The sequence below is a fragment of the Arcicella lustrica genome, assembly GCF_034930985.1.
GTDB classification, from domain to species: domain Bacteria; phylum Bacteroidota; class Bacteroidia; order Cytophagales; family Spirosomataceae; genus Arcicella; species Arcicella lustrica.
The window spans coordinates 115,343-173,013 of sequence record NZ_JAYGIM010000013.1; the positions used below are offsets into that span (position 1 = coordinate 115,343).

The 57,671-nt window shown below is 35.2% G+C and carries 49 protein-coding genes (1 of these 49 cut by a window edge); 20 read left to right on the forward strand and 29 right to left on the reverse strand.

What is annotated here, in order from left to right; all coding sequences use genetic code 11:
* Nucleotides 1–54: 54 nt before the first annotated feature.
* Nucleotides 55–996: a GDP-L-fucose synthase gene (gene fcl, locus VB798_RS17115; protein ID WP_323260525.1), complete on the reverse strand. Its 942-nt coding sequence runs from the start codon at nt 994–996 to the stop codon at nt 55–57.
* A gap of 189 nt (nt 997–1,185) precedes the next feature.
* Here fcl and VB798_RS17120 point away from each other — a divergent pair, with 189 nt between their 5' ends.
* Nucleotides 1,186–2,175: a toxin-antitoxin system YwqK family antitoxin gene (locus VB798_RS17120; protein ID WP_323260527.1), complete on the forward strand. Its 990-nt coding sequence runs from the start codon at nt 1,186–1,188 to the stop codon at nt 2,173–2,175.
* A gap of 97 nt (nt 2,176–2,272) precedes the next feature.
* Here VB798_RS17120 and VB798_RS17125 read toward each other — a convergent pair whose 3' ends face one another.
* The 5 genes from VB798_RS17125 to VB798_RS17145 form a co-directional block, all read right to left on the reverse strand.
* A complete protein-coding gene (locus VB798_RS17125) occupies nt 2,273–2,434 on the reverse strand; it encodes a hypothetical protein (RefSeq protein ID WP_323256634.1) in 162 nt (53 codons plus the stop codon).
* A 21-nt stretch (nt 2,435–2,455) separates the two neighbouring features.
* Nucleotides 2,456–3,163: a head GIN domain-containing protein gene (locus VB798_RS17130; protein ID WP_323260529.1), complete on the reverse strand. Its 708-nt coding sequence runs from the start codon at nt 3,161–3,163 to the stop codon at nt 2,456–2,458.
* A 166-nt stretch (nt 3,164–3,329) separates the two neighbouring features.
* Complete coding sequence (locus VB798_RS17135) at nt 3,330–4,532, reverse strand: anhydro-N-acetylmuramic acid kinase (RefSeq protein ID WP_323260531.1); 1,203 nt, start codon at nt 4,530–4,532, stop codon at nt 3,330–3,332.
* Between the two features lie 64 nt (nt 4,533–4,596).
* Nucleotides 4,597–5,964 (reverse strand): sigma-54-dependent transcriptional regulator, encoded by a 1,368-nt coding sequence (locus tag VB798_RS17140; protein ID WP_323260533.1) that lies wholly within the window; start codon nt 5,962–5,964, stop codon nt 4,597–4,599.
* A 175-nt stretch (nt 5,965–6,139) separates the two neighbouring features.
* Entirely contained in the window at nt 6,140–7,339 is a 1,200-nt protein-coding gene (locus VB798_RS17145; RefSeq protein WP_323260535.1) for an MFS transporter, read from the reverse strand.
* A 234-nt stretch (nt 7,340–7,573) separates the two neighbouring features.
* On the opposite strand from VB798_RS17145, the gene VB798_RS17150 reads away from it, so the two are divergent.
* Nucleotides 7,574–7,765, forward strand: coding sequence for a hypothetical protein (locus VB798_RS17150; RefSeq protein WP_323260537.1), 192 nt, complete (start codon nt 7,574–7,576; stop codon nt 7,763–7,765).
* A 45-nt stretch (nt 7,766–7,810) separates the two neighbouring features.
* On the opposite strand, the gene uvrA is transcribed toward VB798_RS17150, so the two are convergent.
* Entirely contained in the window at nt 7,811–10,696 is a 2,886-nt protein-coding gene (gene uvrA, locus VB798_RS17155; protein WP_323260539.1) for an excinuclease ABC subunit UvrA, read from the reverse strand.
* A gap of 201 nt (nt 10,697–10,897) precedes the next feature.
* Here uvrA and VB798_RS17160 point away from each other — a divergent pair, with 201 nt between their 5' ends.
* Both VB798_RS17160 and VB798_RS17165 read left to right on the forward strand, forming a co-directional pair.
* On the forward strand, nt 10,898–11,464 hold the full coding sequence (locus VB798_RS17160) for a hypothetical protein (RefSeq protein WP_323260541.1): 567 nt from the start codon (nt 10,898–10,900) through the stop codon (nt 11,462–11,464).
* A 58-nt stretch (nt 11,465–11,522) separates the two neighbouring features.
* On the forward strand, nt 11,523–11,786 hold the full coding sequence (locus VB798_RS17165; protein WP_323260544.1) for a hypothetical protein: 264 nt from the start codon (nt 11,523–11,525) through the stop codon (nt 11,784–11,786).
* Here VB798_RS17165 and VB798_RS17170 read toward each other — a convergent pair.
* Together VB798_RS17170 and VB798_RS17175 are read right to left on the reverse strand one after the other, a co-directional pair.
* Nucleotides 11,778–14,714 (reverse strand): DEAD/DEAH box helicase, encoded by a 2,937-nt coding sequence (locus VB798_RS17170; RefSeq protein ID WP_323260546.1) that lies wholly within the window; start codon nt 14,712–14,714, stop codon nt 11,778–11,780. The genes VB798_RS17165 and VB798_RS17170 overlap by 9 nt on opposite strands.
* A 253-nt stretch (nt 14,715–14,967) precedes the next feature.
* Nucleotides 14,968–16,206 carry a tetratricopeptide repeat protein gene (locus VB798_RS17175; protein ID WP_323260547.1) on the reverse strand — a complete coding sequence of 413 codons (1,239 nt, stop codon included), beginning with the start codon at nt 16,204–16,206 and terminating at the stop codon, nt 14,968–14,970.
* Between the two features lie 192 nt (nt 16,207–16,398).
* On the opposite strand from VB798_RS17175, the gene hpt reads away from it, so the two are divergent.
* The 3 genes from hpt (at nt 16,399) to VB798_RS17190 (ending at nt 20,197) form a co-directional block, all read left to right on the forward strand.
* Nucleotides 16,399–16,938 (forward strand): hypoxanthine phosphoribosyltransferase, encoded by a 540-nt coding sequence (hpt, locus tag VB798_RS17180; protein ID WP_323260549.1) that lies wholly within the window; start codon nt 16,399–16,401, stop codon nt 16,936–16,938.
* A gap of 276 nt (nt 16,939–17,214) precedes the next feature.
* Complete coding sequence (locus VB798_RS17185; protein WP_323260551.1) at nt 17,215–18,297, forward strand: alpha/beta hydrolase; 1,083 nt, start codon at nt 17,215–17,217, stop codon at nt 18,295–18,297.
* A gap of 334 nt (nt 18,298–18,631) precedes the next feature.
* Nucleotides 18,632–20,197, forward strand: coding sequence for a glycerol-3-phosphate dehydrogenase/oxidase (locus VB798_RS17190; protein WP_323260553.1), 1,566 nt, complete (start codon nt 18,632–18,634; stop codon nt 20,195–20,197).
* Between the two features lie 73 nt (nt 20,198–20,270).
* On the opposite strand, the gene VB798_RS17195 is transcribed toward VB798_RS17190, so the two are convergent.
* A complete protein-coding gene (locus VB798_RS17195) occupies nt 20,271–22,151 on the reverse strand; it encodes an ABC-F family ATP-binding cassette domain-containing protein (RefSeq protein WP_323260555.1) in 1,881 nt (626 codons plus the stop codon).
* 223 nt (nt 22,152–22,374) lie between these two features.
* On the opposite strand from VB798_RS17195, the gene sppA reads away from it, so the two are divergent.
* On the forward strand, nt 22,375–24,150 hold the full coding sequence (gene sppA / locus VB798_RS17200) for a signal peptide peptidase SppA (protein ID WP_323260557.1): 1,776 nt from the start codon (nt 22,375–22,377) through the stop codon (nt 24,148–24,150).
* Between the two features lie 145 nt (nt 24,151–24,295).
* The gene (locus tag VB798_RS17205; protein WP_323260559.1) at nt 24,296–24,793 is read left to right on the forward strand and encodes a SixA phosphatase family protein; all 498 of its coding nucleotides are present in this window, start codon (nt 24,296–24,298) and stop codon (nt 24,791–24,793) included.
* Here the strand turns inward: VB798_RS17205 and VB798_RS17210 are convergent.
* The gene (locus VB798_RS17210; protein ID WP_323260561.1) at nt 24,790–25,554 is read right to left on the reverse strand and encodes an outer membrane beta-barrel protein; all 765 of its coding nucleotides are present in this window, start codon (nt 25,552–25,554) and stop codon (nt 24,790–24,792) included. The genes VB798_RS17205 and VB798_RS17210 overlap by 4 nt on opposite strands.
* 75 nt (nt 25,555–25,629) lie before the next feature.
* Between VB798_RS17210 and gldB the strand changes: the two genes are divergently transcribed.
* From gldB to glpK, 5 genes are all read left to right on the forward strand, one after another.
* Nucleotides 25,630–26,664: a gliding motility lipoprotein GldB gene (gene gldB / locus VB798_RS17215; protein ID WP_323260563.1), complete on the forward strand. Its 1,035-nt coding sequence runs from the start codon at nt 25,630–25,632 to the stop codon at nt 26,662–26,664.
* A 244-nt stretch (nt 26,665–26,908) separates the two neighbouring features.
* Nucleotides 26,909–28,825 carry an ABC transporter ATP-binding protein gene (locus tag VB798_RS17220; RefSeq protein ID WP_323260565.1) on the forward strand — a complete coding sequence of 639 codons (1,917 nt, stop codon included), beginning with the start codon at nt 26,909–26,911 and terminating at the stop codon, nt 28,823–28,825.
* Nucleotides 28,822–29,247: a Fur family transcriptional regulator gene (locus VB798_RS17225; protein WP_323260567.1), complete on the forward strand. Its 426-nt coding sequence runs from the start codon at nt 28,822–28,824 to the stop codon at nt 29,245–29,247. Before VB798_RS17220 ends, VB798_RS17225 begins: the two co-directional genes overlap by 4 nt.
* Nucleotides 29,248–29,936: 689 nt before the next feature.
* Nucleotides 29,937–33,137 (forward strand): S41 family peptidase, encoded by a 3,201-nt coding sequence (locus VB798_RS17230; RefSeq protein WP_323260569.1) that lies wholly within the window; start codon nt 29,937–29,939, stop codon nt 33,135–33,137.
* A gap of 153 nt (nt 33,138–33,290) precedes the next feature.
* Complete coding sequence (gene glpK, locus VB798_RS17235; protein WP_407654168.1) at nt 33,291–34,781, forward strand: glycerol kinase GlpK; 1,491 nt, start codon at nt 33,291–33,293, stop codon at nt 34,779–34,781.
* A 75-nt stretch (nt 34,782–34,856) separates the two neighbouring features.
* Here glpK and VB798_RS17240 read toward each other — a convergent pair whose 3' ends face one another.
* Complete coding sequence (locus tag VB798_RS17240; protein ID WP_323260571.1) at nt 34,857–35,849, reverse strand: YhdH/YhfP family quinone oxidoreductase; 993 nt, start codon at nt 35,847–35,849, stop codon at nt 34,857–34,859.
* Nucleotides 35,850–36,158: 309 nt separating this feature from the next.
* Between VB798_RS17240 and VB798_RS17245 the strand changes: the two genes are divergently transcribed.
* The gene (locus VB798_RS17245) at nt 36,159–36,620 is read left to right on the forward strand and encodes a hypothetical protein (RefSeq protein WP_323260573.1); all 462 of its coding nucleotides are present in this window, start codon (nt 36,159–36,161) and stop codon (nt 36,618–36,620) included.
* 132 nt (nt 36,621–36,752) lie between these two features.
* Here the strand turns inward: VB798_RS17245 and VB798_RS17250 are convergent, their stop codons facing one another.
* Nucleotides 36,753–37,457: a hypothetical protein gene (locus VB798_RS17250; protein WP_323260575.1), complete on the reverse strand. Its 705-nt coding sequence runs from the start codon at nt 37,455–37,457 to the stop codon at nt 36,753–36,755.
* 537 nt (nt 37,458–37,994) lie between these two features.
* Between VB798_RS17250 and VB798_RS17255 the strand changes: the two genes are divergently transcribed.
* Nucleotides 37,995–38,708: an endonuclease/exonuclease/phosphatase family protein gene (locus VB798_RS17255; RefSeq protein WP_323260577.1), complete on the forward strand. Its 714-nt coding sequence runs from the start codon at nt 37,995–37,997 to the stop codon at nt 38,706–38,708.
* Between the two features lie 19 nt (nt 38,709–38,727).
* Here VB798_RS17255 and VB798_RS17260 read toward each other — a convergent pair whose 3' ends face one another.
* From VB798_RS17260 to VB798_RS17285, 6 genes are all read right to left on the reverse strand, one after another.
* Nucleotides 38,728–39,108 carry a type II toxin-antitoxin system VapC family toxin gene (locus VB798_RS17260; RefSeq protein WP_323260579.1) on the reverse strand — a complete coding sequence of 127 codons (381 nt, stop codon included), beginning with the start codon at nt 39,106–39,108 and terminating at the stop codon, nt 38,728–38,730.
* Nucleotides 39,090–39,320, reverse strand: coding sequence for a hypothetical protein (locus VB798_RS17265; RefSeq protein ID WP_323260581.1), 231 nt, complete (start codon nt 39,318–39,320; stop codon nt 39,090–39,092). Before VB798_RS17265 ends, VB798_RS17260 begins: the two co-directional genes overlap by 19 nt.
* Before the next feature lie 84 nt (nt 39,321–39,404).
* Nucleotides 39,405–40,649 carry a sulfate adenylyltransferase subunit 1 gene (locus VB798_RS17270; protein ID WP_323260583.1) on the reverse strand — a complete coding sequence of 415 codons (1,245 nt, stop codon included), beginning with the start codon at nt 40,647–40,649 and terminating at the stop codon, nt 39,405–39,407.
* Nucleotides 40,650–40,726: 77 nt separating this feature from the next.
* Nucleotides 40,727–41,086: a four helix bundle protein gene (locus VB798_RS17275; RefSeq protein WP_323260585.1), complete on the reverse strand. Its 360-nt coding sequence runs from the start codon at nt 41,084–41,086 to the stop codon at nt 40,727–40,729.
* A 107-nt stretch (nt 41,087–41,193) separates the two neighbouring features.
* Nucleotides 41,194–42,135, reverse strand: coding sequence for a sulfate adenylyltransferase subunit CysD (gene cysD / locus VB798_RS17280; protein WP_323260587.1), 942 nt, complete (start codon nt 42,133–42,135; stop codon nt 41,194–41,196).
* Between the two features lie 146 nt (nt 42,136–42,281).
* Nucleotides 42,282–42,971: a phosphoadenylyl-sulfate reductase gene (locus VB798_RS17285; protein WP_323260589.1), complete on the reverse strand. Its 690-nt coding sequence runs from the start codon at nt 42,969–42,971 to the stop codon at nt 42,282–42,284.
* A 303-nt stretch (nt 42,972–43,274) separates the two neighbouring features.
* Here VB798_RS17285 and VB798_RS17290 point away from each other — a divergent pair, with 303 nt between their 5' ends.
* Nucleotides 43,275–43,970, forward strand: coding sequence for an AlbA family DNA-binding domain-containing protein (locus VB798_RS17290; RefSeq protein ID WP_323260591.1), 696 nt, complete (start codon nt 43,275–43,277; stop codon nt 43,968–43,970).
* On the opposite strand, the gene VB798_RS17295 is transcribed toward VB798_RS17290, so the two are convergent.
* From VB798_RS17295 to VB798_RS17310, 4 genes are all read right to left on the reverse strand, one after another.
* Nucleotides 43,967–44,632, reverse strand: a complete 666-nt coding sequence (locus tag VB798_RS17295; protein ID WP_323260593.1) for a hypothetical protein — start codon at nt 44,630–44,632, stop codon at nt 43,967–43,969. The genes VB798_RS17290 and VB798_RS17295 overlap by 4 nt on opposite strands.
* Nucleotides 44,633–44,800: 168 nt before the next feature.
* Nucleotides 44,801–45,862 carry an NAD-dependent epimerase/dehydratase family protein gene (locus VB798_RS17300; protein WP_323260595.1) on the reverse strand — a complete coding sequence of 354 codons (1,062 nt, stop codon included), beginning with the start codon at nt 45,860–45,862 and terminating at the stop codon, nt 44,801–44,803.
* Between the two features lie 23 nt (nt 45,863–45,885).
* A complete protein-coding gene (locus VB798_RS17305; RefSeq protein WP_407654169.1) occupies nt 45,886–47,814 on the reverse strand; it encodes a KUP/HAK/KT family potassium transporter in 1,929 nt (642 codons plus the stop codon).
* A gap of 215 nt (nt 47,815–48,029) precedes the next feature.
* Entirely contained in the window at nt 48,030–49,409 is a 1,380-nt protein-coding gene (locus tag VB798_RS17310) for a monooxygenase (RefSeq protein ID WP_323260599.1), read from the reverse strand.
* A 338-nt stretch (nt 49,410–49,747) separates the two neighbouring features.
* On the opposite strand from VB798_RS17310, the gene VB798_RS17315 reads away from it, so the two are divergent.
* Nucleotides 49,748–52,699: a M16 family metallopeptidase gene (locus tag VB798_RS17315; RefSeq protein WP_323260601.1), complete on the forward strand. Its 2,952-nt coding sequence runs from the start codon at nt 49,748–49,750 to the stop codon at nt 52,697–52,699.
* Nucleotides 52,700–52,799: 100 nt separating this feature from the next.
* Nucleotides 52,800–53,153 (forward strand): YraN family protein, encoded by a 354-nt coding sequence (locus tag VB798_RS17320; RefSeq protein ID WP_323260603.1) that lies wholly within the window; start codon nt 52,800–52,802, stop codon nt 53,151–53,153.
* Between the two features lie 8 nt (nt 53,154–53,161).
* Here VB798_RS17320 and VB798_RS17325 read toward each other — a convergent pair whose 3' ends face one another.
* Together VB798_RS17325 and VB798_RS17330 are read right to left on the reverse strand one after the other, a co-directional pair.
* Nucleotides 53,162–53,650: a GAF domain-containing protein gene (locus tag VB798_RS17325; protein WP_323260605.1), complete on the reverse strand. Its 489-nt coding sequence runs from the start codon at nt 53,648–53,650 to the stop codon at nt 53,162–53,164.
* Nucleotides 53,651–53,654: 4 nt separating this feature from the next.
* Nucleotides 53,655–54,149, reverse strand: a complete 495-nt coding sequence (locus tag VB798_RS17330) for a hypothetical protein (protein WP_323260607.1) — start codon at nt 54,147–54,149, stop codon at nt 53,655–53,657.
* 213 nt (nt 54,150–54,362) lie between these two features.
* Between VB798_RS17330 and VB798_RS17335 the strand changes: the two genes are divergently transcribed.
* Entirely contained in the window at nt 54,363–54,818 is a 456-nt protein-coding gene (locus VB798_RS17335) for a sterol desaturase family protein (protein WP_323260609.1), read from the forward strand.
* Here the strand turns inward: VB798_RS17335 and VB798_RS17340 are convergent.
* The 4 genes from VB798_RS17340 to VB798_RS17355 form a co-directional block, all read right to left on the reverse strand.
* Nucleotides 54,815–55,537, reverse strand: coding sequence for a 3'-5' exonuclease (locus VB798_RS17340; RefSeq protein ID WP_323260611.1), 723 nt, complete (start codon nt 55,535–55,537; stop codon nt 54,815–54,817). The genes VB798_RS17335 and VB798_RS17340 overlap by 4 nt on opposite strands.
* A 296-nt stretch (nt 55,538–55,833) precedes the next feature.
* Nucleotides 55,834–56,241 (reverse strand): hypothetical protein, encoded by a 408-nt coding sequence (locus VB798_RS17345; RefSeq protein ID WP_323260613.1) that lies wholly within the window; start codon nt 56,239–56,241, stop codon nt 55,834–55,836.
* 90 nt (nt 56,242–56,331) lie between these two features.
* On the reverse strand, nt 56,332–57,048 hold the full coding sequence (gene lipB, locus VB798_RS17350) for a lipoyl(octanoyl) transferase LipB (RefSeq protein ID WP_323260615.1): 717 nt from the start codon (nt 57,046–57,048) through the stop codon (nt 56,332–56,334).
* A 254-nt stretch (nt 57,049–57,302) separates the two neighbouring features.
* On the reverse strand, nt 57,303–57,671 hold the 3' portion of the coding sequence (locus tag VB798_RS17355) for a hypothetical protein (RefSeq protein WP_323260617.1). Its footprint extends 231 nt past the window's final position; only the last 369 of its 600 coding nucleotides appear in the window; the start codon falls outside the window, past its right edge; it ends in the stop codon at nt 57,303–57,305.

The window sequence follows — 57,671 nt, forward strand, 5'->3', positions numbered from 1 at the left end:
ATTAAAAAATTCTCTATTTAGGAAAAGTCCATTTCCTAAATAGAGAATTTTTCATTATAATCTTAACGTATCATGATGAACTAAAAAATCTTGATATGCCAAAGCAATTCCTTGCTCTAGTACTATTGTGTGCTTCCAACCTTTAGCATGAAGTTTTGAAACATCCATTAATTTTCTTGGCGTACCATCTGGCTTAGCAGTATCCCAAATTAATTCTCCTGTAAAACCAACTACTTTTTTTACGGTTTCTGCCAATTCCTTAATCGTTACATCTGTTCCAGTTCCAACATTAATAAACTCTTCTTCACTATAATTTTCCATCAAGAAAACACAAGCTTCTGCTAAATCGTCAGCATGCAAAAATTCTCTCATTGGCGAACCCGTTCCCCAAAGCGTTACAGAAGTATTTCCAGCTAATTTAGCCTCATGAAATTTACGAATCATCGCAGGCATTACGTGCGATTTTTGTAAATCATAATTATCATTTGGTCCATAAAGATTCGTTGGCATTACCGAAATAAAATCACAGCCGTATTGTCTTCTGTACGACTCACACATTTTAATTCCTGCAATTTTGGCAATGGCATAAGGTTCATTGGTTTCTTCCAACAAGCCTGTCAACAAATATTCTTCTTTCAAAGGTTGCGGAGCTAATTTTGGATAAATACACGAAGAACCCAAAAACATCAACTTTTTCACTTTGTTCACAAAAGAACTGTGAATTACATTGTTTTGAATCGACAAATTTTCAAACAAAAAATCTGCTCTGTAAGTATTATTGGCGATAATCCCTCCTACTTTTGCCGCAGCCAAGAATACATATTCAGGCTTTTCATTCTCAAAAAAATCGGCAACGGCTTGTTGATTACGAAGGTCAAGTTCTTTAGAGGTTTTCAATACAAAATTGGTAAAACCTTTTTCCTGTAGTTTTCTATGAATTGCCGAACCCACCATTCCTCTGTGGCCAGCGATGTAAATTTTAGCGTCTTTTTCCAAGATATATATTGTATAATTTGCTCTGTTCTTGTGATAGAACGAAATTCCTTATCTTTACTTATAAAAATAAATTATTCGTATTTTCGTTCACAAAGGTAACCATTTCAAGTTGATAACAGGAAAATCTGACATGGCAAACCTGCTGATTTTCGATTCTTTTGATTCCATAATATCTTTTCGTCTATAAAAATGAAGTCTATCGTTTTCTTTTTAATACTTATATTTTCGTTCGTTTCGCAATGTTCATTTGCACAAAATGATGAATTCAAGACGAATGCCAAACCCAAAACCGATACTTCTGCCAAGAAAAAAGGTGGAATTTTAGGTGGCTTAATCCAGTCTGATTTATTAGATAATGTAAAAAATGCTAAGAAAACTATCAAAGACAATCAAGATGAATTTAAGAGGTTAAGTAGCGATGCTAGTGATTTAACGGCTGATTTGGGCTTAAAAATCAATAAATCGAAAAAGAAAAGTAAAGTAAAAAAACAGCCTAAAGATTCTTACGAAGACATAAAATTTGAGTTACGCATTGGCGAATACGGTTCTGGAACAAGGCTAACCATTGAAGAAATTCATGTACTGAGAAACCCTGATGAAGCCGAACCAAGCATTTATGCTAAAGAAATTTGGTGGTACGACCCAAAACTTAGAAGAGTAACCAACGTGCCTAGAAAAGATAAAAATTACGGAGAAGTTTGTCATGGTCCTTATAAAAAATATGTGAACGATGAGTTAGTTGAAGAAGGCTTTTTTTATGTTGGTGTAAAAGATGGACGTTGGGAAACTTACAATCAAGAGTATATTCTTCTAACAAAAGAAAAGTATAAAAAAGGTTTTTTTGCAGATTCAAAAATTAGCTATTACGACAAAGCTGAAACTAAAATCAAAGAAGTAGTTCCTGTAAAATACAATAAAGTAACGGGGGAATATCGCTCATTTTATGAAGGCGGACAGCTAAAAGAAGAAGGGAAATTTGATGATAGTGTAAAAATAGGTCGTTGGCGAGAGTATCATCAATTTGGAGCAATGGGACGCTTAAAAAAGGAAACGCTTTACCCAAAAGACAAATTTGATACTTCTGAAACAGTCGTTCTGCAAGAACGAGACAACAAAGGGAAAATCATTTACGAAGCCCCCAAAGCAAAAAAGAAAAGTGAGGATGAAGAGGAGAATTAAGACAATAAACATGAGTCATCCCGAATTTTAAAATCACAAAAAAGCGGTCGAAAAACTAATTTCGACCGCTTTTTTGTGATTGATGGGCAACGAATTCCTACTGTTTGAGCGAAGCGAGTTTAGGAATTCTTGATTTTTTTGCGGCCGCCGCTGCGGTTACTTTTTGTATCAAGACAAAAAGTAAGGACGAGAACAAATCCAAAAAACTTTTAAATCTTCTAAAACTCGCTATTTTAGGAGAAAATTCGGGATGACTCATGTTTTTTTATTTATTCAAAATCTATCGTTTATGAATATCCGAACCGCCCGAAGAGCTTGATTTAACTACTCTTGCATTGCCTTTGTGATATACATCGCTACCGCCAGTGGCTGTAATACTAATTTCTTTTTCAGCCCAAACATAGGCATCAGAACCACCAGTTGACGAAACACTACAGAAACTTGTTCTTAAATCTGAAGCTTTCAAATCACTTCCTCCCGTTGATGAAGCTTTAAAAACAGTAGCTGTTCCAACCAAAGTAACATCAGAACCACCCGTTGTTTGACAAGTAAGTTCGTCGGCATCTAGTTCTAATTTAACATCCGAACCTCCTGTAGCACTTACGTTCAGTTTAATCAAATCTAATTTATTTTCTGAATAAACATCCGAACCTCCTGTAGCAGAAATACCAGCTAAGTCTTTTATCGTAACATACACTTTTACAGGTTTAGAATTCCAATTGAACCAACCCCATTTAGAGTTTTCAACATAGATACTCAAGCCTCCATCTTTTACTTCTGTAACGATGTCGTTGATTTTATCTTTGTCTGCATTCACGATAACCGATTGGGTATTTCCTTGTTTGATATACAAATCGATACCACTTGTTACACGAATGGTTTTAAAACCAGCAAGCGAACGGTTTTCTTTAGTAAGTTGAGCAAAAGTAGTTACTACTGAAAAAAGTGTAATAAATACTATTGAAAGAGATTTAGCGATGTTTTTCATGATACCTATTGTCTAATTGTGATAATTATCTGATTGTGAATGAGCGAGTTAGTGATTGAATGAATGACGGCTTTGAAATCAATTTAAAAATCACCGAAATCCGACATCAAAAATCCGAAGTTCTACAACTCTGTCATTAGATGCAAAGGAGCAATTAAAGGTTGCATTAGCTTGGAAAAGAAATTTTGCCCATCGCTACCGAAGGAATTCCTTTTCTTGTTCCAAAATCAGATTCTCCACCAGCAACGGTTTCGTTAGCTAAAATGGCAAAGAGTACTGCTTCCTTGGCATCGCCAGAAATACCTAAATCGTCTGTTTTAAAGAAATTAGAAGGAATTAATTCTTTCAACCATTGAACCAACAATGGATTGTGCATTCCTCCACCAGAAAGATAAATATTGAAATCTGCTAACGATTGCGAGCCTACCGCCCAATGAATGGCTTCTGAAATGGTTTCTGCACTGAATCGGGTAAGAGTCGCCAATAAATCATTCACAGAAATACTTTCTGTTTTACTGATTTCCTGTGCTCTTTTGACATATTCAATACTGAATAATTCTGGTCCAGTTGTTTTTGGGAAAGGAGCAAAAAAGAAATTATCTGCTTTCAAAACTTCTAATAATCTTGCATTGACAATTCCTTGTTTGGCAATGGCTGCATCTTTATCATAAGCTAAATCTGGAAAATAAACTCTTGTGAAAGCATCAATCAGCGTATTTCCAGTTCCTGTATCCGTCACAAATACTTCTTCTGGATTCATACTTGCAGGTAAAAAAGTGAAATTGGCAATACCACCCATATTGAGCATAATGCGGTTTTCTCCCTTTTTTCCGAAAATAAAGTAATCTCCATAAACGGCTAAAGGTGCACCTTCGCCACCAGCAGCAATATGTTTTTGCCTGAAATCAGAAAGCGTAATAATACCCGTTTTTACAGCGATGTGGTCGCCGTCGCCAATTTGTAAAGTGGCATTCGGAAACATTTCTTGCTGATGCAAAATTTTAGGAGCGTGCATCACAGTTTGCCCATGAGAAGCGACCAAATCTACTTCGTCAGCATCAATTTTCCACTTTTTTAGACAATCCAAAATCATTTCAGCATGTAGTAAACCAATCCACTCATTCAGTAAAGCCAAGTGTTGAAAATCAATCGTTTTTTTGGCAAATACTTTTCTGATTTCCGTTTTGATGGCTTCGGAATAATCAACAGTTTCGAAATTCAATAGTTTAACAACGGTGTCTTCTCCACTTCCTGAAATTTCACAAAGGGCTACATCCAGTCCATCCATTGAAGTACCAGACATCAAACCAATAATTTTTCGAGAAGTTTTTCCAGCTAGTTGATAAAGTTTTTCTACGTTTTTATTCATGTTTTTGTCTAATTGATGAGTATCCGTTCAGTGTTTTCACATATTATTAATCACTTAAATTTGATTAAATATCATACTTCCCTAAACGTCTATACAAAGCGGTGCGGGTTAAACCTAATTCACGAGCGGCTTTGGTGATGTTCCCGTCATGTCTTTCGATGGCTTTCAGAATCGTTGATTTTTCCATTTCATCAATCCGTAAAGTATTAGGCTCATTACTCATGGCAATAGGATTTTCGATGGAAGAACTTAAGTCCAAATCACGAGCTGTTAATACTTGTTCATCCGACATAATTACGGCTCTTTCTATAGCGTGTTGCAATTCACGAATATTACCTGGAAAAGCATATTTACGCAATTTATCTTTGGCTTTTTCGTCAATTTCACGAAGATTTTTGTGGTATTGCTGTGCGTAAGTCTTTGTAAAATACTCTGCCAATAAAACAACATCATCACCACGACTACGAAGTGGTGGCAAAGTAATTTCTATGGTATTTAGTCGATAAATTAAATCTTTGCGATACTGATTTTGTGCCGACATTTCTTTGATTGGTGCATTTGTCGCAGAAATTAAACGAATATCAATTGCTACTGGTGCATTTGTTCCCAAACGAGTTACTTCTCTATTCTGTAAAACAGTCAATAATTTTGCTTGTTGTGGCAAAGAAATATTTCCGATTTCATCCAAAAACAAAGTGCCTTTATTGGCTGATTCAAAACGACCAGCACGGTCTTCACGGGCATCTGTAAAAGCGCCTTTTTTATGTCCAAACAATTCAGATTCAAATAAACTTTCCGTTAAAGAACCTAAATCTGCATGGACAAAAGGTTTTCCAGCTCTCATTGATTTTTGATGAATCAATTTTGCTACTTCCCCTTTTCCTGTTCCGTTTTCTCCTAAAATCAAAATATTGGCATCGGTCGGAGCAATCTTTTCGATTTTATAGAAAATATCTTGCATGGCTTCGCTTTTACCAAGTAAAGAATTGATAATGGTAGGAGCCGCACTTTTTTTATTTTTACTTGAGATGGGATTTTCTAAAGCAGATTTTTCAAGAGCTTCTTCAATAGTGACTAATAATTTTTCATTTCGCCAAGGTTTCAATACAAAATCTGTTGCTCCTTCTTTCACCGAACGTACTGCCAAATCAATGTCTCCATAAGCGGTAATCATAATTACGGCTACAGATTTATTGATTTCTCTGATTTTTCTCAACCAAAAAATACCTTCATTTCCTGTATTCAATGAACTTTTGTAGTTCATATCCAGCAAAATCAAATCGAATTGAGTTTGAGCCAATAATGATTGAATACGTTCAGGATTTTTTTCGGTAACGATTTCTTTTACTTCAGGACGAAGTAACATTTTCACAGCAACCAGTACGTCTGGGTCATCATCGATAGCAAGTATTTTGGCGTTTTTTAGAGACATGTTAGAGATTTAAGCTATGAGTGTTGAGATGTAAGCCTTTTTTAAACAGAATTGAGCATCGTTTATAAACTTATTCAACATTAAAAAGTTCAAAAACTGAAAGCTCAAAGCTCATGACTGAAAGCTGACAGCTTTTTCAAAGATACAATTTTACCAACAAAGGTTGCATGAGATTTTATCTCAAAGTTTTTAAATACAAAAAGCCTGCTGTTGATAATACACAAAAACTTCCCATTACGTACCATAAAGTAGTAAAACCAAAGTGTTCCGCCAATTGTGAGCCAATAGTTGGCGATGAAATTTGAGCAAAAGAATAACACATGGTGTACATCGCAATGTATTGTCCACGGTTAGATTCATCCGAACGTTCTATCGAAAAACTTTGCATAAATGGCATCGCAAACATTTCTCCTACAGTATTCAAAATGATTGAAATCCAGAGTATTCCTACAAAGAAATAGGTATTAAAAACCCAAAAAGATAAAGCTGTCAAGGCTGTTCCAATCGCAATCAGGTTTGTTTTCAGAAATTTCCCATCTAATTGATGTACCAAAATCATTTCTATAAAAGCAATCATCAAGCCATTACAAACCATCAATAAACCTATTTGCGATTCGGGCAAATGATACACCGTTCGGAAATACAGCGGTTCTAAACTGAATAATTGAAAAAATGAAATGGCGTATAGCGTAACACAAACAATAAAAAACCAATATACTTTATCTCGATAAGGCGAAAGCACCAATGGTTTTGTCAACTGTATTTCAGATTGATTATTACTTTTTTGAATAGGTACTTTTAGCAAAACTCTTAACAAAATAGCAGCTACAATACAAGTAATTCCATCTGCCCAAAAGAGTAAATCGTAATTGATTTCAGCAAGAATTCCACCCATCCCTCCGCCTATCGACCAACCTAAATTAATCGCCAAGCGATTCAAAGAAAAAGAACGAGTACGGTTTTCTGCCTCACTATAATGCGCTAAAGCAGCCGCATTGGCTGGACGAAAACTATCTCCAAATAAAGTAAAAATGAATACTCCTGTACAAATGGCATAAAAATTAGTGAGGTGCATTATCATCAATAACATCATTCCTGCGAACAGTAAACTAAAAAATTGGATGTAATAAAATCCAATTTTATCCGTCAGTCTTCCTCCTAAAAAAGTACCACATAATGCGCCTGTTCCATACACGCCCATCACAATACCTGCATCCGTTACGCTAAAATGTAGTTTCTGTGTTAAGTAAAGCGACAAAAAGGGCAAAACCATTGTGCCACTTCTGTTGACAAACATTACACCAGAAAGTAACCATACAGATTTGGGTAATCCTAAGTAAGCATTTCTATATAATTGTATGGATTTGGCAAACATTGTTTACGATGTAAGATTTAGAAACCGAAGACAAATTATCACTGAATTAACTTATGCTCTATGCACATATTTCTAGTTTAAGCGACAAAAAACGTGTTGTTTGACAAAAAAACAGGGAGAAATTATTTTTTTGTCAAACAAAAAATATTAACTTATGTTCAGAATTAATAGTAAATGACCTTTAAACGCATTTCACCTTAGACAAGCCCAAAAACGATGAAAAAAAAGCCTCTCATGCTAACAGCAGAATCCGTTGAAGTCTTAGTAACTAATATCGTCGAAGAATTATTGAAAGGACAAAACACTTACAAATCAGAAACAGACGCACTGAAACGAAAGATTAAAATTGGTATGCTTAGAACACTAACCTATCAAAAATTAATCAGAAAACAGCAACTCATTAACACTAGTCAACAGAACAACTAATCCATTTTAACTTTACCGCCATAAAGTTTCAATGTGTAAGATAGTTCAGATTTTTCCTTTCAAAAAGTCAGCCGTATAATTGCCTACTATCTTCGTCATTTGTTCGGGTGTTCCTTCAAAGGTAACAAAGCCTCCTTTTTCTCCACCTTCTGGGCCTAAGTCGATGATATAATCTGAAGATTTTATCACTTCCATATTATGTTCAATGATAATGACGGAGTCTCCTTGTTCTACCAAAGCATTAATGGCTTTCAATAATTTTTTAATGTCGTGAAAATGTAAACCTGTGGTAGGTTCATCAAAAATGAAAAGTGTTTTGCCTTTGTTCGGGTTTCCTTTTCCTAAGAAACTTGCCAATTTTACTCTTTGGGCTTCTCCGCCCGAAAGTGAATTAGACGATTGCCCCAATTTTACATAGCCCAAGCCTACTTCTTGGAGTGGCAATAATTTGTCGGCTAATTTGGCTTGGTCTTTCTTGAAAAGTTCAATCGCTTCATCGACCGTCATGTCTAATATATCTGCAATGTCTTTCTCATTGAATTTTACGTCTAAAATTTCTTGTTTAAAACGTTTTCCGCCGCAAGACTCACATTTCAATTTTACATCGGCCATAAATTGCATCTCAATCGTCACAAATCCTTCGCCTTGACAAGTTTCACAACGCCCACCTTCTACATTGAACGAGAAATGCGCAGGTTTATAACCTCTCGCTTTGGCAATTGGTTGTTCAGAATACAATAAGCGAATTTGGTCATAAGCCTTGATGTATGTAACAGGATTTGAGCGAGACGATTTTCCAATCGGATTTTGGTCAACCATTTCTACGGCTTCAATCTTGCCAATACTTCCACTGATTTCTGCATATTTACCTGCTTCATCGGTATAAGTTCCCAAATGACGCCCCAAAGCTGGATATAAAATCTTACGAATTAAAGTTGATTTTCCAGAACCACTTACACCCGTTACGGCAATCAAAATTCCCAAAGGAAATTTCACACTAACATCCTTTAAATTATTCTCGTAAGCCCCTTTTACTTCGATAAAACTGGTTGATTTTCTACGGAATTTTGGTACTTCTATGGTATCGTGTCCTGTTAAAAAATTAATCGTGTGCGAAAATCCAGCTTCTGGTTTTGCTTTCGCTTCAATATCATTAATGGTTTCCCAGTTTCCTTGAAAAACCAATTTTCCACCATTACTCCCAGCATCTGGACCAATATCAATAATTTGGTCAGCCGCACGCATTACTTCTTCTTCGTGTTCTACGACAATTACAGTATTGCCCATGTCTCGCAAAGACTCCAAAACAGAAACCAATCTTTGGGTATCTCTTGGATGCAAACCGATAGATGGTTCATCTAAAATATACATTGAACCCACCAAAGCGCTACCCAAAGAAGTAGCCAATTTGATGCGTTGAAATTCACCTCCCGAAAGTGTTGAAGACAAACGATTGAGTGTTAAATAACCCAAACCAACTTTCTCCATGTATTCTAAACGAGTTTCTATTTCTACTAAAATTCTTTTAGAAACACCATATTGATAATCAGGCAAATCAAGATTTTTGAAGAAATCGCTAACATCACTCAATGGCATAAGTACCAAATCAATGATTGATTTTCCTTCGATTTTCACATAACCTGCATCTTTTCGCAAACGTGAACCTTTACAATCTGGGCAAGTAGTTCGCCCACGATAGCGTGAAAGCATTACTCTGTATTGAATTTTATGCGTTTCTTTTTCCAACATCGCAAAGAAATCATCCAGACCTTGAAAATATTCATTTCCAGTCCAGAGTAATTCCTTTTGCTCGTCGCTTAAATCTTTGTAAGGTCGATGAATTGGGAAATCGAATTTTGCACCATTTTTCAATAATGGAATCAGCCATTCGCTCATTTTATCGGTTCTCCACGGAGCAATCGCTCCTTCGTAAACCGAAACACCTTTATCGGGAATGATTAAATCAGGGTCGAGTCCAAGAATTCTACCAAAACCTTCACAACGTTTACAAGCACCATAAGGATTGTTAAAGCTGAGTAAATTCAAAGAAGGTTCTTCAAAAACAATTCCATCGGCTTCAAAACGGTCGGAGAATACTTTCGTTTCATCCCCTACAATTTCGACGAAACAAGTACCATTTCCTTCAAAAAAAGCCGTTTGAATAGAATCCGAAAGACGAAATTGCGTTTCCTCCTCTGGTTGTCCGTCGGCTTCTTTTTTTATCACCACACGGTCGATGAGGATTTTATAATTATTACTGAATAAATCTATCGCAGGCAAATTTTTAAGTGCTGCTTTATCATCCAAAAGTTCTTCTAAGAATTTGGTTTCACCATCAACCACAATACGAGTATAGCCTTTTTGAAGTAAAATTTTCATTTCTTCTGAAAGCTTGCGTCCTTCTTTCAAGTAAAGTGGCGACAACACCATTACTCTTTGTCCTTCGTCTTTTGTAAACAAATAATTCACGACGTCTGTAACGGTATCTTTCCGTACTTCATTTCCAGAAATGGGCGAAAACGTTGTTCCAATTCTCGCAAAAAGTAATTTGAGATAATCATAAATTTCAGTAGTAGTTCCTACGGTAGAACGTGGGTTTTTACTCGAAACTTTTTGTTCGATAGCAATGGCTGGCGAAATTCCTTTGATATAATCGACATCAGGTTTTTCCATTCGCCCTAAGAATTGACGAGTATAAGAGCTTAAACTTTCAACGTACATTCGTTGCCCTTCGGCAAAAAGTGTATCAAAAGCCAAGGACGATTTCCCAGAACCCGACAAACCCGTAATCACGACCAGTTTGTTGCGAGGAATGGCAACATCAATATTTTTCAGATTATTTACTCTTGCCCCTTTGATGATGATAAAACGTTTAGGGTCAAGGTCTTCAAATGCAGTATGATTCTGGTTGATGATTTCGGTATTGTTCATGAAACAAAGATAAGAAATTCTGAACTGTGAAAATTGGCTTTTCAACAATCAAATAATGATAAAAGAGGCAAGAAAATAAACCTATTTACTTGTAGACAAGTTTTCTAAAAAGATTGTTTCGTGCTTTACAAGAAAATAGATAATCTTTGCGTTAAATTAGCAGATTCTATCAACGTTTCTAAGAAAAAATAAAATATAACCATGCAAAAATTACTTTTTATCATTCTAATCTCTATTACTGCTTATACTACTTCTTATTCACAAGCTCCTGTTGTTATCAAACAAGATAGTTCTGTTCGGGATTTAGACGAAGAACAAGATGTTAGAGATTTACCTTTTAGCCAAAGAATACGTTTTGGTGGCGGACTTGGCGGTTTGCAATTCGGAAACCCAACAGTAATTGGTATTTCGCCGATGGTTGGTTATCAAGCTACTAATGATTTTATCGTTGGTGTTGCGGTTGACTATCAATATTACAAACAAAGAAACTTTGCTTCGCTAAATCAATATGGGCCAAGAGTTTTCGGACAGTATCGTTTACATTTTTTAGATGATATTGCCTCTAATATGTTTGCTCAAGCAGAATTGCAAAAGTATTATTACAAACAAGCTGGGAATTCGTATGAGTATCCTGTTCAAACTTTAGCTGGAATTGGCGTTGGTTTTGGCGGTTTTCAGATTACAGCCTTATACAATTTTACTTACAAAGAGTATAATTCTCCTTACGGCAGTCCGTTGGTATTACGTGTTGGTGGATTTTTCTTCTAAAGAATACTTTATTACAATCACATAAGGCGGGTTTTCAATCCGCCTATTTTTTTGAAAAATGGAAAAAAAGAAATCAATTTTCGATAAACTAAGACCTCTTTTATTATCCCTTATCGTCGGGATTCTATCTGTGTTTTTCTTTGCAGAAATTATCTTGATAGCCTTTTTAATTTATGTTTGGTATTCAGCACCTGCCAATACAAGTGCTAATTACCTTGAAGAAGGAATTATTATCACAATCATTTTAACGATTTTAACGTATTTCATGAAAATGAAATTTGACAAATTGGTTAGTTCGGAGAAAAAGAAAAATTTACTCTAACAAAGCCAAAACATCGTCTTTGGTTAAAGATTTCACAAAGCTTTCTTCTGTCGTAATTAATTCATTGGCAAGGCGTTGTTTGCTTTGTTGTAATGCCAAAATCTTTTCTTCAACGGTATTTTTCGTAATGAATTTATAAGTAAATACTGTATTTACTTGCCCAATTCTATGCGCTCTGTCGATGGCCTGTGCCTCAATTGCAGGGTTCCACCAAGGGTCTAAAATGAATACATAATCGGCAGCGGTAAGATTAAGTCCCAAACCTCCAGCTTTTAACGAAATCAAGAAAATCTGTATGTTTTCATTTTGTTGGAATTTCTCTACTTGTGCTTGTCGGTCGTGAGTACTTCCATCCAAATAAGCATAAGGACGAGCTTCTTTATCGAGGCGTTCTCTGAAAAGGTCAAGATGTTTTACAAATTGGCTAAAAATCAACACTTTATGTCCTTTTCCTAAAATAGATTCCAACTTATCCATCACGTCTTCTAATTTCCCAGAATCTCCTTCATACTCAGTATCAACCATTCTTGGATGATTCGCCAATTGTCTCAGTTTGGTTAAACCTTGTAGCACAATCATTTGCGACATCGCCATTCCTTGCTCGTCGATATGTGCTAAAATCAAGTTCCTAAAATAAGATTTCGCTTCTTCGTATTCACGTTCTTGTTGTTCCGACATTTGTGCATAATGAATACTCTCTATCTTCGGAGGCAATTCTGTTGCTACTTGCGATTTATGTCTTCGCAACATAAAAGGTTTGATGATTGAATACAAACGATGGATTTTCGTATCATCTCCCTTTTTTTCAATCGGAACTTGAAATTCATTTCTAAAAAAATGCTGAGAACCCAACAATCCCGGATTAATGAAAGTCATTTGTGACCATAAATCCATCGTACTATTTTCAAGTGGCGTTCCAGTAAGTACCAAGCGATTCTTTGAATTCAATTGCATTACCGCTTTGGTGATATAAGAAGAAGGATTTTTTATCGCTTGCGATTCATCCAAAATCACATAATTAAAACGGTAATTTTTCAGTAAATCAATATCAATCCTGATAATGCCGTAGGTTGTCAGTACAACATCATAATTATCAAATACTTCAATGTTTTTATCCCGATAAGTACCTGTATAAGTTAATATTTTTAGTTCAGGCGTGAACTTACGGGCTTCCATTTCCCAATTATAAATCAAAGAAGTAGGCAAAATCAATAAACTTGGTTGTGCTATTTTTTGCTCTTTTTGCGATTGCAATAAGGTTAAGGTTTGCACAGTCTTTCCTAAACCCATATCATCTGCCAAGCAACCTCCAAAATGGTAATCGTTCAAAAAACGCATCCAATCGTAACCCGCTTTTTGGTATGGACGCAAACTTCCTTTGAAACCTTTCGGCAAATCATAAGCATGGATTTCATCGAAATCTCTTAATTTCTCTAACTTCCTGCTGAGTACTGCCGTCGCCAACGATTCACTTTGTAAATCTTGCACCAATGAAAGATGATGCTTTTTCAGAATAAAGCCGTCTCTTTCTGTGTGATGTTCTACAAAAGCAAATAGTTCGGAATATTGTGTAAACCAAACTTCGGGAATTACTGCAATTTCTCCGTTGGGTAAGGTAAATTCTTTCTTTTTCTGTAAAATCAAATTACGAAGTTTCAGAAAAGGTATTTCAAAATCTCCAAAATGGACAATGGCATTAATATCGAACCAATCGTTGCCTTCAGTAATATTTACTTCTATGTTTGAATAACCCAAGAAATACTTTTTGCCATCGTCTTCTACACTTTGTTCTATGGCAAAACCAGCTTCGGTTAAGGCATGATAATTCTTCTGAATCCAGGCAAAAGCTTCACTTTTTGGTAAAATCATTTTACCATTTTTAAGTTCTAAACCCAAAGTATCAAGCATTGCCAAAGTAGATTTTTCGAAGGTTAAATCTCTTCGTACTTTATGGAAAACGTAGTCATCACCCTTTTTTTCCATGCTTACATTTACTTCAGTTGAAAAACTATCAAACTTAAAAGCATATTCTCCATACTGAAAAGCCAAGCTTATTGATAATTCTATGTCTTCATCTTTCTGAAAATCAGCTTCATCATTATCGCTTAGTACAGCTTGAAGGCTTTTATTTTCGGCAAGATTCAAAATTGGAATACCTGAGTATGCTTCTGAACGAATTTCAAAACCTTTTGCATAAACATCAAACATGGTGATGATTGATGAAACAAATTTTCGATAATAATCTTCTTCTAACGTTTTAGGAATAACGATAAATCGTTTCTGTAAGAAAGGACGTAATTTCTTGCCATCTACTTCTTTAGCAAAATGGTAAAGTTTATTTTCGATGATAATCCAAGCGGGTTCATCGCAAACGATAAAGGCATTTTTATATTGAAAATCCACTTTAGAACCTGCATATTTAATCGTAGGGAAATAATGTGTATTGTCGGTATTTCTCATGAAATGAAAAAGTACGGTTGCTTTTTCGGGTAATACTTCTACTTGTTGCCAAATCGGATTACCATCACTGCCCATGATGAACAGTTTTTTTCCAAGCAACAAAGGCAACATTTCTGCTTTTACTTTTTCTACATAAACAGCAATCATTTCTTGCAAAGCTTTTTCTCCCTTTTGTGGGTCATATACTTTCAAGAAAAAATCGACGACAGAGCGTTTTTTTGAGCCTACAAATTTTTTATAAATATTTTCTGATTGAAGAGAATTTATCAGTTTTACGAGTTGTAAATCAATTTTATCTAAACCGTGCGCAAACTCGTTGATGTTTTTTATTGAAACATTTTGGTTCAATAAAGTTAGTTCTTCTTTATCGTCGAGCTGAACAATAAAAGCTTCAAAGAGGTATCCGAGGTACTCGTGGCTGAGTATCGAATAAATGATTTGAAATGGTTGAGAAGTAGAAACTTTCATGATATGTTAAATAGATTCAATGTTTTGAAATACAGTAGAGGTAATGAATTTTCAACGATAAAAGTTGCTGGACAGAGCGAGAAGTACATTTATTTGTATAATTATGAATTTTAAATATAGACAAATATGATGAGACTTCCCAAATAATTCATCACAAATTTGGAGGAATAGGCATTAAAAAATAAAAGCCCAGACTTGCGTCGGAGCTTTATATTGTAGTAAATCTATGAAAGATTTTATCATGAGTGAATCATTACTTTTTCTTTCTTCTCGCTTTTTTCGCTTCCGTTAATAGTTTTTTGGCTTCTTCTCTTTGCGAAGATTTACGTTCCGAATCTTCAATTACTTGTTTGAAGTATTCAATTGCCTTATCATAATCTTGTTCTTGCGAAGCGAGTTTTCCTAAAGCTATCATTGATGACCAATAATAACCTGAATTGGTAGAACCAGTTTGTTTGGCAAAATCTATCGTTTTTTGATAATAAGCTCTTGCTTCTTGGGCATCTCTATCATAATTCATGGCATAATAACCCAAAATATAAGCGGCATATCTACCACTTACGCCTTCGTAACCAGGATAATGTTCTTCGATTTTTTGAAGAATACTTTTGGCAATCGTTTTGGCTTCCGTTACTCTACCCGCTACAAAAGCACTTCTTGCATAAAATCTTTGAAAGAACGGATTGTCGGGATAAGTTTCATAAGTGTATTTCGACAAATTCAAGGCTTTTTCATTCATGTTTTCCATGCCATAAATTTGTAATAAAAAGTAACGGGCTTCTGTACGAGTGTAAAAAGCATTATAGCTCACTTTTTCTAACTGACTGATTCCTTTTGGTTTATCGCCTTTTGGAAACAACCAAAGTACTGGACGAAGCATGGCATAATTTTCTTTTACATAATGAAAATAGTAATTATACAATCCGTCGCCAAACATTAATTCTGGACTAAAATCAGAGAAACTTCTTGAACGGTCGAGATATTTCAAGGCATTTTTTGCAGCAAAAGTAGCTTTCGTCCAATGTTTTCTTTCAGAATGTAAACGTCCTTTAAAAGCATAAGCTGCTGCCATAAAGAAAGCCGCTTCTGGGTTTTCAGAATCATCCCAAATTTTTTCTGCTTTTTCAATACTCTTATCCATGTAATCAATACAACGTTCGTCGTAAATTACATTTTCGGTATTAGGCACAATTTTCCACCATTCCATTAAGCCCAATAAAAAATCAGGCAGTGGATGTTCTGGATATTTTACTTTCAAATAATTGAATTCACGCTCGGCTTCGTAAAACTTAAAATTATACATGTGATTGATTGCCTGCGTAGCTTCAATCTGAACTTCAGCCGTTAGCAAAAGCATTCCTTTTGAACGCTCCTGTTCTGCTTTTTCAGTATCTTTCCACCATTGTGCATTGGCGATTTGCTGTTGCGAAAACATCAGAAAGCACAAGAGGAATACTTTTATATAAATCGAAAAATTAAATATTTTTTTCATGGATGATTGTCTTTTCTGGATGTAAATTTAAGGAAATTTTAAGTATTGCTCTAACGAATGATACAACGAAAAGCATTATTAAAAAGTGTTATGTTCATAGATATTCTGTTTTCGGGAGGGCTTAATGCTTTCTAAACTATTTGGCTAGCTCTTTAGATTAGCGTATTTTTACAAATTAGCAATCAAGTATTTATGAAATCCACGATACAAGTACACGACAAACATTTTGAAGTATTCATTGAACAAAGTGTTTTAGAAAAGCGAATCACTGCACTCGCTTCATCCATCAATCAAGATTATGCGGGAAAACAACCTTTGTTTTTAGCCATTTTGAATGGTTCATTTATGTTTGCCGCCGAATTGATGAAATCCATCACGGTTTCTTGTGAAATTACTTTTCTGAGAGTTTCATCATATCAAGCAACTGAATCTACGGGTAAAGTACATCAAATTTTGGGCTTGTCAGAAAGTATCGAAAATCGTGATATTATCATTATTGAAGATATTATTGATACTGGTTTGACGATGATTGAAATCAAAAAGCAATTGTTGGCACAAAATCCAAGTTCTTTGTCAGTAGCAACACTTTTCCAAAAACCAGAAGCATTGAAACAACCAATTGAGATTGAATACATTGGATTCGAAATTGAAAATAAATTTGTGTTGGGTTATGGTTTAGATTACGATGGATTGGGCAGAAATTTAGCCGATTTATATGTGTTGAGCGAGTGAGTTTTAACGGTCTGATTTAGGGTAAAGTGAAAATTTCAACTTCGATTTTCTTGACTATTATTATAAGTTATCAATGAAAATTCAGCGCCATTTTTATAATTAACCACCAGCATATCAATATTTTAAATTCAAAAATCATCATTCATAATTCATCACTCTTACTTATTTTGTGTCCATTCAACACAAAAAAGAGAACAGATGTTCTAAATCCGTCCTTCGAAAGCTAAATATCATACTTTATTTAGTTAAATTTGCGGTTCGACAAACAATTCAAGAATGAGTAAAAGTGTTTTATATTTTGAACTAACCACTCCCGTTGAAGATAATCGCCCTGTCTATATTTCAGGCAGTTTCAACGAATGGCTTCCAGATAAAGAAGAGTTCCGTTTAAACAAAGTTGAAGACGGAAAATACATATTGAAGTTACCAGATACCATTAAATTGCCTGAAAGCTTTGAGTATAAATATACAAAAGGCGGATGGAATCAAGTAGAATTAGATGAATTTGGTAAACCCACAGCAAACAGAATTGCCAAAGTAAGAACAGGCGTTTTAAAAGATTTTGTACCACACTGGAGATTAGACGGCGAAAATCTTTCTGGAGATTTAATGCCAGAAATTCGCTTGATTTCAGATGCTTTTGAAATTCCTCAGTTTGATAGAAAGCGTGCTGTTTATATCTTGCTTCCTCATAATTACGAAACATCAGAAAAACATTATCCTGTAATTTATTTACAAGATGCCCAAAATTTATTTGGGGGTGGTTCTGAATTTGGTAATTGGGGTATTGATAAACAATTAGCCGTTTTGGCTGCTCGTGGTCATGGCGATGTGATTGTTGTGGCTGTAGCACATGGTGGCGAACAACGTTATCAAGAGTATTCTCCGTACAATAACCCAAAAATGGGAAAAGGTCAGGGACGAAAATATGCACAGTTTCTCTCAAAAACATTAAAACCATATATTGATAACAATTTTAGAACTTTGCCAGAACGTGAATTCACAGGTATTGGCGGAAGTTCTTTAGGTGGCTTAATCAGTATTTATGCAGGTTTGATGTTTCCAGAAGTATTTGGGAAATTGATGGTATTTTCTCCGTCGCTTTGGGTTTCGCCCAATATTTATTTTGATGCCATTGATTTTATCTCTCATTTACCAACCAATATTTATATTTATGCTGGTGGCGATGAAGGAACAATGATGCTTCCAAATGTTGAGAAACTGAAACAAACCTTTCAAAGACAAGGCATTAGAAAAACGGAAATCAATCTTTCTTATGAACCAGAAGGCTTACATAACGAAGATCAATGGGGCAAAGAATTTCCTAAAGCAATAGAATGGTTATTTTTTAATCAATAAGCACTCAATATAGTTTAAGCTAAGTTGTTATTTGTTGTAAATAGATGATAATTAAACCCTTGAAATACTAACCAATATTTACCAATCTCTTCTTAGTTAAAATAATTTTATCTGTAAAAGGCTCATTTATTTACAATTTTGTAAGTAGATGAGCCTTTTATTTGTTTTTATACTTTAGTTTTTTCTCAAATCAATTTTATTGATTTTGAGAATATTATCAAAGGTATGATACTTCAATAAAGCATTTTTTTTTGTTGAATATCTTATATTTTTAATAATCTTTGACATTAGCATTTATTGGTATATTTGTGAATCATCAGGTAACAATTCCATTATGAATCGTAAAGAACAGTTAAGAAAAATTTCGATTACAGAACAATTTGATTTATGTATTATCGGTGGAGGAGCAACGGGAGCAGGTATTGCGCTGGATGCAAGCCTGAGAGGATTAAAAGTATTATTAATTGACAAATATGATTTTGCTGGACAAACCACTTCAAAGTCCACCAAACTGATTCACGGAGGCGTTCGTTACTTGGAGCAAGCTGTTAAAAAATTGGATTGGGAACAATACAAAATGGTACAGAAAAGTTTGCATGAAAGAGATACGCTGATAAAAAACGCTCCACACCTTACTCGTCCATTAGCTTTATTAACGCCTTGTTATACTTGGATAGAAGGCATTTATTTAACTATCGGACTAAAACTTTATGAATGGATTGCGGGAAATCATGGCATTGGAGCAAGTAAATGGCTATCTCGCAAAGAAGCCTTGAAAACAATTCCTGAATTAAAGAAAGAAAACCTTACTTCGGCAGTGTTATATTATGATGGGCAATTGGATGATGCTCGTTACTGTTTGGCAATACTTCAAAAAGCAGAAACTTTAGGGGCAACAATCTTGAATTATGCCGAAGCCATTCGCTTTGAAAAAGATAATCTTGGAAAATTGACGGAGCTTCATTTCAAGGATACTTTAAATGGTGAGACTTTCACTGTTCAATCAAAAGTATTTATCAATGCTACAGGACCATTTGCTGACCATGTTCGTAAAATGGCAAATCCAAAATTAAAACCAAGAATGAAAGTAAGTCGTGGAGCGCACATTGTTCTCCCAGCTTCTTTGATGAAGAATGAAACCGCCATTTTAGTCCCAAAAACAGATGATGGTAGAGTACTCTTTATCATTCCTTGGCAAGACCACCTTTTGGTAGGAACAACCGATGAGGAAGATAAACTTTCTGAAAATCCAGATTTAGAGCAATATGAAATACCTTATTTATTAAGCTACGTAAATCGTTATTTAGAAAAAGAAGTAAGTCCATCAGAAATTACCAGTGGTTTTGCAGGACAAAGACCATTGTTGGGAAAGGCCGAAAAGAGTTCAGATACTAAATCACTCGTCCGTGACCATGAAGTAGAAATTGATAAAAACAGTCAATTAGTCAGCATTATGGGCGGAAAATGGACGACTTACCGATTAATGGCAAAAGATACCATCGACCAAATTTATGAACATCTTTGGCAACAAGAACCTGTTACTTGTACTTCAGATCATCAATTGTTGCATGGAGCCGAAGATTATCGTTTTGAAGATTGGGAAAAGCTTTCAGCACAATATCAAGTATCGCCAGCAATTGCGCAGCATTTGATGAAAAAATACGGTGTATTCGCTGAAAAAGTATTAAAACTAACCGACAATCAACCAGAATTAAAAGCATTAATTCATCCCAATCATCCATTTATCAAAGCAGAAATTGTCTATGTGATTCAAGAAGAAATGGCAATGACCAGTAAAGATATTCTGGATAGAAGATTAGGATTGGCATTGAGAGATGCCAAAGTGGCGAAAGATTCGGAGGAAATGGTAGAAAGTTATTTAGTACAATTTAGTAGATAAGTGGCAAAAAAATATTTCATTTCTATTGAGTGAATAATTCGCTCAATAGAAATGAAATAAATAACATTTCAAATTACTCTGAAAGATCTAACCAACGTAATTCTTTTTCGTCAAGTTCGTTGGTGGTTTCTTCGATTTGCTTTGCCCAAGCTGTCAAATCTTCGTAGCTACCGCCATTATTGAGTCTTTCAGTAAGTTCTGCCTTTTTCTTTTCTAATTTTTCAATGGCTTTTCCTAAATCATCATACTCTTTTTGTTCTTTGAAAGAAAGCTTTCTTTTCGTCGTTGAAATCTGAACAGAAGGTTCTAATTTATGATTATTCGTAGAAACTGGTTCGCTTTTCACTTTCGGTTTTTCGCCTAAAGTAATTTCATTTTCTTCCAACCATTCTCTGTAATCGGTATAGTTTCCGGGGAAATCTCTGATTTGTCCATCGCCTTCAAAAACAAAAAGGTGTTCAACCAATTTATCCATAAAGTAACGGTCGTGAGAAACCAACAATAAACAACCACCAAAAGCAATCAAGAAATCTTCTAAGATATTCAACGTCTGAATATCAAGGTCATTGGTAGGTTCATCAAGAATCAAAAAGTTTGGGTTTTTGATGAGTACTTTCATCAATTGCAAACGTCTTTTTTCTCCCCCTGATAATTTATCAACCGCCGCATATTGTACTTTCGGTTCAAACTTAAAGTGCGTTAAAAACTGACTTGCTGAAATAGTTTCGCCCGTTCCGACCGTAACAACCTCAGCAATATCTTTGATAACATCAATTACTTTATCGCCCGGTTTGAAATCCAAATCACCTTGTGTATAGTAACCGTACACAACGGTTTCGCCCGTAGTAATACTTCCAGAATCTGGTTGTAAATTTTGGGTAATCATATTCAAGAAAGTAGATTTCCCAATACCATTTTTTCCGATAATTCCGATACGGTCTTTGCGTTGAAAAATGTATGAAAAGTCTTCTACAATTTTTTGATTTCCGAAACCTTTATTCAATCCTTCAATTTCCAAAATCTTACTTCCTTGACGAGACATTTTTACGTTCAAGGTTACTTTAGAATCATCTTTAGTTTGCGAAGCCTTTTCTTTCAGTTCATGAAAAGCATCAATTCTGTACTGAGCTTTCGTGCCACGAGCTTTTGGCTGGCGACGCATCCATTCCAATTCTGTACGTAAAGTATTCTTTGCTTTATCAATACTTGCAGCTTCCGAAGCCTCACGTTCTGCCTTTTTCTCCAAGAAATAACTATAGTTTCCACGATACGGATAAATCGTTCCGTTATCTAATTCAGCAATGTTATTACAAACTCTATCCAAGAAATAACGATCGTGCGTTACCAAAAGCAAAGTAATATTTTGTGCAGAAAGCGTTTGTTCCAGCCATTCGATAGTTTCCAAATCCAAGTGGTTGGTAGGCTCATCGAAAATCATTAAATCTGGTTCTTCGATTAATACTTTTGCCATTGCCACACGCTTGCGTTGCCCACCAGAAAGTTGAGAAATTTTGCGTTCAAAATCATGAATTCCCAATTTTCCCAAAACCTGTTTTACTCTACTTTCATAATCCCAAGCATCGTGTTTGTCCATCATTTCCAAAGCGTCCGACAGTAAATCAGAATCTTCTGGATTTTCCATTGCCCTTTCATACATTTTCAAGGCTTGGTTAGCTGGAGAATCACCTGTAAAAAGTGTATCCATAACGCTAAGGTTTTCGTCAAAATCAGGGTTTTGGAAAAGATACCCAACCGAAATGCCTTTGCGGATACTTACTGTACCTTCGTCAGAAGGAATCAAACCTGCTAAAATGTTCATTAAAGTAGTTTTACCCGCACCATTTTGTCCGACTAACGCTACTTTATCTCCCTTCGAGATACCAAAATTTATGTTACGAAATAACCAACGTTCGCTGTAGTTTTTCGAGATATTTTCTGCTGATAAATAATTCATAGCACAAAGGTAGGAAGTAAAGCTGTAAAAGGGTAGATAGTTGGGAGAATTCAACTTAGGGAAATAGCATACTTTACATTACTCCCTCCTATCAAGTCAATTCTCCATTGAACACATAAACTTTTTTTTGGAAACAAGTCAAATTATTTTTGGGTTTACGACTTATCTGAATTTTGATTAATCTTGTAAGTTGTAAGCGTTAAAAAACCAAAACTTAAAACTCATGTTACAATTTCTTAAATATGTTTTAGCTACTATTGTTGGGTTAATTGTTTTCTCCATCGTTAGCTTTATCCTTGTTATTGGTATTGCAGCGGCTGTGGGTGCTTCTCAAGAAGACATAACTCTTAAAGATAACTCTGTCTTAAAATTAGACCTCAATCATGCCATCGAAGAAAATGTAAGTGATGAAGAAAATCCTTTCAAAGATTTAGGTGGTCCATTCATGGATAATAATGAAAGTATCGGAATGGTACAAATCAGAGAAGCCCTAAAACGTGCCGCTGCTGATAGTCATATCAAAGGCATTTACTTACAAGCACATTATCCTCAAGCTGGCTACGCTCAACTTGAAGAAATCCGTAATGCACTTTTAGCTTTCAAAAAATCTGGGAAATTCATTTATAGTTACGGTGAATCTTTTACGGAAAAAGGATATTATGTTTCATCTGTTTCTGATAAAATCTATTTGAATCCAGCTGGCGGAATGGATTTCAACGGAATCAGTGCAGAAGTAAGTTTCTACAAAGGTGCTTTGGATAAATTAGACATCAAGCCAGTCGTTTTCAGAGTAGGCGAATACAAATCTGCTGTTGAACCTTATCTCCGTGAAAACATGAGTGATGCCAACAAAGCACAATACTCTTCTTTGTTAAATAGCATCAACGACCATATTTTCGGACAAATCGCTGCTTCTCGTGATATTACTGTGGCTGAATTGAAAAAAGTAGCAGATGAATTAATCGCTTATAAACCTAAAGGTGCTTTAGCGGCAAAATTGGTAACGGATGTTGGTTATTACGATGAATTTGAAGCCGATTTCAAAAAGAAATTAAAGAAAGAATCTGAAGATAAAATTGATTTTGTAAGTCTTGCTAAATTCTTAAAAGCTGAATCTGCGATTCCTTTCAACGATACACAAAATAAAATTGCGGTAGTTGTTGGTGAAGGTGCTATTATTGGTTCAAAAGCTGATAAAGGAAATATTGGTTCGGATGATTGGGTTGCTGAATTGCGTAAAGCTCGTGATGATAAAAAAGTAAAAGCTATTGTATTAAGAATTGATAGTCCGGGAGGCTCTTCATTGGCTTCTGATGTGATGTGGAGAGAAGTAGAATTAGCGAGAAAAGTAAAACCAGTAATCGCTTCAATGGCTGATTATGCAGCTTCAGGCGGTTATTATATGGCGATGGCTGCTGATACAATTGTGGCAGAACCAACAACGATTACGGGTTCAATCGGAATTTTTGCGCAGTTTTTCAACTTTGAGAATTTCTTGAAAAACAAATTGGGAATCACTAATGACCGTGTAAATACCAACGCTCACTCTGATTTTCCAACTGTTACTCGTGAAATGACTGATTTTGAAAAAGATTGGTTTCAAAGAAGTGTAGATGCAGGTTATGAAACCTTTACTTCTAAAGCGGCAAAAGGACGAAAAATGAGTATCGAAAAACTGAAATCATTAGCTGGCGGACACGTTTGGTCGGGTATCGAAGCGAAATCAAATGGATTAGTGGATGTGTTAGGTGGTTTAGAAGATGCTATTAAAATTGCGGCTAAAAAGGCGAAATTGAAAGAAGGTGACTATAAAGCAAAATTTTATCCTCAGCCAAAATCTTTCTTTGAAGAGATTTTCGACAAAAAAGAGGATGCTGTTCAAGCTAAAATTATGAAAGCTCAATTTGGTGAATTAGCTCCTTACGTAAAACAAATTCAAGATTTGAAAGCTCGTGAAGGCTTAATGACTTTAATGCCAGAAGTAATTGAGTTTAAGTAATTGCAGGCAACAATAATAATTTCAGCGTAAATTTATAGGGAATATTTCCCGTAGATTTACGCTGAAATATTTTCCAGACAACCCAAATTGTTATTTACGGATTAAAAGAAAATCTTTGAATAAATAATCAAAAAAGCTTGATGAAATGAAAAAACTGATACTCTTTTTTGGAATTGCCTTATTGTTATCTTCTTGTGCGAAAGAATCTACGATTTTTGTAGTGCGTCATGCCGAGAAAGATTTAGTATATAAAGGTGATGACCATTTTCGTCCTTTAAATACTGCTGGACATCAACGAGCAGGAGTTTTAGCCAAGCGATTAGCTAATGAAAAAATAGCTAAAATTTACGCTACAGAATACTTAAGAGTACAACAAACTGGAGATTCTTTAAGAATCAATCAAAAAATAGATACGGCTATTTACAGTGCTAAAACTGCTTACTTTTTCGATAAAATCAAGCAGGATAACATGCAAGGTAAAAACATTTTAATCATCGGACATTCTAATACTGTCCCAGAAGTTATTCGATTTTTAGGCGTGAAATTTGATTTAAAAATCATTCCTGATACAGAATACGACAATCTTTATCTTGTAAAAATGAAAGGTAAAAAAGTAATTGATTTCAAGGCTGAAAAGTTCTAAAACTTCAAGCCTAAATCAAGTAAGATTAAACCATTTTTCGTGATTAAATCTTTATACGCTTTGGTATTATTGATTTCTGTGAGTCCTCTTTGATATTGTATGCCAAAAATAAAAGAATCATCTCCTCCGCTAATTCTTTTTTCAAATCCTAAACCTAATAATAAACCAACATCGCCCATGTTAAATATACTGGGCTGGTTACCTACTCTTTGACTATATTGAAAAAGTGGATTACTCGCTTTGTCGATTGGTTTTTCTGCGATTTTCAAATCAAATATTCCACCGAATTGCAAGTACACAGGCGTATCTGAAAAAACACCATCACTAAAAATCTTTAGCGTTACAGGTACTTGTAAGTATTGTAAATTGAAAGCGGCTTTGTTGCCAACACGTTCATCAGTACTGAGCTGATACTCCGTAAACAAATCATTATTATAAAAATTATTCCCTACCGAATAGCTTTCGCCTTTAACGGTGTACCATAAACCTGTGCTAAAAGCGTATTTCTCGGCAAAGTAAAAATCAATGATTGGGCCTAAGCTCATTTTCAAGTTAATGCCCGAAGCATCTAAGTCTCTGAAATCTTTAGAAGTTTCTACTTCATTGAGCGTAATATTCGGGGAAAACTTGAAGCCAATTTTTAATTTATACAAACCACTACGGTAGCCACTGCTGTATCTGGAACCATATCCATAATTCTGAGAATAGACACTGGATGCCATCAACAGAATAAAAAGGACTAAGAATGCGTTTTTCTTCATAATTTTGTATTGTTAAATAAGTTGTTTCCCATTAAAACACGGCTGACTGCGGTAAAACTATTAATCCAAAAGCTTATGCTTCTAAAATTAAAAATATATTGTATCTCCATTTTCATCTTAAGTCTGGCTTTTGCTTGTTCTTCTGAAGGAAATGAAGCTTCTAACCCTGATGTAAGTAAGGTACAAGTAAATGTTACTATTCAACGACTTGACAAAGAATTACTTGCATGCAAAGACAAAAATCAGCTCATAAATTTTTTCAATACACACAAAAGCTTCACCAGTACTTATTTTCAGGTTTTACCCCAAGACTTTGAGAAATTAGCGGAAAGATTATTGCCAGTTATTACCAATCAAGCTTTTCAAGATTTTTATAAACAGTCTCAAGAACCAGCTTTTTTCGGAAATACTCAGCTCGAAGATGATTTCAAAGAAGCTTTTCAGCATCTCAAATATTACTACCCAGACTTTAAAGAGCCTAAAATTATTACAATTTTTACAGGTTTTTTTGCTCAAGATGTACTAAGTAGTCCTGAATTAATGATTTCGGACTCATTAATTATTATTGGACTAGATTATTTCATGGGAAAGAAGGGCAAATTCCTGCCAGACATCTACGATTATCAATTAAGGAAAGCCGCACCCAATGCCATTGTGCCACAAGCTGTACTTTTACTTTCTGCCAAATACAATGCAACCAAACCTTCTGAAAAATCGTTATTGGCTGATATGGTTTGGTATGGTAAAAGTTATGTTTTCGGTCATACAATGATGCCCTCTAAAGCAGATAGTTTGTTTATTGGTTATTCTGACTTACAATTGACTGACTGCTATACCTTTCAAAAAGATATTTGGGCGCATTTTATTGATAATAAATTACTCTATACCAACGATGCTCCCATCAAAGCAAAGTATATCATGGAAAGACCAGTAACGGCAGAAATTGGAGCATCTTGCCCAGGAGCTATTGGTCGTTGGTTAGGTTGGCGAATTGTTGGAAAGTACTTTGATGAAAACGAAAAACTGACGATTCAAGAATTAATGAAGCAAACAGATGCTCAGAAAATTTTTGAACAATCAAATTATAAAGGATTACCTGACGAAGAATGATGTTCGAATTGGGATTGAGGATTTCGGATTGGGGATTTTTTACAAGCCGTAGTTTTTTAAACCTATAAGGATTTACATAATTATCTATTAATGAGAGATTTATTCTCAAATCCTTATAGGTTTTACAAAACAAATAGAAAACACATACCATTTAGCCTATGGCGTAGAGCCTAAAGCAAGTAAATACATTTGACTCAAAGCTGAAAGCCGATGGCTGAAGGCTAATTAATAATTAAACCCAATAATGGCAAAGCGCAGTAGCAGTTTTGGAGCAGGAGTTTCTCCAGAAGATAAGAAAAAAGTAAGCAAAGAAGGTTTCAAAAAAGCTTTAAAGATTTTCAGATTTACCCTTCCCTATAAAGGCACATTTGCCATAGGTTTCGTGTTTTTGATACTCTCTCAAATCACCACCATGAGTATTCCTTTATTAATGGGGCAAATGGTTGGGGCGATTGTTTCACCAGACCAAATGGCAAATGCAAGTACAGGAATAAGTGGTGGAATGGTAGCAGACAAATTGCAAAATGTTTTTCATGAAGCACCAAAGTTCACCTTAAATGAAGTAACCTTAATTTTTGTGGGGCTGTTGATTCTTCAATCAGTATTCTCATTCTTTAGAGTAATTACTTTCACAAGAGTATCGGAGCAGTCTATGCGTGACCTCCGCAATGCACTTTATTCTAAAATTATTACTTTGCCAGTACCATTTTTCGAGAAAAATCGTGTTGGTGAATTAATGAGTAGAATTACTACCGACGTTTCTCAATTACAAGATATTCTTTCTATTACTTCGGCAGAACTTTTCCGCCAAATATTTACATTGATTGGCGGTATTATCTTGATTTCGTTTTTATCAAGTAAGCTCACGCTTTTCATGTTGTTGACTTTCCCACTTTTAGTTGTTTCGGCGATTATTTTCGGAAAATTCATCCGTAAAAATGCGAAGAAAGTACAAGACGAATTAGCGGCTACCAATATCATCGTTGAAGAAACCTTGCAATCTATCAACGTCGTAAAAGCATTTACTAACGAAAGCCTTGAAGCACATCGCTATGGTTTGTCAGTACAAAAAGTAGTTGATTATGCTTTGAAAGCCGCTACATTCAGAGGTGGTTTTATTTCCTTTATCATCTTTGTATTGTTTGGTGGTGTTGTGGGCGTAGTTTGGTATGGTGGAAACTTGGTTTTACAAGGCGAATTAGTGTTCAAAGACCTTTTCACGTTCATTATTTATACAGGTTTCATTGGTGGTTCTGTGGGTGGCTTGGGTGATATGTATGCACAAATTCAAAAAACAGTAGGTGCATCTGAACGTATTTTAGAAATTTTAGGAGAAGAATCTGAAGTAAAAATTACTGACATTACCGTTCCAATCAAAGTGACTAAAACAGAAGCTTCAAGTACTGCAACACCAAAGATTCAGTATCGCAATGTTGCTTTCCAATATCCTTCTCGTCCAGATATGCCTGTTTTGAAAGATATTTCTTTATCGGTAAAATCAGGTGAAAAAATAGCTTTGGTAGGTCATTCAGGAGCAGGAAAATCTACGATTGTACAATTGTTGATGCGCTATTATCATCTTGCAAAAGGTGAAATCTTAGTGGATGGTAAAAACATCAATACTTTCGATATTACTGATTTAAGAAAAAACATCGCCATTGTACCTCAAGAAGTAATGCTTTTTGGCGGAACAATTTATGAAAACATTGCTTATGGAAATCCAGAAGCAGATGAAACCTTAGTGATTGAAGCAGCCAGAAAAGCGAATGCTTTAGAGTTTATTAATTCGTTTCCAGAAGGATTTAAAACCATCGTCGGCGAACGTGGCGTGAAGCTTTCGGGTGGTCAGCGTCAAAGAATTGCAATTGCTCGTGCTATTTTGAAAGACCCTGCCATTTTGGTGCTGGATGAAGCAACAAGTGCTCTGGATTCGGAATCTGAAAGATTGGTACAAGATGCTTTAGACCGTTTGATGCAAGACCGTACTACCATTATTATTGCTCACCGTTTGGCTACCATTCGTAATGTCGATACTATTTATGTGTTGAAAGATGGTGGAGTAGCCGAAAAAGGAACGCATGATGAATTGGTTTTGATTGATGAAGGAATTTATGCTAACTTAGTAAAGTTGCAGTTTGACAATGCAATGATGATAGAATGAAACCAGCGATAAAAGATACATTAAAAACATATAACCTTCGCCAGACTGATTGTCGTGAAGGTATTCTGGACGTTTTCATGAGTAAAGAACACGCTCTTGCTCATGCCGACGTGGAAGCGCAATTAACGGAACAATTTGATAGAGTAACGGTTTATAGAACGCTAAAAACGTTTGTTGATAAAGGATTGATTCATAAAGTATTGGATGATGAGGGTGGTGTAAAATATGCACTTTGTAAGGATAATTGCCATGCAGGAGACCATACGCATCATCACGACCATGTGCATTTTAAATGTACAGCTTGCGGATTGACTACTTGTTTAGACCATGTGGTGATTCCTAATTTTATCCTTCCAGAAGGCTACAAACGTGTGGAAACAAATTTGTTGGTACAGGGAATTTGTAAGGGCTGTAATCGTTAATGGACTTTAGGACTTGAAGACAGAAGAGGCAAGATTCAAGAAGCAAGATTTTTTTGGGGAGACTTTAGGATTTTGGACTTGAAGAATTTATTGATTATGCAAATTTGAGACTAAAGACGGAAGAGGCAAGACACAAGAAGCAAGATTTTTTGGGGAGACTTTAGGATTTGAAGATATAAGAGGCAAGACAAAAGAAGCAAGATTATAGTTTCAAGCACTTCAATACTTTAGATATTAAAAAATGGGCTATTCAGAGATGGATAGCTCATTTTTTTGTGCTTATATTTAACTTTTCTTTTGACGCTAATTGCATAGATTTTAGGATTTAAAGATTTATAGAACTGCAAGAAAACAGAGACATAAAGCAAAGTACTTTTTTTGTACTCGTATTTTATTTTTCTTTTTAAAAATGCCTTTTTTCTATACAGGAAAATGTTGTTCCTAATCAGGAATGCTTTATTGCTGGTCAGAAAAATGGTATCCTTAATTGAAAAAATTATTTTGCTATTCTTTTTTTATTCCCTTCCCAATAGAAAAGATATTTTGCTTTGAAATTCATCATGTTAAATTATTACTAAACAAACATAGTTTTATAAATGCTGTTTGGCGAATAATCTTTTGATAATTGAATATTTTAGCAAATTATTACTTATTTGTAGTTTAAATCTTCATCAAACAATTTCTTATTCATGAAAAAGCATCTTTTTCTATTTTTTGCAATGCTTTCGGCAGGCAATACAATGGCACAAAGTCCATTATTGCTTCGTCAGCCAAGTATTAACAATGATGGTTCTGTCGTTTCCTTTTCTTATCAAGGTGATATTTGGACAGTACCAAGTACGGGAGGAAATGCCACCCGATTGACCATTCACGAGGCTTATGAAAGTAATCCAATCTTTAGTCCTGATGGCAAACAAATCGCCTTTTCAGGCACACGCTTTGGCAATAATGATATTTTTGTAATGCCTTCAACAGGCGGTTTACCAAAACGTTTAACATTTCATTCTAGTCAGGATTTAGTAGCAAGTTGGACGCAGACAGATAAAATCTTATTCTCGACCAGCCGTGAATTTAAGCAAATTGAACGCCCACAAGAAGTATATTCAATCAGTGCTAAAGGAGGAACTGAATCAAGAATGCTTGATGCTGTTGGTTTCGACCCAGTACTTTCTCCTGATGGGAATTTGCTTGCTTTTGTACGTGGAGACATTAATCCCGTTGCTCGTCAAGCTTATAATGGAAGCTCGAACAGAGACATCTGGATTTATAATACCAAAGCAAAAAGCTTTAACAAAATTGCTTTGTTCGAAACCAACGATATTATTCCACAATGGGGAAAAAATGGTTTGTTATACTTCTTGAGCAGTGTTGATGGTGCGTATAATCTCTATCAAATCAAAATTTTTGGCGACGGAAAAGCAGAAGGTACTCCTAAAAAATTAACACAATTCAAGGATGAATCTATTCGTCATTTCAGTATTTCAAAAGATGGCAATACCATTGTTTTTGAAAAAGAGATGGGGCTTTTTACTTACAATGTAGCGAGCGGTTCGGTTGCAAAAATTAATGTAAACATCAATGCAGACGAACGTTTTGATGCCGCTGAACAAAAAACTTTTGCGACAGGCTTAGAAGAATACAAAGTATCCCCAAATGGCAAATTACTAGCGTATAGCCTTCGTGGTGAGATTTTTATCAAAGAAGCAGATAAAGAAAAAACAAAGAGTATCAATATTTCTCAACACGCTTTCCGTGATATTGCTCCTACTTGGTTGAATGATTCAACGTTGTTATTCACAAGTGATAGAAACAATGGCAATTTTGATTTGTATTTGGTGAATTCATCTGATGCTTCGGAACGTAATATTTTTAAATCGTTGAAACATCAAGTAACACAAATCACAAAAACAACAGAAGATGAATCTTCACCAGTAGTTTCACCAGATAATAAGAAAATAGCATACATTAAAGGCAGAGGAACTTTTATAGTAGCCGACATCAGTACTGATGGGAAGTTGACGAATGAGAAAGTTCTAAGCGATGGCTGGAATAATCCAAGTGATATTGCTTGGAGTCCAGACAGCAAATACTTGGCTTATAGTCAAGAAGATTTATATTTTAACCAAGAAGTATTTATCAGAACTGCCGATAATTCAAGCAAGCCTGTCAACGTAACAATGCACCCACGTGGTGATGGAAATCCGTTTTGGAGTGCCGATGGTTCTAAATTAGGATTTGTTTCGCAAAGAAGTGCTGCTCGTAGTGCAGACGTTTGGTTTGTTTGGTTGAAAAAAGAAGACTGGGAAAAAGAAACACAAGATTGGCAAGAAAAAGAAGCACCAGCAGCAGATGCAAAACCAGACAAAAAAGGAATTAAACCAATTGTGATTGATTTTGATAATATTCATGAAAGAGTAGTACAAGTAACAAATTTCCCAGGCAATGAAAGTGAATTTGTGATTTCAAAAGATGGTGAAACCTTCTTTTACACAACCACAAGTAGTTCGGCAAAAGGAAGAGATTTATTCAGTATTAAATGGGATGGCAAAGAATTAAAAGAAATTACCAAAGGTGGAAGTAATCCAAATAGTTTGACACTCGATAAAGAAGGCAAGTACATTTATTATACAAAAATGGGCGGTGGACTTTCTCGTGTTGATGTGAAAACTGGATTATCTGAGCCGATGCCATTTGTTGCCAAAATGAAAATTGATTATTTGGCAGAACGTACACAAGTATTTGAAGAAGCGTGGAGAACTATTCGTGATGGTTTTTACGACCCTAAATTTCACGGAAATAATTGGCTACAATTGCATGATAAATACAAAGAGCGTTGTATCAATGCCAGTACTTCCAATGATTTTAGAGATATGTTTAATTTACTATTGGGTGAATTAAACTCAAGCCACATGGGTTTAACTGCACCCGACCGTGCGGAGACACAAAAAGAAATTACGGGCTTATTAGGAACAGAATTGATTCCAACGGCAACAGGAATGAAGGTAAACCACGTAGTTCCAGAAACGCCAGTGACTAAAAGTAAGAGTCTAATCAACGAAGGAGAAGTGATTACGGCTGTAAATGGACAGCCAGTAAGTGAAAGCGAGAATTTTTATAGTTTATTAAGTGGCTTGGCTAACGAAAAAGTACTCTTAAATGTTAACGATGCAAGTGGTAAAAACAGAGAAGTAGTGGTTCGTCTTACTCAAAGTATCAGCGATAATTTATACAACGAATGGGTTGAGAGCAGAAAGAAATTAGTAGAGAAATTCTCTAATGGTCGTTTAGGTTATATCCACATCAAAGGAATGGATTTCCCAAGTTTCGAAGTAGTAGAAAGAGAATTTACTGCTGCTGGTTATGGAAAAGAAGGAATCTTGATAGATGTTCGTTATAATGGTGGCGGTTCGACAACCGACTATTTAATGACGATTCTGAACTATAAACAACACGCTTATACCATTCCAAGAGGAGCAAGTGCCGATTTAGAAAAGGATAAGAAGAAGTTCAGAGAGTATTATCCAATCGGCGAGCGTTTGGTTTATGCCGCTTGGACAAAACCTTCAATTGCGCTTTGTAATGAAGGAAGTTATTCTAATGCAGAAATCTTCTCGCACGCTTATAAATCTTTAGGTATTGGTAAATTAGTAGGTTTACCAACCAATGGTTCAGTAATTTCTACAGGAGGGAAATCTTTAATGGATGGTTCTTTTGTAAGACTACCGGGAAGAGGATGGTACACCAAAACAACAGATAAAAACCAAGAGCTAGGCGCTGCCGTTCCTGACATTATCGTTGAAAATACTCCAGACTGGATTGCTAAAGGAACAGACGAACAATTGAAAGTAGCAGTAGATACGCTTTTAAAAGATATTGACGCTAAGAAGTAAAATACATTAAAGATTACTATTGAGGGAAATATTTCCCTCAATAGTAATAAAAGACTGATATTAATTCCATTCATGAATGGTAATGTTTGCTGAAATCACTAAATTTCGATTAAAACAATCGCTCTAATTTAACTATCAAAAGCAATCATAAAAATGTATATCGGCTCAATCGATCAAGGGACAACCAGTACCCGCTTCATCATTTTCGACAAACAAGGCAATAAAATCTCTGTCGGACAAAAAGAACATTCACAGATTTATCCACAAGCAGGTTGGGTGGAACACGATTCAGATGAAATCTGGAGCAATACCCAAGAAGTAATCGGTTTAGCATTAGGCAAAGCAAACCTTTCGCCCTTAGATATTGCTGCGGTGGGCATTACCAATCAGCGAGAAACAACCGTTGTTTGGAATCGCTTTACTGGTCAGCCATATTATAATGCCATCGTTTGGCAAGATACTCGTGTTGGAAACATGGTAGCTGAATTAGCCAGTGAAGGCGGAGCAGATTGTTTTCGAGCAAAAACAGGTTTGCCTTTGGCAACATATTTTAGTGGTTTAAAATTAAAATGGCTTTTAGAAAACGTAGAAGGTTTACGGGAAGATGCCGAAGAAGGAACCGCTATTTTTGGAAATATTGATACTTTTATCATTTGGCATCTAACAGGAGGAACAGATGGTGGCATACATATTACAGATGTTACTAATGCAAGCAGAACTCAGTTAATGAACTTGCAATCTTTAGCTTGGGATGATGATATTCTTACAAAACTGAATATTCCTAAAGCCATGCTACCCGCTATTAAATCAAGCAGTGAAGTATATGGAGAAGCTCGTGGCGTACTTTCGGGCGTACCAGTTGCAGGAGATTTAGGCGATCAACAAGCGGCATTAGTTGGACAAACGTGTTTTTCCGCAGGCGAAGCTAAAAATACTTATGGTACGGGTTGTTTTATGTTGATGAATACAGGAGAGAAAATCACGCCATCAACTTATGGTTTACTCACTACCGTTGCTTATCAGTTTGGCAATCAACCAGTACAATATGCTTTAGAAGGCTCTGTTGCTATTACAGGTGCTTTAGTACAATGGCTTCGTGATAATTTAGAAATTATTAAGAATAGTGCAGAAATTGAAACCTTAGCTAATTCGGTAGAAGATAATGGCGGTTGTTATTTTGTACCAGCCTTCTCTGGATTGTATGCACCTTATTGGCAAGCAGATGCTCGTGGCGTAATTGTAGGGCTTACTCGTTATGTCACTAAAGCACATATTGCTCGGGCAGCTTTAGAAGCTACCGCTTTTCAAACCTTAGAAGTATTGGAAGCAATGGAAAAAGATGCAGGAATTGAGATTTCATCATTAAGAGTGGATGGCGGAATGGTAGTCAATGAGACATTAATGCAGTTTCAAGCAGATATGGTTGATGTTCCTGTGGTTTGTCCAGCCATGATTGAGACAACAGCTTTAGGTGCTGCTTATGCAGCAGGTTTAGCAATAGGTTATTGGGAAGATTTAGACGATTTAAAACAAAATTGGGGAATCGCACAAACTTGGAAACCCGATATGGAAGCGTCAAAAAGAGATAACTTATATCATTATTGGAAAAAAGCCGTTACTCGTAGTTTTGAGTGGGAAGAATAATAAAATCGTAGCACGAGTTTCCAACTCGTGTCATAGTAATTTGACGTTTGGAAACTCGTGCTACGGTTCATAAAATTATAGTTTAACAATTGTCTTCCCAAAAGCTTTTCCTTGCAACATCAAATCCAATTGTGCGGGTACTTCTTCTAAAGTAATTTCTTTAGCGAGTATTGTTAAATCTGTTGGTTTCCAATCTGATGCTAATTTTTTCCAAATACTTTCACGTAAAAGCATCGGACATTCAGCAGAATCAATTCCAAATAAAGTATTTCCACGAAGAATAAAAGGTAAAACAGTTGTGTGTAATTCCGCAGAAGCTACCAAACCGCAAATGGCAGCTGAACCTCCATAAGTTAAAGACTTCAAGGCTGTGGCTAAAATATTCCCACCAACAGTATCAATTACTCCCGCATAAATTGATTTTAATAATGGACGACCAGATTGGTCATCTAAGGCTTCTCTACTTACAATTTCACTTGCTCCAATTTGTTTTAAAAAATCAACAGCTTCAGGTTTACCTGTTACAGCTACGACTTCAAAACCTAATTTAGCTAAAATGGCAATCGACAAAGTCCCCACTCCTCCTGTTGAGCCTGTTACTAAAACTTTTCCTTGTTCTGGTTTTAAGCCATGATTGATTAAAGCATTGATACATAAACCAGTCGTTAATCCAGCCGTTCCATGAATCATGGCTTCTTTCAAACTTAATCCTGCGGGTAATTTTACAATCCATTTCGCTGGCACAGAGATATACTCAGCCAAACCGCCCGAAGTATTCATTCCTAAATCATAACTGGTAACAATTACTTCGTCGCCCACTTTAAATGCTGGAGAATCACTAGCTTCTACAATGCCAGCAGCATCAATGCCGGGTGTATGTGGAAATTGTTTTGTTACACCTTTGTTCCCGATTGACGATAAAGCATCTTTATAATTCAACGCTGAATAATGAACTTTGATTAAAACATCTCCCGCAGGTAAATCTGCAATCGCTCTTTGAACAATCGCTCGTGTATATTGCTTATCGGCACTTTCTGTAATCTGTAAAGCTTTAAAAGAATGGCTCATGGTTTTGTGTTTGTTTTGTGAAGAAAGCTATATTTAAGCTGTAAACCTCCACAAAAAAATATTGAAAGTCAAGCGATTAGAATACTTACAAGGATTTAGTTAAACCTATAAGGATTCATATAATTATCTAATAATAAAAACTTTAACATCAAATCCTTACAGGTTTATATTCTCAATTTACTTATTCCTAATATACTTAATGAAAATTAAATACCAAAAAGCTTTTTTTCACTGACATACTGTTGTCAGTAAGCCAGATTTACTTTGTATCGTTAATCAAAAAAATCATAATAAAACCTCAACAATCAAATGAACACGCAAGTAAAAGAAGTACCCGCTCAAAAGTATTTTATTTATCGTACAGAAACTACCCTTTTAAATGTAAACGCCATTGCAGAACGTGAAGTTGACGCCCTTTATACTGCCGTTGGACAATTAGGATTAAGCATTGCTGGCAATATGGAGTTTATTTATTGGGGAGCAACGGGCGATGTTGAAAAGCCTTTTATCTTAGAAATTGCCTTGCCTGTGGGTGATGAAGAAGTAACAATTCCTGCACATTATGAATTGTTAGAGCATCCTTCTTTCAAGGCTTTTGCTTATACACATCATGGTGATTTCAGTAATATTATGCCTGTTTATAAAGAGCTGTTTAATCAATTATTTGCACAAGGACACAAACCAACAAATCAAACCAGAGAAGTTTATATCAATTGGGTGGATTTAACTTCTTCTGAAAATGTTACAGAGATTTTATTGGGAATAGAGTAAGTATTTGGGATTAAGTATCGTTTTTAATAAGAGAAGGTCGGGCATTATCGATGTCCGACCTTCTCTTATTAAAGTTGTACGAGTTTCCAAGTCGTAATTCAATGTTTTCACGACTTGGTATTAGTGGGACAGCTATACACTTAAACCTTTTATTAATTTATATTCCGTAGAGCTTACGCCATACTGACTTTTAATGGATTCTTTAATCCTTTGTGTTCTTTCCGCAAGCGTTTCATATAAAGTATTCCGTTGGTCAGCACTAACTTTTAAACCTCCATAAGTACTTGTTACAAGATTATTTGCTTGATTAATTTCCGCAATCTTCGCTTGAAGATTTGGGAGTTTGATTAATTCATTAACGGGTGCATAATCAGCTCCTAAAGCCGTTAAGGTACTAACAATATCCGCAAAATTCTGTGTCATACTTCCGAAAGAACGTTCCGACTGACTAATTTTTTCTTTGGTATCCCCTTCTTTAGGTTTGGTAGCTCTTTCTCCTCTGATTTTCGTAATCAATACAGAAATATCATTTACTTCTTTAGCGTCTTTACCCAATTTAGCCCTGAGAGTTGCTGCAATCGGACTTAGTAATTTGCCTACTGAAGTGGGGAGATTGGCAAAATGTTTTTGTCTTGTTTCAACTGCCGTCGAATATTCTCGCTTTTTAAGAACGACATTATTATTCTCGACTTTTGTAGCTTCAATCAAAGCATCATAATTAACAATACTTGTGTCGGCTGTGGGGGCAATATAGCCAATAAAACTTTTAAGATGTGTTGAAATTGCTGAAGCGTTAGCAATTTTAGCCCCAAAGGTAGCTTCTGTGTTAGATGCCATAGGTCGCATTATTTAAAGGATGAATAGAAATTGTAAAGTCTTTATTAGTGGATAGGTTATACTATAAAATTATAGAAATAAACGAATCATTTGGCACAAAATGGAATATTTATTTAGCTAAACACCTGTTAATAAACCAATTGTGCAAAACAAGATTACCTCTGAGGAAAATGTAATAGTTTCTGAGGAAAAATATTAATACCCAGAGGAAAATTAAAAATGGATTGAGGAAGATGTAATGGCTTCTGAGGAAAAATATTAACGCCCAGAGGAAAATTAAAAATGAATTGAGGAAGATGTAATGACTTCTGAGGAAAAAGATTAATGCCCAGAGGAAAATTAAAAATGAATTGAGGAAGATGTAATGACTTCTGAGGAAAAATATTAACACCCAGAGGAAAATCAAAAATGGATTGAGGAAAATGTAATAGCTTCTGAGGAAAAAGATTGATGCCCTGAGTAATTTTTAAATGCAAATACCATAATACTTTCAGATATTTATATAAAAACTACGAAAAAATACTTCCTATAAACAAAATGAAAATTATTACTTGGAACTGTAATGGAGCGTTAAGAAATAAGTTTGAAAGTCTTTTAGACTTTGATGCTGATTTGATTATTGTTCAAGAATGTGAAAATCCTGCTGAATCAAAAGATAAAAAATACGTAGATTGGGCTGTGAACTATTTATGGGTTGGAGACACTAAGAGCAAAGGCATTGGCATATTTGCCAAGCAAAATATTGATTTACAGCGATTAAATTGGTCAGATATTTATAATGGACACAAAGTCAAACATTTCCTTCCTTGTTCTGTAAATAAACAATTTGAATTACTTGCTGTTTGGACACATCAAAACAATTCACCAAACTTTGGTTATATCGGACAGTTCTGGAAATATTTACAGATTAATAAACATCATCTAACTAATACTATCATTGCTGGGGATTTTAATAGTAATACTATTTGGGATGAATGGGACAGATGGTGGAATCATTCAGATGTAGTAAAGGAGTTAAAAGCAATCAATATTGAAAGTCTATATCATACTTTTACTAAAGAAGAACAAGGTAAAGAATCACAGCCTACTTTTTTCTTACATCGCAATACTCTAAAACCATATCACATTGATTATTGCTTTGCTTCAATGCAATTTGTTGATAATCTCAATAGTGTTACAATAGAGCCTTTTGAAAAATGGAAGAATTTAAGCGACCATTCACCGATGATAATTATGTTTGAGGATAAGTAAATAATCCGTTGAAACACATTTACAAATCATAAGGATTAATATATTTCAAATCAGTAATTCCTTGAAAATCCTTTGTGTTTCTGGAGATAAGCGAGAGGTCATTCGCTAAAGCAGTGGCAGCGATAATTGCGTCTGGGAGTTTGATTTTGTATTCCTGTCTAATATTGATAGTTATATCGACTAAGCTTTTATCAACATTATGAATGTTTGAAAACGAGACAAATTTTTGAAGTAGTTCGTACTCACTTTGTGTAATGTTTTTGGTTGCAAACAGTTCTATATGAGTAATAATAGATATTTCTGGAGTGATGTTCAATAAAAAATCTCTACCATTCTCAGGAATTTTCCCATTACAAAAATCAATAATAGCATTGGTGTCTATTAAATATCTTGTTCCCATTCACTACGCATTTGTTTAACGTTATCATGAATTTTTTGAGCAGATTCGTCTGAAAGTTTTCCCCAAAAATCAGCCATCGTAACTTTTCTGGGCAATTCTTCTACGATTTCTTCAATAGCGTACATCAGTACTTCTATTTTCTTCCCGACATATTCTTGTGGTACGGATAAAAGAATATCTCTTTGTCCTGGAGTAATACTTGTTCTTAACATCTCACAAAAGGATTTATCGTAAACAATAATCACTCTTCCAAACCATTGAAAGAGTGATTTATAAACAAATGTAATATGTTATTCCTATAAAACAAAGCCAACGCCAACGGTTGAATTTGTTTGGTCGTCCACTAAAATAAAGGCTCCGTTTGCAGGATTGTATTCGTATTTATCTGCAAAAATTGGCTTCGCAGTTTTCAAGATAATTTCTCCAATTTCGTTCAATTTCAATTCAGAAACTGCATCTACAATTGTGTCTTGATTCACTACGTCAATCTTATTATTCAAAGCAATTACTTTTGCTTTTGAATCATTGATGCCGTGTTGAAGAATATATGTTTTGCCAGAAACCAATGGTTTTGAATCCATCCAACAAATTCTTGCCGTGATTTCTTTCAATGGTTCAAGTGTTGAAGTTGACTTCACCAACATATTACCACGAGAAACATCAACGTCAGTTTCTAAAGTAATTACTACTGATTCTTTCGCTCCTGCTTTTTCTAATTGCGTACCGAATTTTTCAATCGTCACAATTTTAGAGTTTTGTCCCGTTGGCAAAACAGTAATTTCATCTCCTACCGAGAAAACACCACTGCTGATTTTACCTGCATAACCTCTGTAATCGTGGAATTCTTCTGTTTTTGGACGAACCACAAATTGTACAGGGAAACGAGCTGGCTTTCTAATTTCGTCGAAATTGGTTTCTTCTAATTCTTCCAACAAAGGTGCTCCTGTAAACCAAGGCATTTCTGTTGATTGCGTAGAAAGATTTTGTCCGTACAAAGAAGACATCGGAATGAAGGTTATTTCTTGTCCTTCAAAAGATACTTTATCAGCCAAAGCTTGAACAGCATCTTTGATTTCGTTGAAACGTTCTTCAGAATAACCTACTAAATCCATCTTGTTCACACACACAATTACTTTCGGAATACGAAGCATTGATGAGATGAAAAAGTGACGGAAAGTTTGTTCCAATACACCGTTACGAGCATCCACCAAAATCATAGAAACCTTAGTATTTGAAGCACCAGTAACCATGTTACGAGTATATTCAAAGTGACCGGGCGTATCTGCGATGATGTATTTACGTTTGGGCGTCGAGAAATAAATATTGGCTACGTCGATTGTGATACCTTGTTCACGTTCGGCGATAAGTCCATCTGTTAATAAAGAAAGGTCTAAAAAGTCTAAACCTTTACGTTTTGAAGCCGCTTCAAGTGCTTCAATTTTATCACGAGTGATTGATTTTGTTTCGTATAAAAGTCGTCCGATGAGGGTACTTTTCCCATCATCCACCGAACCTGCTGTTGCTATTCTTAAAATATCCATCTACTGAGTGAGGAGTTTTGAGTGCGGAGTGAGGAGTTAAAATTTTCATCAACATTGATGCTCTTCTCCCACTCATTTTATTTCTTATTATTTTCTTTTGCTGTTTTACTTGACGAGATAAAAATAGCGGTCAATTCGTCCGCCTCTTTCATAAGGTCTTTTAACAATCCTTCTTTCACAATTCCAGATTCTACCAATAATTCCATCCAAAATAATGATTCATCAGCTTCTTCTACAACAATTGCAATCTTTGCTATAAAATCAGCGGGTGATTTTGCTCTACAAGATGCTCTGTAATTCGCTCCTACTGATGTTCCACTACGAAGTAATTGTTTTCCAATTACTTGAGAAGTAGTTTTATTAGGTAAACTTTCAACTAATTTGATAATTCTCAAAGCAAACGACTTTGTCCTATTTCTAAGATTATCATGTTTCATAGTAGTATCGAACTTAAAATTTTGATTGAAGAATTTGATAAGTTTTGACAGAGGAATTGTTATTAACTATTTTTTAACTCCTCACTCAAAACTCAACATTCAACACTCTAAAAGTATCCTTGTTGCTTACGTTTTTCCATGGCTGCTTCAGAGCGTTTGTCGTCGATTCTGGCACCACGTTCAGAGATTTCTGCAGAAAGAATTTCACCGATAATATCATCTAATTCAATCGCTTCAGAAGCTACGGCAGCAGTACAAGTCATATCACCAACAGTACGGAAACGAACAGTTTCTTCAAAAGGAATCTCGTCTGCATCTTTATTCAAGAATTCAGAATCAGCCCAAAGCATACCATCACGTTGAATTACTTGGCGTTTGTGCGAATAATAGATAGAAGGAATTGCCATTTCTTCTTCTTTGATATAATTCCAAACGTCTAATTCTGTCCAGTTTGAAATTGGGAATACTCTTACGTTTTCTCCAATCGCAATACGACCATTCAACATATCAAATAATTCTGGACGTTGGCGTTTTGCATCCCACTGACCAAAATCATCACGAACTGAGAAAATACGTTCTTTCGCACGAGCTTTCTCTTCGTCACGTCTTGCTCCACCGATACAAGCATCGAATTTGAATTCTTCGATAGCATCTAATAAAGTAACGGTTTGCAAAGCATTACGAGAAGCATATTTTCCTGATTCTTCTTTTACTTTTCCTTGGTTGATAGAATCTTGTACATAGCGTACAATCAATTCTGCACCAGTTTCTTTGGCTAACCAATCACGAAATTCAATGGTTTCAGGGAAGTTATGTCCTGTATCGACGTGGAGTAATGGGAAGGGGATTTTTCCGGGATAAAAAGCTTTTTGGGCTAAACGCACCAAAGTAATTGAATCTTTCCCACCAGAAAACAAAAGTGCTGGTTTCTCGAACTGAGCAACCACTTCACGCATAATATAGATTGCTTCGTCTTCTAATTCACGAGGGAAAAAACCGAATTTCGGAGTGGATACTTCTGAACTCGGATTTTTTAAATGATCAACCATATTTTTTAATATTTATTAATTCTTTGACTTTAAGCTATATCAGCTATGAGCAATGAGCTGTAAGCTTTTTATTATACATTATTAACCAATCTTGGTTTTGTACTTTATACTAAGTAAAACCACAATTCATCACTCACAACTCTTAACTAACTATGCAAGCCACATTCTTTTTGTGAAGCTTCCCACCACCAACGACCAGCACGTGGATGTTCGCCTTCTTGAATAGCTCTAGTACAAGGAGCGCAACCGATAGAAATAAAACCTTTTCTGTGCAAAGGACTATCAGGTACTCTATTTTCTTTTAAGTAAGCCAAAACGTCTTCGTAAGTCCAGTGAATTAATGGATTGAATTTAATCACATTATTGTTGGCATCCCATTCTACAATTTCCATGTCTGAACGGTTTTCAGATTGTTCTGAACGCAAACCTGTAATCCAAATTTCAGCACCAGCCAAAGCTCTTTTTAAAGGTTCGATTTTACGAATTCCACAACATTCTTTACGGTTTTCCACAGAAAAGTAAAAACTGTTGAAGCCTTTTTCTTTCACTAAGGCTTCTACTTTTGCTGTATTCGGGAAGTAGGTTTCAAATTCTTTGCCGTACTTGTTTTTGGTAGTATCCATCAACTCGTAAGTTTCTTGGAATAAACGACCAGTATCAAGGGTAAAAACTTTGATGTTGAAATTATTCTTGAAAATCGCATCGGTAATCACTTGGTCTTCTTGACCAAACGATGAAGAAAAAACTACCTTTCCGTAGTTTTCAGCCATGTAACTAAGCCCTTCTGTAAGTGAAAGACCTTCTAAGGCTTGTTTTAATTGACTTAAATCTGACATAAGCAATCCTGAATTTTATCCTCTATTTTGAGCTTAACAAAATTTCATCTCGCTTAGTTACACTTGGCAAACTATTCAGCTTTTAGACTTGTTTATTCTTTAGCATTTAGTTTAATTATTGGTAGCTAAGTTATTAGGAGTGCAAAGTTAGACAAAGTCTATTAAAAAAAATATATAAAGTCTATTAATTGGGTAGATTTTGTCTAAAATATTTTTAAACAAAAAAAAAAATGTATTTCTAAATCTGTTATCTTTAAAACAAATCCATCTTTGTTTATAAGCATACCTAAATCATAAATATGTATGAATCAGGCACTTGTATCCTATTTTGAAAAGACTGAAAACCACAGTCGTGTGTCGGAAATGAGTTTAAAGGATTTAAAGAGCCTCGTCCGTCAGGGAGAGAGTATTCAACTTGAGTTTAAGATGAAAGCTAATCACCCTGAAAAAATTATCCGTGAAATTGTTGCTTTTGCCAATACAAAAGGAGGAACCTTGTTGATTGGTGTTGGAGACGATAAAAGTATTCCTGGGCTAAAATTCGTAGATGAAGATGAGTACATTTTGGTACGAGCGATAGAACGTAACTGCTTCCCTCCCATTACTTACGATATTGAACGCATCAGTGTGACCGACGACCGTGAAGTATTGGTCATCACCATTCCTAAAAGCAATAAGAAACCTCATTATGTACAGCTAGAAACCGAAGAAATGGGAAAAGCTTATGTACGAGTCGCTGACCGTTCGGTACAAGCAAGTAAAGAAATGAAACAAATCTTGAGACGAGAAAACGAGGAAGGTATTCAGTTCAATTTCGGAGAAAAGGAAAAAGTATTGATGACTTATTTATCGGCAAACCCACAAATCACCTTAGCTGAATTTGCTAAAATTGCCAATATTCCACCTTGGTTAGCATCAAGAACACTCGTTTTACTGGTACTAGCGAATGTCCTGAAAATTCAAGCACACGAAACAGCTGATTACTACTCAGTAGCTTAGTATAAGTCTTTTGTTTCATAATATGGTGCTTGCGTTGGCACTTCAATAACGGGTGGTCTCCACATAATTTTTCTTCCAAATTTAAAAGTAAAGCCTGCACTAAAACTTAGCATATTCGACAGCCTTGCATTGCCATATACAATTCCTGTATGCTTTACTTTTAAAAATAAACCCAATCTATCTGCATTTTCTTGAAACTGAATACCCAAACTTGGAGAAAATCCCCAATTGACAGAATTTCCAGCAGGTATATTTTGGGCAAAAGAAAGATAATTAGGGTCTATTTGTGTTTGATAACTTGTAAAATATGCCCCCGTCTCTAATCCTACAAAAGGTTTAATAAACTTTTTGTTCCAGATGTAATATTCCGCCCCGAACGATACAGGAACAACATCTTTGTAATAATATCCGTAAATTTTTGTGCTATAATCAAACCTAGATTGCACAGCTAAGGTTACTCTCATTTTGTTAATACCAGAGTAAGCTGTGAGTTTCCATTTTTCTGTGAGATGTTTACGCAAACTGATGTCTATACCCGAACCCGTATAAGCACCGTCTTCACCAAAACTTGGTTCTGTTACATAGCTCAAACTAGTACTTACTTGAATTTGAGCTTGCAATAAAAAAGGGAAGAATATCAAAATAAGTATCAGTCTTTTCATATTCAGTTCGGTTTATTTATAATCAACGAATATACAACTTTTTTATATTGCTAGTTTTCTGACAGTCAATTATTTGAAGCGTTTTTCGATGAACATTTATAAAAACAAAAAAGCGCAAAAGTTTTTTAATCCTTTTACGCTTTTCTTATCAACAAACCTGTTAATCCTTTACTTCAATACATAAGCCAAGGCTTCTTCATTTTCTGCAATCCATTCTGTGATTTCTGTTACGATTTGCTTCATTGAAATTTCAGGTTTCCAGCCCGTTAATGCCGTTACTTTTGTATTATCTGTTACATACAAACGAATATCCGCCGCACGGTTTTCTGCTACTTTGCTAATTGGAATGATTTTACCTGTTACTTCTTGGCAAATCTGTGTGAGTTCTTGCAAAGAAGCACTAACTTCTGCACCTCCACCAGCGTTCAAAATTTCTCCGTTTACTTTGTCAATATTATGTAATTGAAAATCTATCAAACGATATAAATCTTTAACATGCAACATATCACGAGTTTGGCGACCTGAACCACCATAACCAATGTATGCTAATTGCTGTTGCCAATAATGTTTTGCCACCCAAAGTACCATTACTCCTTGGTCAATTTTACCCATTTGCCAAGGACCAGTCAATACTCCACAACGGTTGATAACGGTTTTCATGCCATAAAATTCATTGTATTCATGAATCATTAATTCAGAAGCCAATTTTGTGGCACCATATAAAGACCTTGCTCCATCCAATGGAAAATTTTCTGCAATACCTTTTGAAGAAACACCCGGAATTGATTGTTCATCTGAAAGCACAAAACGAGTTTCTGCTTCTTCAAAATTCAATTTTTCAATGGCTTTAATTGGGTAAATTCTACTAGTAGATAGAAATATAAAAGCAGCTCCGCACTTTTTAGTATAGTTCAAACAATTGATTGTACCGACTAAATTGGTGTTAATCAAATAATCTGGAGTACCTTCTAAGCCTGCTAAAACGGAAGGTTCAGCAGAAGATTCTATGACGAAATCAACTGTTGGCAAGGCATCAAAATCTTCTTTATTACGAATATCCCCGTGAACGAAAATAGCACCAGCTTTTGCTAAACGAGGAAGATTCAATTCTGAGCCTTTACGTTTTAAATTATCCAGACAAATTACTTCGTAAGAAGGATAATTAGTTTTAATGTTAATGGCGAGCGAAGAACCTACAAAACCTGCTCCACCTGTGATAAGAATTTTCAAGATGTTTATGTATAAATTAAGGTTTAATCTACTCTTTTTAATACTACATTTTCTACTGGACGAATAATCAATGGTACTTTTTCTACTTTTACTGCACTGGTATCAAGTCCAAACCATTTGTCTTCTGAAGGAGTAAAGTCTTTGATAAAGAAGTACGCCTTCATAATTAAACCTTCTATGAGTGATAATTTATTATCGAACGATAAAAATTTCTCTAACACCACAAAACGGAAATCACCAATTACATTTTGTTTATTCAAAGATTCATAACGAGAGGTAATATCTACTTCTCCTTTTTTCACCATGTCTTCTACTACTTTTCGGAAGTAAAGATTTATTCTTTGTTCAACTCTAAAACCCAATCTGAAATTTACTTTAATAACATCGTCAGGCTCAATAACGCTTACTTTATATTCCATTGTATATGGATCATCCATGGTATCAACGTGGACAAACCAATAAATGTCTGCTCTTTTTGGACGTTTTTGAAAGATAGAGTAAATAATTTTAGATTCTATTTCACTGGTTCTAGCCGCATTCGACATAAATACTAAGTGCGTTGCATACTTAGGAATACTCATATCTCGGCTTAGTTCTTTCAAAGGTTCAATATAATCGGCAAGTTTTACGTATTCAGTTAATCGCATTTTAATGATATTGGCTCTAAACCAAATTACCATTAAAGCAATAATCGCTGCTGCAATAAACAATGAAACATAACCACCATGAACAAATTTACGAAGGTTTGCTACCAAGAATGCGCCTTCAATCGCCACATATAAAACGATGAATCCTACAACCCACCACATATCAATTTTCCGAGTATGGAGGTAATATGCCATTAAAGCAGTAGTCATCAACATCGTCATGGTAATCGCTAAACCGTAGGCAGCTTCCATATTGGCTGATTCTTTAAACCATAAAACTACACCTACACAGCCCAACCATAAGAAAATATTCATACTTGGCACATACAATTGTCCTTTTTGGTCTGAAGGATAATGCAAACGAACCTTGGGCCAAAAATTCAAACGTATAGCTTCTGAAACCAACGTAAAAGAACCCGAAATTAAGGCTTGGCTGGCAATTACTGCTGCCGCTGTAGCAATAGCAATTCCCCAAATCAAGAACCATTCTGGCATTAATTCAAAAATAGGTTTACGTCCATTTAGTAATTGTCCATTTTGTGAAATCAACCACGCTCCTTGTCCGAAGTATTGAAGTAACAAGGCAATTTTTACAAAAATCCAACTGATTCTAATATTCCCACGACCACAATGTCCTAAATCAGAATACAAAGCTTCAGCTCCTGTAGTACATAAGAAAACTGCTCCTAAAAGCCAGAAACCGCTTTCTCCTCCATGAGAATTCGTCAACAAATCGTAAGCATAATATGGAGATAGTGCTTTTAAAACTGTCCAGTCTTGTGCAATCCAAATAATTCCAAAGAAAGCCAACATCGAAAACCAAATCAACATAATTGGACCAAATGCTCTACCAACTACTTTAGTACCAAAGATTTGGAACATAAATAAGCCCGTAATAATAGCGAGTACAATCGGAACTGTTTGAAGATCAGGATAAATTTTCAGAAGCCCTTCAATGGCAGAAGCTACCGAGATTGGCGGAGTAATTACTCCATCTGCCAAAAGGGTTGATGCACCAATTACAGCAGGAAAAGTAAGCCATTTAGCATGACGTCTTACCAATGCGAAAAGGGCTAAGATACCACCTTCACCACGGTTGTCTGCTCGAAGAATTAGGATTACATACTTGAAGGTGGTTTGCAGCGTCAATGTCCAAAAAATACATGATAGTCCGCCGAGAACAGTTCTCTCATCTATTGGCACACTACCAATAATCGACTGCATTACGTAGAGTGGCGAAGTACCAATATCACCATAAATAATTCCCATCGCTACCAGCAGACCCGCTGCAGTGGCTTTGTCCATACTTTTATGTTCCATAAAGAGGAAGCAATTATAACACCGATGGTTACAATTTTTTATTGGTTAAGTAAAATTTTATTCAAAAAAAGGCAGATTATTGTCTGTATTGCAAGCAAATATAATACCTCTTCTGGATTTATTCCATCATTCAAAAAAAGACCTCTAATTTCTTAGAAGTCTTTTCCATTTTTTAGTTCCCCTTTTTCTACTTTTTTACGTTATTCTTCATAATAATAACCAAAAATAATGTCCATTTCATCTTCGGAAGTTAATCCAAACGAAATGGTTTTATCTGAAGTATTATTATAAGTAACGATGGATGTAAGTCCTTCTCCTTTTTTCAATGAAATGGGTGTTGAATAATTAATTATGGCTGGATGTTCCCAGTCAGTACTTTCATAAACTACTTCGCCATTTCTAGCGCCTCCCAGAATTTTAATCACAAATTTCTGTCCATATTTATGATTGTGCGAAGTCAATGAAACCACTTTTACATCTGTATTAAATTTAAAATCTTTCGTGACTGTTGTAATCGTTTTAGCAGGTAAATTGAAATTGGTATTATTAAAATCTATGGTTTTTACCACATATTTTACTTTTGATTTATCGACCGTATAAAGATTTACATTATTCTCGCCATAATGAATATCTGTAGTTTTGTTAAAATAATGTGGATTCAAATCAATTGTCATACCTGCTGGTAACATTAAAGCCGTTCCTTCTGGAAAAGTATATTCCTGACTAGCATTCGTTCCTCCGCCTAAAAAAACATGATTTGACATTTGAATTGCCGTCACCAGATTCAATGTATTGTCTGCATTACGCAAATCTCTGATGGTATTGATGGTTGGTAAAGTACTTGCCGTTTTATCTCTAAAATCATACAAAACCATGTGATGGCTATTGGGGCGAGACTGAAATTTAAGTTTATTCACATAAACATCAACGGTATTACCTATCGTTTTTCTGATAAAAAGTTCTCTTTCAAAATTGGGTTGAATAGTAAATTTTTCAACCTTCATTTGGTAACCAGCTACTCCTTCTTCTTGTGGAGTTTGCATTGTTTTGAAATCATCGCTTGTAGAAGTACTTGGTGTAGTATCGTCTAATAACGTTTTATCCACCACATCGCCTGTTTTGGGCGCACCTGCTTCAATCCAACGACGTACAAATTCTATTTGTCCAACCGAAAGAGCCTTTCCACCCAAAGGCATTGGTGAAGCATACTGCTTACCTCCATGATGAGAGGCATCCCAATTCAATTTATGATAAAATAAACTCTCTAAAGATTTAAAGGCTTTTACTCTGAGATGCCCATCCGCTTTCGAAAGCTCATTTTTAGGCACGACTCCAACCAAATTGGCATAGGCTACCGATTTTTCTAACACTAAACCATGTTGTGCATAAGTGGCGTCTGAAGTAGAAGCATGACAGCCTGCCGTAGCACAAGTAGGCGTAATAATTCTATCTTGAAGTAAAGAAAAGCTTGAAGTTTCGTTGGCGGGTTGTTTATCATCTACCGCATTTTTAGAACACGATGCCATCATTAAACTGCTCAATGACAATAAGATAATGTTATAATAAAAGTACTTTTTCATAGTCGGCTTGTATTGGATTTCACTAAAATTTCTGATTTGACATGAATAAACATGCTTGATAATAAATAAACGAATGAACGAAATGTTTACGTAAGTGAAGTACGACAAATTATACAAAAAGGTACAGATTTCTTGTAAAAACATTTTTAAACGCATAATTAACCAAAGGCTTTTAGTAACTCATCACTTCATACTCATGCAACTTTTGTCGCTGAAACAACATCTTTGAACGTAATGCTCAAAACATTCAACTAACAATACCGTTTATCAAAAAACAATAGTTACTTTGTCAATAAATCTATTAATTGTTTCTTTTTCTAAAATCCACCATACTTCGCATGAAAAACCTTAGGTTATCTCTGCTGGGAGTTGTGTTATCGCTACTTCTAAACACTCTAGCATTTGCTCAAAAAACTTTTGATTGGAAAACAGCTACTGCTGCTGGCTATACTTACAAATACGTAAGTAACGACCCAATGAAAGCTCGTTTTTACACATTAGCTAACGGACTAACCGTTATCCTTAGTGAAAACCACAAAGAACCACGAATCGCCGCTTTGATTCCAACTCGTGCAGGTTCTAATACCGACCCAAGAACCAATACGGGTCTTGCCCATTATTTAGAACACATGTTGTTCAAAGGAACTGACAAATTTGGTTCACTGGATTGGTCAAAAGAAAAACCATTACTTGACCAAGTTGATGCACTTTACGAAAAGTACAACCAAACTACTGATTCAGCACGTCGTAAAGCTATTTACAAGGAAATCGACCGAGTATCTGGTGAAGCTGCCAAATTCGCTATCGCTAATGAGTATGATAAAATGATGGCTTCGATGGGCGGACAAGGCACGAATGCTTTTACTTCGTATGAACAAACTGTTTATACAGAAGATATTCCTGCTAATGCTATCGACCGCTTTTTAAAATTACAAGGCGAACGTTTTCGCAATCCAATTCTTCGTATTTTCCACACAGAATTAGAAGCAGTTTACGAAGAAAAAAACCGTAGCCTTGACAACGATGGCTGGAAAGTTTATGAATCTCGCAACGCTGCATTGTTCCCAACACATAATTACGGACAACAAACAACCATCGGAACAATTGAACATTTGAAAAACCCTTCTTTGGTTGAAATCCGCAATTACTTCAAAAAATACTATGTGCCAAACAACATGGCAATCATCATGGTGGGCGATTTCAATTCAGATATTTTAATCAAAAAGATTGAGACTTCTTTCAAATACATGGTTTCAAAACCAGTACAAGAATACAAACCAGCACCAGAAGCACCGATTACTGCACCATTGGTTCGTGAAGTATTTGGTCCTACTCCAGATGCCCTGACTATTGCTTGGCGTTGGTCTGGTTCTTTGAATGCCAAAGAGAAAATCATTGGTACAATTGTCGATGAATTGATGTCGAATTCAAAAGCTGGTTTAATTGACTTAAACTTAGTGAAAGCTCAAAAGGTATTAAGAGCAAGCTGTAGCCCAGAATGGAACAAAGATTATGCTGTTTGGCAAATGACAGGTTCGCCTAAAAAAGACCAAACACTTGATGAAGTAAAAACATTATTGTTAGGAGAGTTAGACAAACTGAAATCTGGAAATTTTGATGAATCTATCATCAAAGCAATTGCTGCCAATTATAAAATGAATGCCATTCAAGGTTTAGAAAACAATTCTTCTCGTGCTTATAATTTACTTGAAAGTTTTGTAGCTGACAAAGCTAATAATTGGACTGATTATGTTGCGATTAACGATGCTTTGGGGAAAGTAACGAAACAAGAAGTAATGGATTTTGCTAAAAAATACTGTGGCGATGGTTACGTAATTGTTTACAAACGCAAAGGTACAGACCCAAATATCACCAAAGTTGACAAACCTGCCATCACTCCAGTAGAAGTAAATCGTGAAGCTCAGTCGGATTTCTTAAAAGATGTGAATGAAACTCCGATGACAAACATCCAACCAAAATGGTTAGATTTCAATAAAGACATCAAAAAAGGTAAAGTTGGTACTTTGGAGGCTCTTACGGTGAAAAATACTGATAACGACCTTTTCCGTTTGAGCTACCGTTTTGATATGGGTTCTTGGAATAGTAAAGTATTACCAATTGCTTTACAATATTTACAATTTGTAGGTACTGATAAAATGAACGCTGAACAAATCAGTACGGCATTTTATCGTTTGGCAAGTAGTTTTAATACTTCTTATACCGACCATCACATTACTTTAGCGATGTCGGGTCTGAATGAAAACTTTGCAAAAACAGTAAGTCTTTTTGAAGATTTATTAACTAAATGCAAGAAAGATGATGCCGCTTTAGAATTACTTAAAGGTAGATTATTGAAGCAAAGAAGCGATGCTAAATTAAACAAAGGAGCAATTTTGCAAGGTTTAGCAACTTACGCATCTTATGGCGCTAAAAACCCAAGAAACACTTTACAATTCACAGATGCTGAATTGAAAGCCTTGAAATCAGAAGACTTAATTAGTTTCTTGCACGATTTATTCTCGTACAAACATTCTGTAATTTATTATGGACCAAAATCTGTTGAAGAATTGGCAATAGCATTAAAAGGCGTTCACCAAATCAATAGTACTTTTAAAGCTGATTTACCTTTGGTAGCTGATTTCAAAATGGAATCGCCAACTAAACCAGCAGTATTATTTACAGATTACGATATGGTTCAGGCTGAAATCAACTGGGTTCGTCCAACGATTCAATTTAGTCCATCAGAAACCCCAATTGTAGAATTATACAATAATTACTTCGGTGGTGGTATGTCGTCAATTGTATTCCAAACCATTCGTGAATCTAAAGCTTTGGCTTATTCGACTTATGCTTTTTATCAAACGCCAAATACTAAAGATGAAAAGTATCGCATGATTGCTTACATCGGTACACAAGCAGATAAAATTCATGAGTCAATTGCTGGAATGGATGAATTATTGAATGAATTCCCTTCGTCTGAAAAGAATTTGGAAACGGCCATTGCAAGTATGAAAAAGAATTATCAGACAGAAAGAATTACGCAAGACAATATCATTTATACTTATCTGACTGGTCTTGACAAAGGCGTAAAAGTAGATGAGCGTCAGGCGATTTTCCAAGCATTGGATAAACTAACTTTAGCCGATTTAAAGAAATTCCAAGATACTTTATTGGCGAAAAAACCATATTCGATGTGTATCGTAGCTTCTGAGAAAAAAGTAAATTTAGAAGATTTGAAAAAATACGGAGAAGTAAAGAAATTGACTTTAGAAGACGTATTTGGATATTAATTTAGCTATCAGTCTTCGGCTATCGGTCATCAGTTTTCAGGTATCAAAAATGATATCCGAAAGCTGATGACTGAAATCCGAAACCCTATACCGAAAAACAATGGCAGAACACCTAGAAACAGGCAAAAAAGCCGAAGACATCGCAGCCAATTTCCTCATTGAAAAAGGCTATCAAATTCTCCACAGAAATTATCGCTACGGTCGAGCAGAAATTGACTTGATTGTACGCAAAGGAATCTTCTTAGTATTCGTCGAAGTAAAATCTCTTACCAATTTAAAATTCGGAATGCCCGAAATTGGAGTAAACAGACACAAAGTAGCAATGGTAACCAAAGCCGCAGACTTTTATGTGTTTAAAAACAATTGGCATCAACAAATTCGTTTTGATATTGTAGCAGTCGTTTTCAAAAACAACATCGTTGAAGTATCACATTTTGAAGATGCTTTTTATTGATTGGAAATCTAAATCGCTATTTCTTCAATCAATTGAATAATTTGTGATAGACCTTCTGCATCCACTTCCGAAAAATCATTGAGTTCATCAGAATCCACATCAAGTACTAAAAATACTTCTCCGTTTTTATCCTTCGCAGGCAAAACAATTTCAGATTTTGAAGCAGAAGAACAAGCAATATGCCCTGGGAAAGCTTCAACATCTGGCACAATTACAACTTCTTTGGTCGTATAAGCATGTCCGCAAACTCCTTTATTAAAGTGGATACGAGTACAAGCAATTGGCCCTTGGAAAGGTCCTAACACTAATTGATTTTCTTTTTTAAGATAAAATCCAACCCAAAAGAAATTAAAAGCTTCTTTTAAAGCAGCTGAAATATTAGCAAGATTTGCCGTCAAATCGCTTTCGCCAGAAGTAAGAGCTTTGATTTGTGGCAATAAGCTTTCATAAATTTCTTGACGGTTCGTTGTTGATGGAAGATATAAACTTTCAGACATGGTATTAAACACTCGTTGTTTGGAAGTAACGTTTCATCCAGCTTTGAGCTGCACTTACTTGCCAATTATTTTTAAATTCGCCAATATTGGCAACTAGATTATTGAAAATTAAGGTTTCAGGATGAATCATTCCTTCTGCTACAAGTGCTTTGATTTTCAACATCTCTACGCTTTGAATAGCATCTTCATGAATAAAAGCGATAGAACGATCGAAGAAATTAATATTCATTTCAGCACCAAGTTCTTTTAACCAACGAGTAGAAGCATCTATCGAACAACCAGAAGCTTGATTCTGTACTTCATCCACCGCTACAACGATAAAGCGATTATGAAATATCTTTACCGAACCCACCAAAGGCACACCATGTGCAGCCCATTGATTTACTTGCGCTTCAAGGGTTTCTTGCACATATATAAATTCAGCATCGCTTAAATTTTTATCGGTTTGATACACCCAAACACGGGCATAATCTGGCATTTTTTCAAAAGGAATAAACATAGTTTTTGTGTTTTCTTTTTCACTAAACAGATAATGGATTTTAAGTAAAATCAGTTCCTAAACTGCGGGAAACGATTTAGTGAAAGTTAAGTATTAATTACTTTTGTTCGTAATCATCTCTCAAATAAGGCACATCGCAAACAAAATTCTAGTACTTTTGGTTAAGACTATAATTGAATTGGATACTGCATTCATCTCATAAACTTAATCAAAATGCTTATCAAACTTACTCTATTATTCGGTACTTTTTTGTTGATGGAAGGCACGGCTTGGTTTACACATAAGTACATCATGCACGGTTTTATGTGGCGTTGGCATCGTTCGCACCATGTGCATCATAATGAAGTGTTAGAAAAAAATGATTTGTTTGCAGTTGTCTTTTCTGCGGTTTCAATCGCTACGATTGCTTTGGGGAATTTTAATCCAGATTTTTGGTATTTATTTTGGATTGGTCTGGGTGTTACTTTATATGGAATTTTCTACTTTATTTTCCATGATGTAATTGTTCATCGCAGAATCAAAATCAAATTTGTGGCAAAACATCCTTATATGAAACGGATTATGAAAGCGCATTACGTTCACCACAAAGTACATGAGCGAGAAGGCGCTGAAGCGTTTGGTTTTTTGTATGCTCCCAAAAAGTACGAAGACACTAAAGGTAAACCTTAAATTCTTTCGATATTTTCTTCTTTTACCAAATCCATATTTTGGTACTTCAAAAACACTTGAGCTAAAACGATAATGTCTTCTCGACAATAAGATGCAATTTTGGGCAAATCGTTTTCTTTGTGATAAGTAAAGTTCACTTTATCTCCCGACAATTCACTTTTACTACTTGGAATATTGAATAAACACGCCAGTAATTCTAGTGAAATGTAGTGTTTTTTATCGCCAAATTTCCACATTTCTAAAGTATCGAAATGGGCAATCTCCCAAGGTTTTTTTCCTGAAATTTGTAAAGCTTTAGGAATCTCAACACCATTTACTAACATTCTTCTGCACAAGTAGGGATAATCAAATTCTTTACCGTTATGCGCACAAAAAGCCAATGTGGGTTTGTATTTTTTTTCAATCAAATTTTTGAATTCGTTCAAAATTTGCGTTTCATCGTCTCCGCTGATAGATTTTACTTTCAGACAAATTTCCTGCTCATCATTCCAATGAAAAAAACCCAAACCAATCGACACAATTTTACCAAACTCTGCATAAATTCCTGCACGGTCAAAGTAAAATTCCTCTTCATTTAATTGGCTTGGATTCATCAGAAAACTGGCTTTATGTTGCCACAAAGTTCTCATTCTGTCAGAAAGTAAATTAAAATTACTTTCGGCAGAAACCGTTTCTATATCGATAAATAATAGGTTTTTAGCAAACTTCTGAAAGTCCATATAAGCTTTGAGTTATAAGCTTAAAGCTGTCAGCAATGAGCTATCAGCTTTGAGCAATGTAGATGTTAATAATTATGAGTTATGAATTATAAATGATGAATTGATTTACAGATTCTTGTCTCTTCAATCCTAAAGTCTTGAAGTCCTAAAATCTTTAAGTCAAAAATCTTGCATCTTGCATCTTGCATCTTGTATCTTTAATTTTTAAGTCTTAAAATCAAAAATATCTTGTCTCTTGCTTCTTGTATCTTCAATCTTAAAGTCCTAAAGTCTTCAAGTCAACAAATCCCAAAAAACTACTCATGCAAAACACCTTCTAAATTCAATTGATTAATAAGCATCAAATTTTCTTCACGAATTGATTCAGGCACAAAGATAAATTTTTTATCAAAAATCTGATTTCCAATATAATAACTCACCCAATATTCATTATTCAAATGAAAAACATCTGGAGTGATGATTTCTACTTTGATAATTTCTCTTGCAGGTACTTCTTTATAAAAATGTCTGAGTTGAGAAGTTTTTGTTTCTTTTCCATCTGGATTAATTCCATAACCACGAGAATTCACAAAAACGGTTTCTAAAGGAACAGACAAACGATTGATTAAATACACGTCCCATTCTACTTCATTCAATTCGTTAATCTTACGGGCAATGGCAATCTTTACGCCTTCAACATTGGGAAATTCTATATCTTTTTTCATTGGTTAATTTATAAGCTGTCAGCTTTCGGACATCGGATGCCAGCTTTTAATATATTTAAAAACCGAAAGCTGACATCCGAAATCCGAAAGCTAACTATTCATTGCTTCTATCTCAAAAATATCTTTTAAATGTTTCGCCATTCTATCAGAAACGGCTTGGAAATCTTGGGGTTTTCCTAATTCTTGTTCAATAGATGTAACGGCTTTGTCTTCAATTCCACAAGGAACAATGTGTTTGAAATAATTCAAATCTGTATTTACATTCAATGCAAAACCGTGCATTGTTACCCAGCGACTAGCTTTTACGCCCATGGCACAAATTTTCCTTGGATTTTTCTGTTCGAGATGGTCAACCCAAACGCCAGTTAAACCTTGGATTCTTCCAGCATCAATACCAAAATCCGAACAAGTACGAATCACGGCTTCTTCCAAAAAACGCATGTATTTATGAATATCTGTAAAGAAATTCTCTAAATCAAAAATCGGATAACCGACCAATTGTCCTTTCCCGTGATAAGTAATATCGCCCCCACGATTGATTTTATAATACTTGGCTTCATATTGTTCCAAAGTATTTTCATCTAACAAAAGATGTTCAGGCTTACCACTTTTGCCTAAAGTATAAACATGTGGGTGTTCACAGAAAAGTAAGTAATTGGGCGTTAATTCCTGTTTATCAACCTCTAAATGTTTATTGTTTAGTTTTATGGCAACAATTTCTGCATGGAGTTTCTCTTGATAATCCCATGCAGTTTGGTAATCTATTAATCCCAGATTCTGGAAAATTACATTTTTATTCTGAATCACTTTCTTCTAATTTATCATCCACACTAAGGTTAATTAACGCATTTTCAGTACTTATGGTTTCGCTTAAAAATCTTCTTTAAAATTACACTTTTGCATAAAAACATACCTAAATTTCATTTTCAAAGCAAGATAAATGTATTTCTTTGTTTTAATACTTTATAAATCACAAAAACTACTCATCAATATTCATCAAAAAAGGTCGTTGATATTGTAATCAATGACCTTTTTTGATGCTTGAGAAAAAATAACTATAATTAATCCAGAGTGAAAAGTAAACTATAATCCCCCTCATTACCCTTACCTTTTAGGTTTGGTATTATTATACATCCATAAATATTTAATTTATCTCCTTGCTCTAACACTTCTATTTCAACATTATTTCTTTGCTTTTTTACCCATTTTGAAGCTTTAAATTCTCTTAAAGAATGTTTTGACAAAATTTTGCTAAGACAAGGGTTGTCATAATTATAGTTATCAGTTTTGAAAGAACCGAAAAGTGGAGATGTTACCAGATATAAAACATTGTCCAATTCAAAGTATCCATTGATGGTCATCTTCCTGTATTTAAAAAAATCACTTTCACAAATTACTACCTCAAAAGCCTTTTCATCTCCTTTGCCAGC

Bases quoted from the DNA above. Each gene is read 5' to 3' on its own strand.
- VB798_RS17120 (WP_323260527.1), top strand. From the start codon at position 1,186: ATGAAGTCTATCGTTTTCTTTTTAATACTTATATTTTCGTTCGTTTCG.
- VB798_RS17125 (WP_323256634.1), bottom strand. From the start codon at position 2,434: ATGAGTCATCCCGAATTTTCTCCTAAAATAGCGAGTTTTAGAAGATTT.
- VB798_RS17130 (WP_323260529.1), bottom strand. From the start codon at position 3,163: ATGAAAAACATCGCTAAATCTCTTTCAATAGTATTTATTACACTTTTT.
- VB798_RS17135 (WP_323260531.1), bottom strand. From the start codon at position 4,532: ATGAATAAAAACGTAGAAAAACTTTATCAACTAGCTGGAAAAACTTCT.
- VB798_RS17140 (WP_323260533.1), bottom strand. From the start codon at position 5,964: ATGTCTCTAAAAAACGCCAAAATACTTGCTATCGATGATGACCCAGAC.
- VB798_RS17145 (WP_323260535.1), bottom strand. From the start codon at position 7,339: ATGTTTGCCAAATCCATACAATTATATAGAAATGCTTACTTAGGATTA.
- VB798_RS17150 (WP_323260537.1), top strand. From the start codon at position 7,574: ATGCTAACAGCAGAATCCGTTGAAGTCTTAGTAACTAATATCGTCGAA.
- uvrA (WP_323260539.1), bottom strand. From the start codon at position 10,696: ATGAACAATACCGAAATCATCAACCAGAATCATACTGCATTTGAAGAC.
- VB798_RS17160 (WP_323260541.1), top strand. From the start codon at position 10,898: ATGCAAAAATTACTTTTTATCATTCTAATCTCTATTACTGCTTATACT.
- VB798_RS17165 (WP_323260544.1), top strand. From the start codon at position 11,523: ATGGAAAAAAAGAAATCAATTTTCGATAAACTAAGACCTCTTTTATTA.
- VB798_RS17170 (WP_323260546.1), bottom strand. From the start codon at position 14,714: ATGAAAGTTTCTACTTCTCAACCATTTCAAATCATTTATTCGATACTC.
- VB798_RS17175 (WP_323260547.1), bottom strand. From the start codon at position 16,206: ATGAAAAAAATATTTAATTTTTCGATTTATATAAAAGTATTCCTCTTG.
- hpt (WP_323260549.1), top strand. From the start codon at position 16,399: ATGAAATCCACGATACAAGTACACGACAAACATTTTGAAGTATTCATT.
- VB798_RS17185 (WP_323260551.1), top strand. From the start codon at position 17,215: ATGAGTAAAAGTGTTTTATATTTTGAACTAACCACTCCCGTTGAAGAT.
- VB798_RS17190 (WP_323260553.1), top strand. From the start codon at position 18,632: ATGAATCGTAAAGAACAGTTAAGAAAAATTTCGATTACAGAACAATTT.
- VB798_RS17195 (WP_323260555.1), bottom strand. From the start codon at position 22,151: ATGAATTATTTATCAGCAGAAAATATCTCGAAAAACTACAGCGAACGT.
- sppA (WP_323260557.1), top strand. From the start codon at position 22,375: ATGTTACAATTTCTTAAATATGTTTTAGCTACTATTGTTGGGTTAATT.
- VB798_RS17205 (WP_323260559.1), top strand. From the start codon at position 24,296: ATGAAAAAACTGATACTCTTTTTTGGAATTGCCTTATTGTTATCTTCT.
- VB798_RS17210 (WP_323260561.1), bottom strand. From the start codon at position 25,554: ATGAAGAAAAACGCATTCTTAGTCCTTTTTATTCTGTTGATGGCATCC.
- gldB (WP_323260563.1), top strand. From the start codon at position 25,630: ATGCTTCTAAAATTAAAAATATATTGTATCTCCATTTTCATCTTAAGT.
- VB798_RS17220 (WP_323260565.1), top strand. From the start codon at position 26,909: ATGGCAAAGCGCAGTAGCAGTTTTGGAGCAGGAGTTTCTCCAGAAGAT.
- VB798_RS17225 (WP_323260567.1), top strand. From the start codon at position 28,822: ATGAAACCAGCGATAAAAGATACATTAAAAACATATAACCTTCGCCAG.
- VB798_RS17230 (WP_323260569.1), top strand. From the start codon at position 29,937: ATGAAAAAGCATCTTTTTCTATTTTTTGCAATGCTTTCGGCAGGCAAT.
- glpK (WP_407654168.1), top strand. From the start codon at position 33,291: ATGTATATCGGCTCAATCGATCAAGGGACAACCAGTACCCGCTTCATC.
- VB798_RS17240 (WP_323260571.1), bottom strand. From the start codon at position 35,849: ATGAGCCATTCTTTTAAAGCTTTACAGATTACAGAAAGTGCCGATAAG.
- VB798_RS17245 (WP_323260573.1), top strand. From the start codon at position 36,159: ATGAACACGCAAGTAAAAGAAGTACCCGCTCAAAAGTATTTTATTTAT.
- VB798_RS17250 (WP_323260575.1), bottom strand. From the start codon at position 37,457: ATGGCATCTAACACAGAAGCTACCTTTGGGGCTAAAATTGCTAACGCT.
- VB798_RS17255 (WP_323260577.1), top strand. From the start codon at position 37,995: ATGAAAATTATTACTTGGAACTGTAATGGAGCGTTAAGAAATAAGTTT.
- VB798_RS17260 (WP_323260579.1), bottom strand. From the start codon at position 39,108: ATGGGAACAAGATATTTAATAGACACCAATGCTATTATTGATTTTTGT.
- VB798_RS17265 (WP_323260581.1), bottom strand. From the start codon at position 39,320: ATGTTAAGAACAAGTATTACTCCAGGACAAAGAGATATTCTTTTATCC.
- VB798_RS17270 (WP_323260583.1), bottom strand. From the start codon at position 40,649: ATGGATATTTTAAGAATAGCAACAGCAGGTTCGGTGGATGATGGGAAA.
- VB798_RS17275 (WP_323260585.1), bottom strand. From the start codon at position 41,086: ATGAAACATGATAATCTTAGAAATAGGACAAAGTCGTTTGCTTTGAGA.
- cysD (WP_323260587.1), bottom strand. From the start codon at position 42,135: ATGGTTGATCATTTAAAAAATCCGAGTTCAGAAGTATCCACTCCGAAA.
- VB798_RS17285 (WP_323260589.1), bottom strand. From the start codon at position 42,971: ATGTCAGATTTAAGTCAATTAAAACAAGCCTTAGAAGGTCTTTCACTT.
- VB798_RS17290 (WP_323260591.1), top strand. From the start codon at position 43,275: ATGAATCAGGCACTTGTATCCTATTTTGAAAAGACTGAAAACCACAGT.
- VB798_RS17295 (WP_323260593.1), bottom strand. From the start codon at position 44,632: ATGAAAAGACTGATACTTATTTTGATATTCTTCCCTTTTTTATTGCAA.
- VB798_RS17305 (WP_407654169.1), bottom strand. From the start codon at position 47,814: ATGGACAAAGCCACTGCAGCGGGTCTGCTGGTAGCGATGGGAATTATT.
- VB798_RS17310 (WP_323260599.1), bottom strand. From the start codon at position 49,409: ATGAAAAAGTACTTTTATTATAACATTATCTTATTGTCATTGAGCAGT.
- VB798_RS17315 (WP_323260601.1), top strand. From the start codon at position 49,748: ATGAAAAACCTTAGGTTATCTCTGCTGGGAGTTGTGTTATCGCTACTT.
- VB798_RS17320 (WP_323260603.1), top strand. From the start codon at position 52,800: ATGGCAGAACACCTAGAAACAGGCAAAAAAGCCGAAGACATCGCAGCC.
- VB798_RS17325 (WP_323260605.1), bottom strand. From the start codon at position 53,650: ATGTCTGAAAGTTTATATCTTCCATCAACAACGAACCGTCAAGAAATT.
- VB798_RS17330 (WP_323260607.1), bottom strand. From the start codon at position 54,149: ATGTTTATTCCTTTTGAAAAAATGCCAGATTATGCCCGTGTTTGGGTG.
- VB798_RS17335 (WP_323260609.1), top strand. From the start codon at position 54,363: ATGCTTATCAAACTTACTCTATTATTCGGTACTTTTTTGTTGATGGAA.
- VB798_RS17340 (WP_323260611.1), bottom strand. From the start codon at position 55,537: ATGGACTTTCAGAAGTTTGCTAAAAACCTATTATTTATCGATATAGAA.
- VB798_RS17345 (WP_323260613.1), bottom strand. From the start codon at position 56,241: ATGAAAAAAGATATAGAATTTCCCAATGTTGAAGGCGTAAAGATTGCC.